The following is a 57671-nucleotide window of genomic DNA, read 5'->3' on the forward strand; positions in this document are numbered from 1 at the left end:
GCAGCAGCGTGAGAGCGAGCGGGTTCGCGTCGACCGCCGCATCGATCTGCGACTCGGCGAGGTTCAGGAACCCGGAGCCGGAGAAGCGGGAGCGGTCGCCGGCCGGCGTCAGGTGCTCGACGGCGCCCTCGAAGGCGACGCCGGTGTCCTGTTCGCGGTCGAGGGTGAGCGTCCCGTCGAAGCGTCCGTCGACCCCCAGATCCAGGTCGATGAGACGGGTCCAGCGAGACTCGAAGGCGTCGACCTCCACGCCGAGGCGGCGGAGGCTCAGGAACTCCTCGCCGATACCGACGCCGCCCCGCGCCTGGAGGCGGGACGGCGGCGTGTCCGGGTCGGGGTCGTGCAGGATGAGATCGGCGACGATCGTCAGGTCATCGACGTAGCCCGAGCCGCGCAGCGTGCCGCGGATCGTCCCCGGCACCGTCTCCGCCATCGTCGCGGGCGGCCGGGGGGCCGCCGAGCCGGGCGCGTCGTCGGCCGCCGGGCCGGGGGCTGCGACGGGCGCCGGGGCGGGGGCAACAGGGCCGGGCACGGAGTCGCCTCGGAGGAGGGGGGCCAGGTGCGCGAGATCGAAGGGAGCCAGCGTGACGCCGATCCGGCTGAACCTGGGACGCGGCTCGAGGGCGAGGGCGAACCCGCCGGTCATGCGGGTCTCGCCCGTCCGGAAATCTCCGTTCGTGACGTCCACGACCGTGTTTCCGCCGCGGCCGCTGAGGCCGATGGACATGGGGCCGCCGCCGGTCTCGGGCAGGTCGATGGGCAGCCAGCGGAGGTCTCGGACATCGATCGGCTCGGTTTCGAGCGCGAACTCGAAATCGAGGCCGTTCGCGGCCATCCACCCCTCCCCGCGGATGACCGACTGATCCGTCTCGAATCTCTCCAGCTCCAGGAGGGCCGTGTCTCCGATCGTCAGGCTCATCCGCACGCTCGAGAATTCCAGCGGCTGGTTCACCGCGAGCAGCGTGCCGGCCGCCTCCTCGACCTCGACCATGAACGGAGCTTCGGGGTCCGTCACCCGCGCGACCGGGAACCGGCCGCGGAGGTTCGTCAGTTCGAACACGCGCTCGAACTCGCCGTCCGGCGTCTCCTCCAGCGCCCAGGGCGACTCCCCCGCCCGCGCCTCGAGCAGCGCCTCCGCCTTCGCGGCTCCTGTCAGCGTTTCCGTCCACGGCGCACGGATCTCGATGCGGCCGGAAGCGACGGTCGCGTCGTGCAGGAGGATGCCGAGTTCGGCGTTGGACGCCCGGGTCGCCGCGGGCCCCGCGTCCGCCGCCGGATCCGGGCCCTGGTCCTGACCCCTCGACGGGGCGAAGGAGAGGAAGGCCGGGAGGAGCGAGGCCGCCGCCATGGCCGTCGATTCGGCCGCGGGGTCCGGCGGCGGGGGCGCCGGCCGCGGCGGCCGCGCCGACGGCTCCGACTGTGCCGGCGACTCGGGCCGCGGGGGCACCTCGAAGACGCGGTCGTAGTTCCAGCGGCCGTCCGGATACTGCCGGAGACGGAGATCCATACCGCGGGCGTGGAGCCGGTTCACATCGAGTTGTCCCCGCAGGAGCGCCACCGGGTCGTATTCCATCGTGACGGTGTCGAGCGCCAGAAACAGCCCCTCGTCCGCATCGATGATCTCGAAGCGGGAGACGGTGAGGTCGCTGAGGAGATTGCCGGAGATCGCGTGGCCGATGCGCACTTCCCCGTTCACGCTGCGGGCAATGGCGTCCTCGAGCAGGGAAAGCGCGGCGTCCCGGCCCCTGGCGGTCTGCGTCATCACGATGAAGACCCCCAACACCAGCAGGCTCGCGATGACGGCCACCGGCAGGACGATCCGGCGTCGGCGCCGGGGCGGCTCGGCCCCCGACCCGCCGGACTCGGACTCAGACCCGGCGGATCGGGACGTGGAATCCGGCGCGGAGGCGGACGCGGGGGGGCGGTCGTCGGAACTCAGAACGCTTCTCCGATGGACACGTGGATCTGCACGCGGCGCCAGAGTTCGAGCAGGGGGTGCGGATCGTCGAACCGGAAGGGGTCGAACAAGACGGGCTGCGGCATCTGGACCAAGGTTCCGTCCTCCATCGATACAATTGCCGGTAACTCGGTCGCGAATGTCGTATTGTACCCAATATCGAGCCGGATGGAACCGACCGGGCTCGCGTACCGGAGTCCCATGCCGGGCGTCCACTGGATATCCCGCAGCTCCGTGAGCCGCTGCGAGACGCTCCCCGCGTCCCCGAAGAAGACGAGACTCCACCGATCGCTGAGGTACCGGCGCAGCTCGAAACTCAGTTCGAGTTGGGCGTCGCCGCCGCGGGGCCGCTCGTCGAAGGCGCCGGGGTTCTGCGTCGCGAGCCGCGCGACGCACGCCTCGAAATCTCCCGCCGGGCAGTCTTCCACCTGATCGGCCACGAGCACGCGGGGTCCGAGCAGGTTCTGGCCGACGCCGCGCACGCTCTGCGAGCCGCCGACGAAGAAGCGCCGGGAGGGATGGACGAGCCGGTCGGTGCGGGGCGCGCCTGGAGTGAAGATGCGGGTGCCGGGGAAGCGGACGACTCCGGTCCGCGCGCGCGCGGCGAACACGAGACCGGGCTCGAGTTCCCGGAAGAGCGCCGCCTGCCCCACGATCCGCGCGTACCGGTACTGCGATCCCGTCGTCTCGTGGGCGACCTCCCCCTCCGCCGTAAGGTAGTAGCCGCGCGTGGGGCGGAGCGCGTCGTCCGTCTCGTTGTAGAGCACGGCGAGCGTGAGGGGCGCCAGCCAGCGCGATCTCGTCACGGTGACGATGTCCTCGGGTTCGCAGAAACCGAAGTTGATGCAGAAGAAGATGTCCGCGGACTGTTCGCCGAAGCCGGTGTAGCTCGGCGAGTACGAGAGGGTGGCGGACGCGCGGCGCCCGATTCGACGCGTCAGGCCGATTTCGGCACCGAAGCCCTCCTGGATGAAGACATCGGGGATCGTCTCCCGCTCGACGAAGAGGCGGGCGCTGAAGCTGTTCTCGGCCGAAAAGGCGACGGGCAGGAGCAGTTCCGCCTCGAGCAGGTAGTTCAGCGTCCGGAAGGAGGGGTGGGTGCCCACCTGGGAGCAGGGGAAGGACCCGTCGAGCTGGTCCGCAAAGATGTTCCCGAGCTGGCCGGTGATCTGCAGCCGCCGGGCCCCGCCGAAGAGGTTGCGGTGCGTGAGCCGCGTCTCGGTCCGGAGACACTGGTCGGTACTCCATCCGACGCCGAATCGGGCCGCCCGCGGCGAGGCCGGCGTGACCTGGACGACGAGATCGAGGGTGGAATCGGCGGCGGCGGCCCCGGGGCGCGGCGATTCCCGGAGGATCGAGGCGAAACGGATCGCGTCGATGCCGAAGAGGTTCCGCTGGCCCTCCTGCTCGGCCTCCTGGTTGTAGTAGTCGCCCGCGCGCAGGGGGAGGAGGTCGCGGATCACGTCTTCGCCGATCGCCTCGCCGCCTTCGATCCGGATCTCTCCCAGGCGATAGCGGGCGCCGGGGCGGACGTCGAGCGCGACCTGCGCGGTCCCGTCCCGCCCGCGGCGGAAATCCTCCAGCGCCATGGCGTTCACGTAGCCCTGCCGGCGCAGCGAACCCATGAGACTGTCGACGCCGGCCTGGAGCCGACCGCGGTCGAAGGGATCGCCGACGCCGATGTCGACGAGCGCCTCGGCCTCCTCCGCCCCGAGGGTCTCGGGCAGTCCCTCGATGGAGAACTCGTCGATGAGCGTCGCCGGACCCTCCTCGATGATGAACGAGACGCTGGCGTCGACCCCGTTCGTGCGGACGATGTGGTCGACCTCCGCCTCGAAGTGGCCGCGGAAGTTGTAGTACAGGCGGAGCCGGTCGGCGTCGACCCTGACGTCGAGCGTGTCGAGATACGCTCGGCGGTGCGCGAATCCCCAGTTCGTCAGGAGGCAGAAGGGGGACAGCAGCAGGCTCGTGCATTCGGTGCTGCGCGTGAGGATCACGGCGCGCAATTCACCGTCGGAGAGCGTCCCGTTGCCGCGGAAGCGGAGCGAGGTCACCTCGGCGCGGCGCGGTCCCGCCTCGCCGGCGGCCTGCCCGCTGAGTGGAGACGGCCCGAGATAGGTGGACGGCCCGACGAACGAAGGCGGCCCTGCGAGGGTGACGGCCAGCGCCAACCCGGCCAGAGCCGCGCGTTTCACACCGCCGCCTCTGCGGTCCGGCGCCGCAACCTGAGGACGAGCGCGATGCCCCCCGCGAACATCAGGACCGAGATCACCTGGGCAAGCGTGAAGCCTCCGAAGAAGCGGTCGTCCTTGGCGCGGAAGACCTCGATGACGAAGCGCTCGACCGCGGCCATCGCGAGCCACATGCCGAACAGCCACCCCTGGACGTGCGGGTGCCGCCGCAGTCGCCACACGAGGAAGAAGATGATGAGAGAGAGGCCGGTCTCGTAGAGCTGCGTCGGATGGACGGCGAGGACCTGGCTGTCCGGAATCGAGGGATCCACGTCCGCCCCGAAACCCCGCAGGTTGCCGGCGGTCGTGGGCGGAAGGCCGTTGGGGAAGGCGATGCCGACCCACGATTCCGTCGGGCGCCCGTAGTCGTCGCCGACGAGGAAACAGCCGATGCGGCCGATCCCGTAGGCGAGCGGGAGGGCGGGCGCGATCGCGTCCACTCCGAGGCCGGTGGAGACGGGGCGCCGGTACAGGATCCACATGACGCCGATGCACCCGCCGATGAACCCGCCGTACCACACGAGGCCGCTGCGCGAGAAGATCATCCCCAGAGGATCGAGCGCGGTTCGGTCCCAGTAGAGGAGCACATAGTAGATCTTCGCCCCGACGATGCCGCCGATGAGCGCCCCCAGCAGCATGTCCGCCGCGAGGTCGCGCCCGGCGCCCAGACGCACCGTCTCCTGGCGCAGGACCATGTACCCGCTCAGAAAGGCGAGCGCCATCATCACCCCGAAGGAGGTGATCGTGACCTCGCCGAGAACCGGCAGCGTCAATGTGAAGAGTTCGGGATACACGTCTGGTACGCTCCTCGTTGGCTGCTCTGCTGCTCGTTCGCTGCTGTGCCGCTCGTTGGTGGTCCCCGGCGTCCGCGCCGGCCGTTACGCGAGGCCGGGAAACGCGAGCGCCGCTTCGGCGTTGAGCGACCACGGGCTGCGTTCCCCTCTCGCCAGGCGGAAGTGCGCGGCGGCGGCGATCATCGCCGCGTTGTCCGTCGCGAGGCGGGGAGACGGGGCGTACAACTCCCCGGACGAGCCCAGACGCTCGGCTAAACCTTCACGAAGACGGGAGTTCCGCGCCACTCCCCCACCCAGCACGACCCGCCGGCAGCCCGTCTGTTCCACGGCGCGTCGCGTCTTCTCGGCGAGGACATCGACCACGGCCTCCTGAAAGTCCGCCGCGAGGTCGTCGACGGCGTCGGCCAGGACGCCCTCCTCCTTCAGTTGCTCGGCGATCCGCGCCACGGCGGTCTTCAGCCCGGAAAAGGACATGTCGTAGTACGCCGGATCGCCGGGCAGGTCGCGCCGGCTCAGCATCGGGCGCGGGAGCCGGAAACGCCCCGCCGCGCCGCTCGTCCCGCCGGCCGCGGCGCCCCTTGCCGCCGCGACCCGCTCCGCCGCACGCTGGATCTCGGGCCCGCCCGGATACGGCAATCCGAGCCGGCGCGCGACCTTGTCGAACGCCTCGCCCGCCGCGTCGTCCCGCGTCTGGCCGAGGAGGCGGTAGCGCCCCCACGCCCGCGCCTCAAGGAGGAGCGTGTGTCCGCCGGACACGAGGAGGCCGATGAAGGGAGGCTGCGCGCCCTCGTGCTCGAGCGCGGTGCCGAACAGGTGCCCCTCCATGTGATGGACGCCGAGGAGGGGAAGCCTCCGCGCGAAGGCGTAGGCCTTGGCCCAGTTCACGCCCGCGAGAAGGGCGCCGACGAGCCCGGGCCCCGCCGTCACGCCGACGCCGGCGATGTCCGCGTGGTCGACTTCCGCCTCGTGCATGGCGTGCCGCACCATCGCGTCGAGCGAGCGGATGTGCTCGCGGGCGGCGATCTCCGGCACGACGCCCCCGAACGCGGCGTGCGCGTCCTGCGAGGCGATCGCGAGGCCCCGGATCCCGTTCTCGTCCACGACGGCGGCCGAGGTCTCGTCGCACGAGGTCTCGATTCCGAGAACCGGCCCACCCCGGAAGCCGGCGGCGGGCGCAACGGGGCGCGGCGCGGCGCCCGGGGCGGGCGGCGTCTCTATCGGTCCGGCGGGACGGAGGCGATACCCGCGCTCACCCGCTCCGGAACGAGGTCGATCGTCACCGTGCCGACCACGGCCTCGGGCAACTCGGCGCGCACGGGATAGGAGCCCGTCGATTCGAAGGAATTGGGGATGTCGACCGTCACGAGGAGGTCCCCCGGATCGAGTCCGTCCACGACGGCCGCGGGTCCGGTGACGACCACGGTGACGGTCGGCGGATCCACGGCGGCCATGATGGCCCGGGGACCCGTCGTGACGACTTCGATCGCGAACAGGCGGGTGCGGAGAGAGTCCACGTCGACGGTCGCGATCACGGTGGCGGGATCGACGGAGAGTCCCGCGATATCGGGCGGCAGGGCGATCTCGAGTTGCTGGGTCACTCGCGTGGAGACGGCGCCGACGTCGAGCATGGCCGTCGTCACCTCGGAGATCTGGTTGACGAAGGACGCGGGCCCCTGGAGCCACACGCTGTCGGGGGCGACCTGCATGCCGACGACGAGCACGCCCGCCGCCGCCCTCGCATCCGTCCGGCCGGAGACCGCGACCCGCTTCGCCACCCGCTCCTCCAGATACACGGTGACGGCTCCCGGAGAGACTCCCACGGGATCGAGTCCGAGTTCGCGGTCGTAGATGACCTCCGAGGCGGAGAGCGGAACCTGGACCACGGTGTCCTCGACCTGGTCGAGAACCTTCCGGATCACGGGCCTCTCGAAGCGGGCGGCAAACATCTGATTCCGGCGGCCGCGGAAGGTCGTCGTGATCTCGGCGGGCCGCACTTCGCGCAGACTCCACGCGGAATCCCTCACCTGGATCTCGAGGAGCGTCGAAACCGGCTGCTCGGCGATCTCGGCGTCGGCCGAGACGCTGAGCCAGAGAAGCACCGACAGGACGATCGCCGCGACCTTGTAGGGCCAGTTCTTCGTGAACGCGCTCTTGAAGTCCATCTAGACTCTCTCGCTGCCGGGGGTCGCGGGCGCCGCTTCGCGGGTCGCAGGAACCGTGTCGCGGGCGGCGTCTCTCGTGAGGTCCGCGGTGGCGGAGTCGGGCGGCGTCCCCGCCACGATCACGGAGACGAACCCGTCGCCCCGGAGGGCGGAGCCGGGGGCCGGGCTCTGAAAGATGACGCGTCCCTGCACCTCCGGGGCTTCGACCTGGTAGCGGACGGCGCCCAGCTGCAGTTCCACCTCCTCAAGAAGAAGCTCGAGATCGTCCACATGGCGGCCCTGAAGGTCGGGAACCGCGACGATCGCCTTCCCCTGGCTGACGAAGAGGCGGACGCGGGCGGGGAGGGGGAGGCTCGTTCCGGCGGCGGGCTCCGTGCGGATCGCGCCGGCGACGGCGCTCTCGTCGGTCTCCTCGATATCGATATCGAAGCCGAGCCGGGTGAGGAGGGTCGCGGCCTCGCCGCCCGGGAGGCCGGCGAGATCGGGCACGACGCGTGTTTCGATGCCGGCGCTCGTCGTGAGCACGATCGTGTCCCCGGCCCGGGCGAGCTGGCCCGGGAGCGGTCGCTGGGCGACGACGGCGCCGGTGGGGATCTCGCCGTGATGGAGGCTGCCCTGCTCGGTGGAGACGAGCCCCAGCGCGGAGAGGCGTTCCCCGGCCTCGGCGAGCGATACGCCTGTGAGATCGGGGATCTCGGTGAAATCGACGTCGGTCGGATCTTCCGCCGCGGGGAAGAGCCGCATCGCGGCGTACGCGTAACCGACGCCGAACAGGGCGGCGAAGACGAGCGTCAGGCGCAGGAATCTCACGGCGCGCTCACGCGATCCGCCGCAGACGCGCGGCGTAGGCGCCGTCCGTGCCGGTGAGCCACGGGCGCACGAAGAGGTCGCCGCGGGGCGTCACACAGTCGCTACGCGCGCCCGCGCCGGGCAGATCGCGCCGGTAGTCGGGCCTGCGGTCCAGAAAGGCGTCCACCTGTCCTTCGTTCTCCTCGCGTTCGAGCGAACACGTGCTGTACACCAACAGCCCGCCCGGTCTCACGGCCGCGGCGCACGCGTCCACGATCTCGCGCTGCAGGGCCACGAGGTCGTCGAGGCCGCGCTGTTCGAGCCGCCAGCGGGCGTCGGCCCGCCGTCGCAGTACTCCGGTGCCCGTGCAGGGCACATCGGCGAGCACGGTCCCGGCCTCGGCGACCGGAAGCCGCCGCGCGTCGGCGACGGCCGCGCTCACCGGCAGCCCGAGCCGGCGGGCCGGCGCGCCGAGGCGGACCAGCCGCCGGTGCGAGATGTCGAGCGCCACGACCGCCACGCCGTACCCCGCGGCGAGCCCGAGGGCCTTCGTGCCCGGCGCCGCGCACACGTCGAGCACCGGCTCCGCGAGCCGGTCTCCCGTATAATCTACCACGGCGGAGGCCGCAGGGTCCTGAACCACCGCCCGCAGATGGGAGAGCGCCGTCTCCGGCAGCCCCCTTTCGAGCCGGTAGGAGCGCGGCCAGCCCGGGACGGGCTCGAGTTCCACGCCGTCGGGCGGCGCCGGATCCCCCCCGTCCAACATGCGCACGACGACGTCGGGCGGCCGGTTGTGCTGTTCGACGAGCCGCCGCACGTCCGCCAACTCCCAGCGGGCGAGCCATCGCCGGACGAGCCACTCCGGATGCGAACCCCAGGAGCAGAGGTGTCCCACCGGGTCCTCGTCCGGATCGGGGAAGGGGTCGCCGCCCGCAGGCGCGCCCGCGCGGCCGGCCGCCCGCGCATCCGCACCGCCGCCGGAATCGGCGTCGCGGCGCCTCGCGAGCGCCCGCAGAACGGCGTTCACGTACCCCGCGCGCCGGCGCCCCAGCACGGAACGCGCCGCGCCGACGGTCTCCCCCACCGCCGCGTGGTCCGGCGTCCGCAACTCCGTGAGCTGGTATACGCCGATGCGAAGCCAGTCGCGCACCGCCCGGTCCATGCGGGAGGGCGGCCGGTCGGCGCAGGCCCCAATCCAGGCGTCGAGGCGGGCGCGCAGGCGGAGGCAGCCGAAGGCGATGTCCAGCGCGAGTCCGCGGTCGGCCGGGTCCACGGCCGGGAGGACGCGCGATGCCGCGCGGTCGGAGAGCGTCCCGCGCCGCACCTCGCCCAGGATCCGGTGGGCCGCCGCGCGGGGGTTCAAGCCGGCGGCGGCACGCCCTCGAGCGGGCTCGAAGGCACCGCCCATTCGCGTCGGGGCATGCGGCCGGCGAGGTAGGCGCGCCGGCCGGCCTCCACCGCCATCCGCATGGCGCCGGCCATCTCCACCGGGTCCTCCGCCGCCGCGATCGCCGTGTTCATGAGGATCCCGTCCACGCCCTGCTCCATCGTCGCGCAGGCGTCGGACGCCGTGCCCACGCCGGCGTCGACGATGACCGGAACGGACAGGCGGGACTTGATGATGCGGATGTTGAGCGGGTTGAGGAGTCCGAGACCGCTCCCGATCGGCGAGGCGAGCGGCATCACCGCGGCGGCCCCGGCCTCTTCGAGCCGCAACGCCGTGATGAGGTCGTCGTTCGTGTACGGGAGCACGACGAACCCCTCGGCAACGAGCACGCGCGTGGCCTCGATCAACTCCTCGGTGTGGGGGAGGAGCGTGTCGGGGTCGCCGATGACCTCGAGCTTCACCCAGTCGCTCATGCCCGCCGCCCGCCCCAGCCGCGCCGCGCGGATCGCCTCCTCGGCGCTGTAGCAGGCGGCGGTGTTCGGCAGCAGGCTGAACTCGTCCGGGCTCAGCGTGCGGAGGATGTCGTCGCGGTCGGGGTTCTCGATGTCGACCCGGCGCACGGCGACGGTGACCATGTCGGCGCCGGAGGCTCGGATCGCTTCGAGCATGATCTCGGGACTCGGGTATTTCCCCGTTCCGACGATGAGCCGGGAAGCGAAGGTGCGGCCGGCGATTTCGAGCGGCGTCATCTCATCCGCCTCCCACGAAGTGGACGAGTTCGACGCGGTCCCCCGCCTCCAGCTGCACGCTCTCGATCTCGGGCGGACGGACGATCCGCCGATTGAGTTCGACGACGAGCATGCGTCCATCGAGGCCGAGATCCCGGAGCAACGTCGCGACCGACGTTCCCGCGGGAATGTCCCGCTCCTTTCCGTTCACCTGTATCTGCATGATTTCCATGAGGTCCGTATCCGGTAGTGATCCGTCCGGCGGTGCGTGCGAGTCCGGTCAGCCGTCCCGCCGGTCGAGCCGGTCGAGCTGTCTGCGCAGGCCGAGCGCGGCTCGCGCCGGGTCCGGCGCGGACCACACGGCCCGCCCTACCACGATGCCGTACGCTCCCGCCTCCGTCACCTCCTCGACCCGATCCGCGCCGATGCCTCCGATCGCGAGGATCGGGGGCGGACGCCGAGCGGAAGGTCGGTGAACGGCGAGCCGGTGGGCGGTCAGTCGGCGGCGAACCGCGGACACGGCGGCGGGACCGCTTCCCTCGACCCCCGGGTGCGAGGGCGTCGCGTAGATCGTGCCGAGCACGATGTACTCAGCGCCCTCCCGGGCCGCTCGCAGCGCCCCCTCCGCGTCATGCACGGAGGCTCCGATCGCGAGCCTCCCCGCGCACGCCCGGACCATTCGGCGCGTCTCCTCCACCCCGAGCGCGGTCCGCCCAAGTTGTACGGCCCGCGCACCCGCCGCCAGCGCCACGTCGGGCCGTCCGTTCACGACGAACCAGCCCCCGGCGCGGGACGCGATGGGGGCGAGCCGGTCCGCGACCTCGAACAGCCGCCGGGCGCTGATCCGGGCCCGCAGATGGATCGCGAGGGGCGCCGCGCGCTCCAGCACGCGCTCGACGGCCGCGAGCCCGCCCGGGCCACACCGGTCGCCCGGGCCACGCGGGCTGCTCGAACCGGGCGGGTCGCCCAGTTCCCGCTCCGAGACGAGGACGTGCAGTCGCGGAAGTCGTGGCTCAGTCGAAACGGACCTCCTTCGGATCCGGGAGGCCCCTCACCCATGCGGCCGCGCTCATGCGGCGGCGGCCGGCCGGCTTCACGGCGCCGACGGCGACCGTGCCCGATCCCGTCGCGACGCGCAGTCCCCGAACGGGATCGGCCCGGACGACGGTGCCCGGCGCGGCTCCCGAGTGCGCGCTGTCGGCGACGCCGCCGCCAGCGGGCGAACCTTCGACGCTCGGCTCGAAGCACTGCACGGTTCTCCCGGCGAGGGCGGCGGGCGCGGCGAGGGAGGTCCACGCGGCGGGCCACGGGTCGCACCCGCGGAGCCGGTTCGCCACCTCGGCCGCGGGGCGAGACCAGTCGATGCGCGCCGTCTCGCGGTCGAGCTTCGGCGCCCATGTCGCACGCGCGTCGTCCTGCGCCCGCTCCACCGCCCGCCCGGACGCCAGGTCGCCGAGCACCGCGACGAGCCGTGCGCCCCCGGCCTTCGCGGCCTCCGCGTACAGTTCCCCGGCCGTCATCGCCGCCGGGATGGGGATCCGCGTCTGCCCGAGCACGGGACCGGCGTCGAGTTCCGCGACCATGCGCTGGATGCTGACCCCGGACTCGCGGTGCCCGCGGATGATGGCCCAGTTGATGGGGGCCGCGCCGCGCAGCGCGGGCAGGAGCGACGCGTGCACGTTCAGCGATCCGAGCGGCGGCAGATCCAGCGCCACCTGCGGGAGGAGACGGCCGTACGCCGCGACGACGGAGATGTCGGGACGCAGGCGGCGGGCGGCGGCGAGGAAGGCCTCCTCGCCGGGACGCTCGGGCTGCAGCACGGGCACTCCGGCCTCGAGCGCCCACGCCTTCACCGGACTCGTCCGCGGACGCCTCCCCCGCCCGGCGGGTCGGTCCGGGTTCGTGACGACGCCCGCGATGTCGTGCCCCGCCCCCCGCATCGCCTCCAGCGCGGGGAGTCCGAACTCCGGCGTGCCCCAGAACAGAACCCTCATGGGAAGAGAACCCTCATGCCGCCCGCGGCCGCTTCAGTCCCGCTCCTGTTTCCGCCACTTCGCGAGCAGGATCTTGCGCTTGAGCGGACTCACGCGGTCCAGGAAGAGGATCCCGTCCAGGTGGTCCTTCTCGTGCTGGATGCAGCGGCTCAGAATGCCGTCGGCGCGGATCTCGACCGACTCGCCGTCCAGTCCGAGGCCGCGGGCGACGATGGACTCGCTCCGCTCGACCGTCTCCGACAGTCCGGGGATGCTCAGGCATCCCTCCTCCTCCTTCGTCGCGCCCTTCTCTTCGACGATCTCGGGGTTCACGAGAACGCCGGGCGGGATCTCGTCGTCGCGCACGTCGTACACGAAGAGACGGATCGGCACGCCCACCTGGGGCGCCGCGAGACCGATGCCGTCCGCATCGTACATCGTCTCCTGCATGTCGGCGGCGAGTCGGCGGATCTCGTCGTCGATCTCCGCCACGGGCGCGCACTTCTCCCGCAGGACGGGGTCTCCGAAGATGCGGATGTCGAGGATCACGAGGACTCGGCGAGGCGGCCGGAACCGGCGGGACGGGGGCGCCGAACCCGCGGCGGCTAGTTGACCTTGCCGATCTTCGAGCGCTCGACTTCGACCCGCGTGTCGCCGCTCTTGATCGTGACGATGTCGTTCGTGAGGTGGACGATCTCGCCCACGATGCCGCCGATCGTCGAAACCTTGTCCCCCCGCTTCAGGTTCTTCACCAGCTCCGCGTGCTCCTTCTGCTGCTTTCGCTGCGGACGGAAGAAGAGGAAGTAGAAGATGGCGATGAATCCGAACACCATCATCAGGCTGGCGGCCTGATTCGGCGCCCCTCCTTGGGGGGCGGCCATGAGGTTCAGCATCAGCATGGTCCGTCCTCACCTTCCTGTTCGGTAGCGGGGCTCGGGGGGCCGCGCCGGTAGGTCGCAAGCCAGTCGTCGGCCCAGCGGTCATATTGGCCCCGCAGGATCGCCGCGCGCGCGTGGGAAGTCAATCGGATCAGGAAGCGCACGTTGTGCAGCGAGAGGAGCCGCAGGCCGAGCAGTTCGCCGCTCACGAAGAGGTGCCGCAGGTAGGCGCGGCTGTAGTCGGTGCAGCAGGGGCCGTCGCACGTCTCGTCGAGCGGCGCGGGGTCGGATGCGAAGCGCGCACCCTTGATGTTGAGGGTACCCTCGGCGGTGAAGGCGGTGCCGTTCCGGCCGTTCCGGGTCGGCGCCACGCAGTCGAACATGTCCACGCCGCGCCGCACCGCCTCGATGACGTCGTCGGGATAGCCGACGCCCATCAGGTAGCGGGGCCGGTCGGCGGGAAGGACGGGTTCGATCGCGTCGAGCACGCGGTGCGTCACGTCTTTCTCCTCGCCTACGGAGAGTCCTCCGATCCCGACGCCCGGCCACTCGCCCATCGCGAGCGTGCGTTCGACGGACTCGAGACGAAGGTCCTCGCAGGAGGCGCCCTGGACGATGGGAAAGAGGAGGCCGTCCTCGTCCGGATGCGCATCCCGGTGCGCTTCGTGACTCGCCCGGCACCGCGCCAGCCAGGCGAGCGTGCGTTCTACCGCCGTCCGCGCGGCCTCGGGGGAAGACTCCGCGGGGGGACATTCGTCGAACGCCATGCGGATGTCGGAGCCGATGGCGGCCTGGATCTCCATCGAGAGTTCCGGCGTGAGCCGGTGCAGGCTCCCGTCCAGGTGGCTGCGGAAGGTGACGCCCTCGTCGTCGATCCGGTTGATGCGGGCGAGCGAGAAGACCTGGAACCCGCCGGAGTCGGTGAGGATGGGACCGTCCCATCCCATGAAACGGTGGAGCCCGCCGAGTTCCTGTAGCACGCGCGTGCCCGGCCTCAGGTAGAGGTGATAGGCGTTCCCGAGCAGGACCTCGACCCCCGCGTCGCGGAGTTCCCCGGGGGTGAGCGATTTCACCGTCCCGAGCGTCCCGACGGGCATGAAGCAGGGGGTGTGGATCGTGCCCCGCGACAGGCGGAGGGTCGCGGCGCGCGCCCGCCCGCTCGTCCCCTCGACGCGAAAGCGCCCGGCGTCCGTGGGTCCGGCCGCGGCGTCCGGCGGTCCCGTCGCGGCGTCTGCGGGGCCCGTCACGGCATCGTCCTCATGTGATGACCATCGCGTCGCCGTACGAATAGAAGCGGTATCGCTCGCGGATCGCGTGCGCGTAGGCCTCGAGCGTGAGTTTCCGGCCCGCGAATGCCGCGACGAGCATGAGCAGGCTGGAGCGCGGAAGGTGGAAGTTCGTCACGAGGGCGTCCACCGCGCGGAAGGTGTACGGGGGACGGATGAAGAGGTCCGTCCAGCCCCGTCCCGGTGCGAAGGGGCCTCCCGCCGGAACGCCGCCGCCCCTGCCGCCGCCCGCGACGACGGTCTCCAGCACGCGGCAGGAGGTCGTGCCGACGGCGAACACGCGCCCGCCCGCCGCGCGCGTCGCGTTCAGGGCCGCGGCCGCGGAGGCGGAGAAGCTGTACGCCTCGCGGGCGACTTCGTGCGCGTCGATCCGGTCCGCGGTCACGGGGCGGAAGGTGCCGAACCCGACGTGGAGGGTGAGGGAGACGAGACGGACGCCTCGGGCCTCGATCGCGGCGAGCGTCTCCCGGGTGAAATGAAGTCCCGCCGTCGGGGCGGCGACGCTCCCGGCCGGCGCCGCATACACCGTCTGGTAGCGCTCCCGGTCGTCGGCATCGTCGCACGCCTGCCACGCCCCGTCCCGGGCCCCAACCGGCTCCTCTGGGGCGCCGCGGACGATGTACGGCGGGAGGGGGACGCGGCCGTGGCGCAGGATCAGGCTCCACGGGTCGGCGTCGCCGGCCAGCCGCACGAGGCGGGTGCCGTCGGAGGCGGAGTCGAGGATCTCGACGGCGAACCCGTCCGCGATGTCCACCGTGCGGCCGGGCTTGAGCTTGCCGCCGGGGCGGACCATGGCGCGCCAGAAGTGGGTGTCCGCCTCGTCGAAGGGGGCGAACGGCTGGAGCGCGTCGGACTCGGGGCGGATGAGGAGGATCTCGGCGCGCGCGCCGGTCGGCTTGCGGCCCAGCAGCCGGGCCGGGAAGACGCGGCTGTCGTTGACGACGACGGCATCGCCGGCGCGGAGCCGCTCGATCAGCGCGGGGAAGGCCGCGTCCGTGAAGCGGCGCCGCCCGCGATCCAGCACGAGGAGGCGGCTGGCGTCGCGCCGCGCGGCCGGGCGGGCCGCGATCAGCTCGGCCGGCAGCTCGTAATCGTACGCCTCCGTCCGGCCCGCCCGCTCATCCGTCATCGCCGAACAGCGCACCCTGTGACCCGCCCTCCGACCCCTCCCGGTCGCTCGGGAGGGCGTAACCGAAGCGCTCGTACGCCTTCCGGGTGGCCACGCGGCCGCGTGACGTGCGCTGCATGTACCCGTTCTGGATCAGGTACGGCTCGTAGACCTCCTCGAGCGTCCCCGCGTCCTCACCCACGGCGACCGCGAGGGAGGCGAGTCCCACCGGCCCCCCGTCGAAGGTCTCGATGATCGCCTTCAGCACGCGCGCGTCCATCTCGTCAAGGCCGTACTCGTCGACGTTTAGCAGCGTGAGGCCCTTCTCCGCCGTCCCGGAATCGATCGTGCCGTCGCTCCGTACCTGCGCGTAGTCGCGGACGCGGCGCAGGAGGCGGTTCGCGATCCGGGGGGTGCCGCGGGCGCGGCGGGCGATCTCCCCGGCGCCCCCGGGCGTGATCGGGATGTCGAGGAGGCTCGCGGAGCGAGTGACGATGCGCGCGAGTTCCTCCGGCGGGTAGTAGCCGAGGCGCTCGATGACGCCGAAGCGCGCGCGCATTGGGGCGGTCAGGAGCCCGAAACGGGTCGTCGCGCCCACGAGCGTGAAGCGCTCGAGCTTCATCGAGAAGGTCTCCACCCGGGGCCCGTCGCCGAGCCGGATCTCGATGCGGTAATCCTCCATCGCCGGATAGAGGAACTCCTCGATCACGGGCCGGAGACGGTGGATCTCGTCGATGAAGAGGATCCCGCGCGGCGGGAGGTTCGTGAGCAGGCCCGCGAGGTCGCCCGGCTTCTCGAGCACGGGGCCCGATGTGAGCTTGATCCCGACGCCGAGTTCCTCCGCGAGGAGGAGAGCGAGCGTCGTCTTCCCGAGGCCCGGAGGACCGTAGAAGAGGGTGTGGTCGAGCGCTTCCTCGCGACCCAGCGCCGCCTCCACGAAGACGGAGAGGCTTTCCTTGACCCGCGCCTGTCCGATGAACTCGTCGAGCCGCCGCGGGCGCAGCGAGGCGTCCGGGCGCTCGTCGCTCTCGAGCACCTCCGGCGTCGTGATCTCCGTGCGCGGACGGGCCTCGCCCCCGGCGCCCGCATCGCCCCCGGCGCCCGGGTCGCCCGCGTTCCTCGTGTCGCCGGATCGGCCCGGCGGCCCCGGTGCGGTCATACGTGCTGCAGCGCGCGGCGCACGAGTTCCTCGGCCCCCACGTCGGGCTCCTCGCCCGCCTGCGCGAGTCCCTGCATGGCGCGGCTGACGGCGTTCTCGCTCTGGGAGCGCGGGTAGCCGAGGCCGCGCAGCGCCTGCACGGCCGCCGCGGCGACCCCCCCACCCGGCACGGGGTCGTCGCCCATGTCGCCGAGGTCGTCGAGCTTGTCCGCGAGTTCGATCACGATGCGTTCGGCCGTCTTCTTGCCGACGCCGCTCACGGTCTGGAGCGTGCGGTGGTCCTTGGCCCGGATCGCGCGCACGACGCGTTCGGGCCGGAGCGCTCCCAGGATCGCGAGCGCGAGCCGGGGGCCCACCCCGCTCGGGACCCGGAGCCGCTGGAAGAGTTCGCGGTCGCGCGGCGTCTCGAAGCCGAACAGCTCGAAGGCGTCGTCGCGCACGACGAGGACCGTGTGCAGTTCGACCTCGGACCCCTCGGGCGGGAGGCGTCCGGCGAGCCCGAGCGGCACGCCGACCTCATAGCCGACGCCGTCGCCCGTGAGGACCTCGACGGCGCCCTCCGCGCGCCCGATGAGTTCGCCCCGAAGACGCCGGATCACCGGGTCGGTCCGCCGAGGAGGTGGCAGAGCGCGACCGCGCACCCGTCCGCCGCATCCGCCGGACGCGGCGGCTCGCCGAGCCGCAGGTGGTGCTTGACCATGAACCCGACCTGTTCCTTGCTCGCGGCGCCTGTCCCGACGACGCGCTTCTTGATTTCGCGCGGCGCGTACTCGTGCACCGGCAGCTCCCGGAGCGCGGCGGCAAGCACGAGGACGCCCCTGGCGTGCCCGAGCACGAGCGCGGTGCGCGCGTTCCGCCCGTGGAAGGCGCTCTCGATGGCCACGCAGGTCGGCTCCAACCGGTCGATGAGTTCAAGCGCCGCGGTGTGGATGTCGACGAGACGCCCGGGGAGGCCCTCTCCGCGCGGCCGCACGACGCCGCACTCGATGAGGCGATACGCGGGCCCTCCCGGGCGGCGCCCTTCGACGAAGCCGTAGCCGGTCGCCCGCGTGCCCGGGTCGACGCCCAGCACCTTCAGGGAGCCTCCCAGTCCGCCCCCTCCGCCTCCTCCAGATCCACGTTCGTATTCACCTTCAGCACGTCGTCGTGCTCGTCGAGCGCGTGCAGGACGGCGAGGACCTTCTCCGCGTCGCGCCCCTCCAGTTTCACCGTGTTGCCGGGCACCATCGCGAGTTCCGCCTCCTCGACCGGAACGCCGGCGTCGCGCATCGCGCCGAGCACGTCGTGGAAGTCGGGCGCCGCCGTCGTCACGACGTACATCCCGTCCTCGGACTCGAAGTTCTCCGCCCCCGCCTCGAGCGCCGCGTCGAGCACCGCGTCCTCGTCGCACTCGTCGGCGGAGACGAGGATCTGACCCTTGCGTTCGAACATCCACGCGACGGAGCCGCTCTGGCCCAGGTTGCCGCCCCGCTTGTCGAGCAGGTGCCGGAGTTCGGCCAGCGTGCGCCGGGGGTTGTCCGTCAGGCACTCGAGGTAGAGCGCGGCGCCGCCCGGCGCGTAGCCCTCGTGCGTGACCTCCTCGAAGTTCGCGCCCGGCAGGTCCCCCGTCCCGCGGCGCACGGCGCGATCGATGTTGTCGGCCGGCATCCGCTGGCTCTTCGCGTTGTCGATCGCGGTCCGCAGGCGCGGATTGAAGTCCGGATCTCCTCCGCCTTCCCGCGCCGCCACGGCGATTTCGCGACCGAGCTTGGAGAAGAGCTTCCCCTTCGCCTTGTCGGTCACCGCCTTCTGGCGCTTGATCTTCGACCACTTCGAATGGCCCGCCACCGGCTACCGCCCGCTCGTTTCTAGTCTTCGTCGCGCTGCGACTCGGCGATCACCTTCTCCTGAACATGCGGAGGAACCTGCTCGTACGCAGCCAGGCTGCGCGTGTGCGTTGCCTTTCCGTGCGTCAGGGAGCGCAGCGCGGCGGAATACTTGTAGAGTTCCGCCTGGGGGACGTGCGCCTTCACGACCTGCCGCCGCCCCTTCGAATCCATGCCGAGCACGCGGCCGCGCCGCTGGTTGAGGTCCCCCATCACCTCGCCCATGTATTCCTCGGGCGTCTCGACCTCGACCTCCATGATCGGCTCGAGGATCACGGGGTTTGCGTCCCGCGCGACCTTCTGGAAGGCGATCGATCCCGCGATCTGGAAGGCGATGTCCGAGCTGTCCACGGAGTGATGCGATCCGTCGTAGCACTCGGCCTGGAAGTCCACGAGCGGATAGCCGGCGAGGACCCCCCGGTTCGAGGCCTCCCCGATCCCCTTCCCCACGGCCGGGACGAACTTGGTCGGGATCACGCCGCCCTTGATCGAGTCGACGAACCTGTACCCTTCCCCGCGCGGCAGCGGGCTGAGCCGGATGTGGCAGTCGCCGAACTGCCCGCGCCCGCCCGACTGCTTCTTGTGGCGCCCCTGCCCCTCCGCGGTCTTCGTGATCGTCTCGCGGTAGGCGATGTTCGGCTGGTGCGTGTCCACGTTGACCCCGTACTTCCGAGTCATCTTCTCCAGCGAGATGTTGAGGTGGATCTCGCCGAGCCCGCGGATGATCGTCTGGCCCCGCTCGGGATCGTAGCCGGAGGAAAAGGTCGGATCCTCCTCGTGCAGCTTCGCGAGGCCGCTGCCGATCTTGTCCTCGTCGGCCCGCGTGCGGGCGGTGACGGCGAGGGAGAGATCCGGCTGGGGCCATTCGATCCCGCCGAAGGAGAGCTGGCTCCCGCTGTCGCAGAGCGTGTCCCCGGTGTGCGTGTCCTTGAGCTTCGTCACGACCCCGATGTCGCCGGGGTTCAGCGCGTCGACGTCGATGCGGCGCGCCCCGTGCGGAATCGCAAGATGCGCGATGCGCTCGCTCGCGGAACGGTCGGGGTTCGCGAGCGTGACGCCGTTCGTGATCCGGCCGGAGAAGACGCGGAAATAGCTCAGGTCGCCGACGTGGGGCTCCGACGTCGTCTTGAAGACGAGCGCCGCGGTGGGCGACCCGGCTCCCGGCTCCAGCGACACTCCGCCGTTTCCGTCGCTCGCGCTCTGGGACGCGGCGCGGTCGGGCGAGGGGAAGAGTTCCACGATGCGGTCCATGAGCGCCGGCACTCCCGCGCTCGTCTGGCATGAGCCGCAGAACACGGGGACGATGTCGCCGGAGCGGATCGCTTCCGCGAACACTTCGCCGAGGCGGCCGGGATCGAGTTCCTCTCCCTCGAAATAAGCTTCGAGCAGGTCGTCATCCCCCGACACGATCGCCTCGATGAGCTCCTCCCTGAGGTCCTCCACCTCCGACGCGATATCCTCGGGTGCGTCGGCGACGCCGGCCGCCCCCTTGTCCCCACCCTTGGAGGTGTGGGCCTTCATCGTGAGGAGGTCGACGAAGCCGCTGAAGTCGGCGCCCGCCCCGATGGGGACGTGGACCGGCATCGCGGCGGAGGTGAGTTCGCCGCGGATCTGGCCGAGGGTGTTTCGGAAGTCCGCGTTGTCGCGGTCCATCAGCGACACGAAGACGGCCCGGGGCAGGCTCGCGGCGTCCGCGGCGGCCCAGGTCTTTTCCGTCCCCACCTCGACGCCGGAGATCGCATCGATGACGCAGATGCCGGCGTCCGCCACGCGGATCCCCGCCACGACTTCACCCAGGAAATCGAGGTAGCCGGGAGTGTCGATGAGATTGATCCGCACGTCGTTCCGGACGGCGTGGGCGACGGCGAGGTTGATCGAGATCTTGTGGCCGGTCTCTTCCGGCGTGAAGTCGGTGAGCGCGTTCCCCTTCTGGACATCGCCCTTCCGCGTGGCTCCGCCGGCGATGTAGCACATCGCGTCCACAAGCGTCGTCTTGCCCGCCCCCCCGTGCCCGAAGAGGACGACGTTGCGAAGGTTGCGCGTTTGATATTCCGAGGCGGCAGGCGCCATGTACTCCTCCTGGGATGGAACCGGGGCCGGCGACCCGCGACAGGCGCTTGCTCCGGCCACGGGCCGTTCCATGCGCGACGCTCCCGGCCGGGGGCTCGCGCGGGGCGGACATTGTAGAAACCGGCGGCGAAAAACTCCAGCCGCGCCGCGGGTGCGGGCCGGCTAGTGGGTGCGGGTCTTCTTCTCCGTCCCGTTGGTCTGCTGGTACTGCCGACTCACTTCGTCGAGGAAGGCGCGCTCGCGCGCCGAGAGGGAGTCCATGCCGTCCGCGCGGATCTTGTCGAGGATCCGGTCCACTTCGTCGAGGGAATCCCCGTCCACCCGGCGGCGGCGGCCGGGCGGGGGCGGCGGCCGCCGGGTGGGCGCCGGCCGCCGGGTGGGCGCCGGCCGCTCCTTGTAGAGGGCCCTCTGCGCGAAGCGGCCGATGCGTTCTCCGTAACGGAGATAGACGAACCCGGTCACGAGTCCGCCGAGGTGGGCCCAGTGCGCCACGCCGTCCGCCGACCCCTGTACGGTGGAGAGGAGGGTGAGGGCGCCGAGCCCGGCGACGAACCACTTCGCCGGCACGGGAAAGACGAAGTAGAGGTAGATCTTCGCGTCCGGCCAGTTGAGGGCGAAGGCGACGAGGAGGCCGAAGATCGCCCCGGAGGCGCCCACCATGATCGTCGGCCCCGTAAGCGAGTAGAGGAGCACGGAGAACGCGGCCCCGCCGAGCCCGGTCACGAGGTAGAAACGGAGGAAGAAACGGCTGCCCCACTTCTGTTCGAGCGGCGGGCCGAAGAAGAAGAGGGCGAGCATGTTCATGAACAGGTGCATGAAGCCGCCGTGCACGAACATGTAGGTGACGGCGGTCCACGGGCGCGTGAGGAAGAGGGGCACCGCGAAGCCGAGCCATTCGATCGCCCCGGCGGGCACGATCCGCACCGCCATGAGGAGGAAGATCGCGAAGTTCGCGATCATGAGCCGCAGGACCCAGCGACTCATCGGAAAGCCGTGGCCGAAGCGGACGCCGCCCGAGCGGCCGCCACCGAAGCGGCCGCCACCGCCCCGGAACGCGGGCTGTCTCATCATCCCGAACCTGCCTCGCTCTGGTTCGCCCCCCCGCCGTCCGCCCCGCCGCCGTCCTGGAGGTCGATCGCCGAGGCGAGCCGTTCGTCACGCTCCGCGCGTTCGATCGCGAGCCGGATGAGGCGGTCGATGAGTTCCGGGTAGGACACGCCGCTCGCATCCCAGAGCTTGGGGTACATGCTGATCCGCGTGAAGCCCGGGAGTGTGTTGATCTCGTTTATCACCAGTGAACCGGACGGGAGGGGGCCGCAAGGCTCCGTCGCGAGGAAGAGGTCGACCCGCGCCATCCCCTCGCAGCACAGCGCCCGGAAGGCGCGGACGGCGATCTCGCGGGCCCGCGCCGTGGTCTCGGCATCGAGATCCGCCGGAATGAGAAGGTCCGCGCCGTCGTGATCCAGGTACTTGGCTTCGTAGGAGTAGAACGCGTGCGTGGGGACGATCTCCCCGGGAACCGAGGCTTCGGGCGTCTCGTTCCCGAGGACGGAGATCTCGATCTCGCGGCCCCGGATCGTCCGTTCGAGGAGCACCTTGGTGTCAAAGGAAAAGGCCTCGTCGAGCGCCCGCCGGTAGTCCGCGTCCGTTTCGGCCTTCGACACGCCGACGGATGACCCCATGTTCGCCGGCTTGACGAAGATCGGGGCGTCGAGCGCGGCCACGGTCTCGTCCCAGGAGGGGGCTTCGGCACGGGAGAGCACCGTGATGAAGGGCGCGACGGGGATACCCGCGTCACGCAGCAGCCGCTTGGCCACGTCCTTGTCCATGCAGACGGCCGAGCCGAGGATCCCGGGCCCGACGAAGGGGAGGTGCGCGAGTCGCAGGAGCCCCTGGACGGTGCCGTCCTCGCCGAAAGGACCGTGGAGGACGGGAAAGATGACGTCGAGTTCCGGCAGCTCGGCCGGCTCCGGGCGCCCCTCGCCGGAACCGTCGGGTTCGCCGGGGTCCTCGTGACCGTGTGGGACGACGGGGACGATCCGCGGGCGGCGGCCGGGGGTCAGGGCGAGCCGGACCGGCGCGTGGGGGAGGCGGATGCGCCGCGGGTCCGAGGCGTGCCGCAGGAAGCGCGATTCGTCGGCGAGATGCCAGCGGCCGCGCCGGTCGATGCCGATGAGCACGATGTCGTAGCGCTCGCGGTCGATCGCCTCGATGACGTTCTTCGCCGAGCGGAGCGACACCTCGTGCTCCGGGGACTCGCCGCCGAAGAGGACGCCGACGCGCACGCGGGGGTCAGCCACCGGACGGCACCGGGTAGCTGACGGGGAGTTGCGCCCAGATGGCGGTGGGGACGCCGCCGTGCCGCGCCGGCCGGTACCGCAGGAGGCGGGCGCCCTCCACCGCGGCCGAGTCGAGGACGGCATGTCCCGACGAGGTCACGACCGCGACGGAATCGACGCGTCCGACAGCGGAGATTCGAATGCGGAGGAGGATCTCTCCGCCCGCCCCCTCCTCCAGGGCCTGTGCCGGATAGGGGAACGCGGGAGACGGCGGGGACTCGAGGACGGGCCACACGAGGCCGCCCTCGCGGAGCTGGTCGACGCGCAGCGCGCCGACCTCGGAGCCGGGCTCGTCCGCGCACCCGGTGGACCCGGCGCCGGCGAGGGCGGCGAGCGCCGCAAAAACGCCGGACCCTGCGGCCCGCGGCAAGAGCCGGTCATGCATCGCCGTACGCCTTCCATTCGGCGAGCGTGTTCAGCGCTTCGAGGGGCGTCATCCCATCGAGGTCGATCCCGGCCAGCTTCTCGAGCACCTCGCGCGCGGCGGCGAGGTCCGCGCTCTCGGCGCTGTCGGGCGCGGACGGCACGGGGCCGTCCTTCGGACCGGGGGCGGCAGCTTCGAAGAGGGAGAGTTGCCCCATCCCCGCTTCGGCGAGCGCGGCTCCGCGGCCGCCGGCGCCCCACGGCCCGCTCTCGAGCACGTGCAGGATGCGGGCAGCGCGCCCCACGACATCGGGGGGCAGCCCGGCGAGCCGGGCGACGTGCACGCCGTAGGAACGATCCGAGCCCCCCGGCTGCAGCCGGTAGAGGAAGACGATGTCCCGGCCGGTCTCCCGCACGGCGACGTTGAAGGCGGCCGCGCGCGGCAGCGACTCCGCGAGGCCGACGAGTTCGTGGTAATGGGTGGCGAACACCGTGCGCGCCCCGAGTTCGTGCAGTCGCTCCGTCACCGCCCACGCGATCGAGAGACCGTCGTACGTCGACGTGCCCCGCCCGATCTCGTCGAGGAGGACGAGCGAGCGCTCGGTGGCGCCGTGCAGGATGGTCGCCGTTTCCGTCATCTCCACCATGAAGGTGCTCTGCCCCGCCGCGAGGTTGTCGCTGGCGCCCACGCGCGTGAACACGCGATCGCATACCCCGATGCGGGCCCGGCGAGCCGGGACGAAGGAACCGATGTGCGCCATGAGCGCGATGAGCCCCGCCTGGCGCAGCACGGTGGACTTCCCCGCCATGTTCGGGCCGGTGACGATCAGGGTCCGGTGTTCGTCGTCCAGCCGCATGTCGTTCGGGATGAAGGTGTCCCTTGCGACCGCGGTCTCGACGACGGGGTGCCGGCCCTCTTCGATGTCGAAGACGATGTCGTCGCTGAGCCGCGGGCGCACGTAGTCCTCGGCGGCCGCGACCTCGCCGAGGCAGACGAGGAAGTCGATCTCGGCGACGTGGGCGGCGGCCGCCTGGATCCGCCCCACCTCGGCCGCGACGGCATCCCGCACCGAGTGGAAGAGCCGCGCCTCGAGCTTCGCGATCTCATCATCGGCGCCGAGGACCTTCGCTTCCCATTCCTTGAGTTCCGGCGTGAGGTAGCGCTCGGCGTTGGTGAGCGTCTGCCGGCGGGTCCACTCCTCCGGCACGCGGTCGAGCTTCGCGCGCGTGACCTCGAGATAGTACCCGAACACCTTGTTGAACCCGATCTTCAGCGTGTCGATGCCGGTGCGCTCGCGCTCCCTCACCTGCATGCCGGCGATGAAGTCGACGGCGCTTCCGCGCGTGCCGCGCAGCTCGTCGAGGTCGGCGGAGAAGCCGCTTCGGATCACACCCCCGTACTTGAGGGCGTGGGGGGCCTCGGGGTCGATGGCTTCGTCGATGCGGGCCGCCACGTCCGGGAGCGGATCGAAGCCGGAACGAAGCTCGGCGAGACGGCCGGCCTCCAGCGGCTCGAGGGCGGCCGCCAGCCCCGGCAGCGCGCCGAGCGAGAGGCCGAGACCGAGGAGTTCGCGGGGCGCCGCGCGACCGGCGGAGACGCGGGCGGCGAGCCGCTCCAGGTCGCGGATCGGGCGGAGCGCGCTTCGGATGCGCTCCCGCTCCTCCGCCCGCTCGACGAGTTCCTGCACGGCGTCGAGGCGGGCCGCGATCTCGGCGGGGACGACGAGCGGTCGCAGCAGGCGCCGGCGCAGCAGGCGCGCCCCCATCGGCGTCCGCGTGCGGTCGACGAGGGCGAGAAGCGACGCGCCCTCGCCGGGGCGCAGCGGTTCCACGAGTTCGAGGTTCCGCCGGGTCATCTCGTCGAGGTACATCACGCGTCCGGCCCGGTCCACGCGCGGCGGCCGCAGGTGATCGAGGCCGGTCGGCCGCACCTCGTCCAGGTAGCCGAGGAGGGCGCCGCTCGCCGCGAGGAGAAGCGGGTCGCCCGCGGAGTCGAGGCCGAAGCCGGTGGAGGAGGCGACCCCGAACCGTTCCCGGAGCCGCTCGTCCCCGAGCGAAGCGTCGAAGCGCCAGGCGGGGCGCGCGGTCACGTGCCAGGGTCCGGCCGGCGCCTCCGTCTCCTCGGGGATCACGATCTCGGCGGGCTCGATCCGCCCGAGTTCGTCGCTGAGATCCGCGGCGGCGACCTCGCGAAGCTCGAACTCGCCGGTCGAGAGGTCGACGGTGGCGAGCCCGAACGGGGCGTCTCCGGCGATCGCGACGACGTAGTTGTTGCGGCGCGCCGCGAGAAGCTTGTCCTCGAGGACCGTGCCCGGAGTGATGATCTCGACGACGTCCCGCCGCACGATCCCCCGGGCCTCCGCCGGATCCTCGAGCTGCTCGCAGATCGCCACTCGGCGGCCCATTTCGAGCAGGCGGGCGACGTACTCGTCCACGGCCTTCACGGGGACGCCCGCGAGGGGGATGTCCCGCTTTCCGCCGTTGTTCCGGGCGGTGAGGGTGAGCCCCAGCAGGCCGCTCCCCTCCTCCGCGTCCTCGAAGAACATCTCGTAGAAGTCGCCGACCCGGAAGAAGAGGAGCGAATCGGGGTGGCGCGACTTGATGTCGAGATACTGACGGATGAGCGGCGGGTACGCCTCCGAGCCCGTGGTCGCCGCAGCCATCAGCGCCTCACGAGACGATGGGGATGACGGCGGGCTCGAAGCCCGCGTCCCGGAGTCGGCGCGTGAGGCTCTCCGCCGCTTCCCGGCGGGCGAAGCGGCCCAGTCGGACGCGGTGGAGTCCGTCGTACTCGACGACGCGGGAGAAGAAGCCGGCGGCTTCCAGTTGTCCGCGCATCTCCTCCGCCGGATCCCGGCGCGAGAAGGCTGCGACCTGTATCGCGAAGCGCGGGGTGCCCGGCGCGCAGCCGAGCGCCGAGGTCTCCGCAAGAAGCGCGATCTCCTCGGCGCCGACGCGCCGAGCCTCCGCGGCCCCCCGTTGCCACGCCTCGCACGCCCGATCGAGGAGGCCCCGGTCCTCGAAGGTCCGCGCCGTCCAGTACCAGGATTCGACCGCCTCGGCGCGCCGCGCGTGGTCCGCCCGCAGACGCTCGAGATCGGCCGCCGCGCGGGCGGGTTCGTCTAGCGCCAGATCCAGTTGCGCGAGTCGCAACCATGCCCGGGATCCATGGCGCGCGCCGCCGTTCATGGCGACGGCGAGGAGTTCCGCGCGCGCGGAGTCCGGGTCGGCGAGGAGGCGCGCCCGGAGGTACCGCGCCCGCAGCACGTCGCCGCGCGCCGCGTTCCGCGCCTCCGTGGCGAGCCAGCGGTCGACCGCCTCGGCAGCGCCTTCGAATCTCCCGGCCTCGATCCGTGCTTCGAGATGGTCGAGATCCACGGGAGTGGCGGCTTGCGCGGCCTGCGCGGCGGAGGGGGCCGAAAGTCCCCATGACGGCGCGCCGGCGAGAAGCGCCAGCGCCCACGCGCGGCCCCTTCCGAGACGCGGGGGGCGTCCTCCGCGGCTCCGGCGGCTCGAGGTCATCTCCCGGCGTTCTTCACCTGCCCCAGCGCCAGGAGCATCTCGGCGAGCGCCGCCTGGTCTCCCCGCCCCGATTTGAGGTGACGGTCGGCGCGGTGGAGCGCCCTCAACGCATGATCGAGTTCGTGTACGGTCCATGCCCTCGCCTGCTTCGCGTATGCGTTCGCCTTCCAGGAGAGATAGCCGCGCCCGGTTTCCGACAGTGCGGCGCGCAAGCCGGCGGGTCCCGCTTCGAGGGCCAGACCAAGCAGAAGGTGCTGTTCCACAAGTCCGGCGACCAGCCCAACCCCCCGTTCCGAAGTGAGCACGTTTTCCAACTCGCGCAAGGCGCGCGCGTAGTCGCGCGAAGCCACGAGATCGAGCCAGCTCCAGCGATCGATCCGATGCGTCCGCGGAACGATCGCCCGGATGTCCGCGTCGGTCCGGCGGTCGGCGGGAAGCGAAGCGAGCTTTTCGAGCTCGGCGTCCAGCGTCGACAGGTCCGACCCGACGGCTCCCGCGATCCACTGGGCCGACGCCGGGGAGAGGTCGAGCTTCCAGCGGCTCCGCGCCCGGTCGTGAATCCATCCGGGGATCTCCGCCGCCCGCGGCGTCTTCCACTCCAGCGTGCGGCAGAGCTTCCCGAGGTCGCGGTAGAAGGCCGCGCGCGACCCCTTGGGGATGCGCGCCGTGACGATGAGGGCGAGGTCGGGGGGCGCCGCCGCCGCGGCTTTCTTCAGGACCGCGCGGGCCTTCGTCCCCAGCCGCTCGACATCCCGCACGAAGACGACGCGGCGTTCCGCCATCATTGGGGGCATGGCCAGGGTGGCGGCGAGCTGCTCGTCCGTCACGTCCTCGGCGTGGAACTGGTCGTAGTTGAAGTCGCGCGTGGCGGGGTCGACGGCGGCCTCGACGAGCTGCTGCGCGGCTTCGTCCCGCAGGCGGATCGCGTCTCCGTGCAGGAACCACGCGCCGGTCGGGGGACTCCGGCCCAGGGCTCGCGAGAGCCGCGGGTCGAGGGGCGCGCTCACGGCGCCGGGAGAGACCCGTGCCGCGGGCCGCGGTGGTGGGTCAGCGAGACTCGTCGAGTTGGCCGGAGCGTCGCTCGACCGGCAGGGGAATGGAGTCGCTCGTCGCGATCGGTACGGCGTACGTCGAACCGAACAGTCCGCCTCCGTCATCGAGCGCGGGAGCGAACGGGACGAGGAACCAGTCGGGTACGGAGGGGTCGTCGGCGAACCGGTTCCCCCGGCTCTCCGCCACCGTCTCCGCGGGCACGTCCGCCATCACCGGCGGAAGCTGCACTTCGACGAGCAGCGGTTGGCTTCCGTTCGACACGCCCAGCGTAAAGAGTCCCGCCGACGCCACGGCGATGGCCGCGGCTCGGCCGAACTGGCTCCGCCAGGACCGCTTTGAAGACTCATCGACGTGGTAGAGGCGGTGCTGCAGGCGGGGCAGGAAATCCGGAGAGGTGGAGACGCGCGGGAGGGCTCGCCACGCTGCGAGCCCGCGAGTCAGGACTCGCTGATAGCGTCGACACGACTTGCATCCCACAAGATGCGCGTCGAACCGACGGCGCTCGTCAGGGGCAAGCGCACCGTCGACGTATTCGGTGTACCGCTCGATAAATTCTTTGCAGGCCATCTCTTCGCAAACCATCATTGCACCATCACGAAAAACGTCCATTCGGGCTCATTCTACTCTGAACTGCGTACCAGGGTTCCTTTCGGCGGGCCGGGCGCCGGGTTCAATCGAGCATCGGGGCGATGATGCAGGCGAACCGGTTCCGCGCCCGGTTCAGGCGCGACTTGACGGTGCCCAGCGTCACTCCCGTGATCTCCGAAATCTCCTCGTAGCTCTTCCCTTCCAGTTCACGCAGCACGAATACGACACGGTGATGCTCGGGAAGTTCCGCCACCGCGGCCTCGACCTGCTCGCGGACGCGCCGCTTGCGGAACAGATCGTCGGGCCGGTAGGCCGTATCCTCGAATTCGAGCGGCCGATGGTCGGCTTCCCAACTCTTCCGGAGCGAATGGAAGAGCACCAGCGGGTTGCGAGCCCGGTTCCGCAATTCGTTCTTCGCCAGGTTGCTGGCGATCGTATAGATCCAGGTCGAGAACTTCCGCGCGGGATCGAATCGGTGGAGGTGCCGGTAGACGCGCACGAAGGTCTCCTGCACGAGATCCTCGGCACGATCCCGGTCTCCGATGGTGCGGTAAATGAAATTCAGCAGGCGATCCTGATAGCGCTCGGCGATCTCGTTGAACGCGAAGCGCTGCCCGCCCAAATAATGCGTGACGAGCTCCGCGTCCTCGAGGCGCTTCAACTCGCCGCGCCCGAGCGGTTCCATCTTTTCGGGCGTCGCGTATCGGCTTGTGACTTCGAGGTTCGGCTTCGTGTCCATGCCGCTCCCTTTGCAGGGCTCCCGTTGCAGGCGATTCGACGCGTTAAACCCCGGCGCCGCCGATTCGATCCATCCGGCAGGCAACCCAGCGCGCCGCGAGGGTCAGCGCGCAGATCGTCTTGCCGTCGCTGATCTCTCCCGCATCGATCATCTCGATGGTACGTCGCAGGGGCAGCCGATGCACATCCATGAACTCGCTCGCCTCGTGACGCGTCTCCACCGCGTCGAGGTCCCACGCCGCGAAGAGGTGAATGACCTCGTCGGTGAAACCCGGCGTCGTGCGCACGGAGGCGAGCGGCTCCAGACGTCCGGCACGCAGCCCCGCCTCCTCTTCCAGTTCCCGGAGGGCGCACGCCTCGGGAGGCTCGCCGGGTTCCAGGTTTCCGGCCGGCACCTCCCAGATGAACCCGCCGGCGGCGTACCTGTATTGACGCACCAGGGTGACGATGGGTTCGCGAGGCGGCGCACCGGCGGCTCCGCCGGGAGGGCCGGGCAGGTCCAGCGCGACGACGGCGGCGGCGCCGGGGTGGCGGATCAGTTCGAGCCGGCCGATGGATCCGTCCGGGAACCGCACGCGATCCACATCGACATGGATCCTGCGGCCGGAGTAGACGCGCTCTCCGTCCACGCGGCCCGTGGAGCCGCCCCGCCCGGCGCCTTCGCCGGCATTTTCGCGCGCGTCTTCGGTCACGGCGCGGTCACGAGGCGGGCCGCACATCCACGGGCCCGAGGCCGTCCAGCGTGGGCTCGGCCGTCGCCGCGTCGCCCACGGCGAGGAGCGTGAGGCGGCCGGGGTCGAGGTACGTGCGGCAGACCTCCTGCACCTCGTCCGGCGTCACGGCCTCGATGCGGGAGCGGTACGTCTCCCAATAGTCGTCGGGAAGGCCGAATACGCGCTGGCGGCTCACCTTTCCGCAGATCTGCACGGCGGTCTCGAACTGGAGCGGGAGGGAGAGCGTGAGGGCGTTGCGGGCCAGCTTCATTTCGCCATCGGTGACGGGTGCCGCGCGCATGGTCTCGATCTCGCGCAGGATCTCCTCGAACGCGGGGCCGGTCCGGGCGGATTCGACGGCCGTGCGCGCGACGAAGGGTCCCGCGCCCCGGCGGAACCGGAAACTCGATCTCGCGCCGTAGGTCCACCCTTTGTCCTCCCGCAGATTGAGGTTGATCCGTGAGTTGAAGAGGCCGCCGAGGATCGCGTTGGCTACGATGATCGCGTGATGATCCCCTGTGTTGTAGGGCACCCCCACCGTCGCGACGCGGATCTCGCTCTGGGCGCTGCCGGGCCGGTCGATGAGGACGAGGTCGCTCGCCCGCGGCTCCGGCGTTTCCGGGGGCGGGACCGGGGCGGTCTCGCCGCTCCAGACGCCGAAACGCGCCTCCGCCGCGGCGATGAGGCGCTCGCGGTCGAGGTCTCCGCACGCGATGAGGAGAGCGCCGCCGGGGCGGTAGCGCGCGGCGTGGAAATCCCGCACCGCTTCCGGGCCGATACCGGACACGGTGGCTCCGGTGCCCCCGACGGGCCGGCCGTACAGTCCGTCGCCGTAGAGTTCGGCGATCGTGGCGAGACCCGCGACGGTCGCCGGGTCGTCCGCCTGGCGTTCGATTTCGTCGATGCGCTCGCCGCGGATGCGTTCGACTTCGTGCTCGGGGAACTCGGAATCGAGGATGGTCGCGGCGAGGAACTCGAGCGCCTCCTCGAACAAGTCCGACAGGAAGTGCATGGAGACGGCCCCGACGCCGTAGCCCACCGTTGCGCGATAGCCGACGCCGAGGCGGTCGAGCCAGCGTGCCATCTCGATGGCGTCTCGCCCGGGAGTGCCGGCGGTGAGGAGCCGGGCGGTCAGCTCGCCGAGACCGCCGAGTCGCGGCGGTTCGGCGCCCGCGCCGCATTCGAGGACGAGGTGGAGCGACACTTCGGGCAAACCGCGTCGTTCCGCGTACTCGACCCGGAGGCCGTTGCCGAGCGTGTGTCGCTCGAAGCGCGGGAGCGCGAGCGGGCGCGGGGCGGCCGGCGCCGGGCGCACGGCGCGATCGGGGGTCGCGATCCGGGGCTTCGTCACGGCGTCCCCTCCGTCGTGTCCGTTGCGTCCGTCTCCTCTTCGGGAACGACGTGGAGGACCGTGAGGCCGCGCGGGTCGAGCACGGTGCCGGCCGCGCGGTTCACGTCCGCGCGCGCGACGGATCCGTAGCGCGCAAAGGCATCGTTCACGTAGCCCGCGTCGCCCCGCAACACGGCGGCGTGCGCGATCGCGTCCGCGCGGTCGCCGAAGCCCGCGCGCCCGTTCAGGAGCCCGCGGCGCGCCCGGTTGCGCGCCCCCTCCAGCTCTTCCTCCTCCACGCCGTCGCGGAGCAGGTCATCGAGAACGTCCCTCAGCTCGGTCTCGAGGTCGGCGGCGGCGACGCCGGGGCGGGCGGTCGCGACGACGAAGCACATCCCGGCGCTCTCGGTCGGCCAGGTGAAGGAGGTGACGTCCGCCGCCATCCGCTTCTCGTACACGAGCGTCTTCTCCAGCCGGGAACTGTTCCCATCGGCGAGCAGGTAGTTGAGGATGACGACGTCCTCGAAATCGGGGTCCGCGTAGCGCGGCGAATGATACATGAGGTACACGCGGGGCATCTGAACGCGGTCGCGAAGGAGGGCGCGCCGCTCGCCGCCGCGCGCGGGCACGGGCACGTCCGGGCGCGCCGCCACGGGTCGCGCGGGAATCTCCCCGAACCAGGCCTCGACCCGCGCCAGCGCCGCAGCCGGATCGAAGTCGCCGACGAGCACGAGGGTCGCGTTGTTCGGACCGTAATGGAGATCGAAGAACTGGTGCACGTCCTCGAGCCGCGCCGCGTCGATGTCGGGCATGTAGCCGATCGTCGGATGGCGGTAGGGGTGTCCCTCGTCGTAGGCGCACGCGAGCAGGGTCTCGAACGCGAGACCGTAGGGGCGGTTCTCGTACGACTGCCGCCGCTCGTTCTTCACCACCTCGCGCTGGTTGTCGAGCTTCTCCTGCGTGATCCCGGGCTTGAAGAACCCCATGCGGTCGGACTCCAGCCACAGGCCGAGATCCAGTTCGTTCGCGGGCAGCGTCTCGAAGTAGTTCGTGCGGTCGAACCACGTCGTCCCGTTGAGCGTGCCGCCCGCGTCCTGGATGAGTTTGAAGTGGTGCTCGCGCGGCACGTGCTCGGACCCCTGGAAGAGGAGATGCTCGAAGAGGTGCGCGAAGCCGGTCCGGCCGGCGCGCTCGTTCTTCGATCCCACGTGGTACATGACGTGAACGGCGACGAGGGGAGCGGACGCATCGGGCTGCAGGACGACCCTCAGCCCGTTGTCGAGCACGTGCTCGCGGATCTCGAACCTCATCGCGGCGGAAGACGCTGGAGCCAAGGGCCCTTCCCTTTCCGTGCTGTTCTGGGTGCTGCTCTGTGCCGGTGCCGGCGCGTTTCTCCGTGCCGCTCCCGGCGCGGCGGCATGAGGAGAGGCGGAGGGAGATAAGCCGGGTTCTGTCACCGGCGGGCCAGGCCCGCGGCGAGGTCATCTATCTGGGACCTGCGGTTTCCCGAGGCCTCGTGCGGCCTACCCGGAACTCGAACGCGACGGGCCGCCGCTCGTTCCTGCTTGGCCTTGCTCCCGGCGGGGTTTGCCGTGCCGTCCCTGTCTCCAGGAAACGCGGTGGGCCCTTACCCCACCCTTTCACCCTTGCCTGTGCGGCCGAAGCCGCCATCGGCGGTCTGCTCTCTGTGGCACTTTCCGTCGCCTTGCGACGCCCGGGTGTTACCCGGCGCCGTGCCCTGCGGAGCCCGGACTTTCCTCGAACGGCGTGCGCGCACCCGTCCGCGACCTCTTCTCCCTCCGCCGCGGACAACCTAACGCGATTGGCAACCCCTTGAGGAATTGTCTACTCTAAGGGTAGGAGGGGAAGTGTCCGGCAGAGGCGGTTGCCGGGCCTGGAGTCGTCCCGGAGAAGGAGTCGCGAACGCGCGTAAATCGTATGCTATCCGAGTCTACAACACCCCGCTTGGCGATGGCTTGGTGGGCGCTGGGAACGACGGTCGCGGCGGTTCCCGCCGAGGCCTCCCAGGAAAACAGCCCCGACGGCCTGTCGTCCTATTACGTCTACGTGGCGGCGGAATCGGAGGATCGCGTCGATCTCGTCCGGTTCGATGGCACCGGTGCGTCGGTGCTGGATTCCGTCTTCGTGGGACGCTTCCCGACGGAAATCGACGGGCCGCACGGCCTCGCGGTCGATCCGGGCGGGGAACGGTGGTACGTGACGCTCGCCCACGGGAATCCCTTCGGCTCGGTCGTCGCCTATTCCACGGAGACGAACCGTCCGCTCGGGAGCGCCGAACTGGGGCTCTTCCCCGCCACCATGCAAGTGACGCCGGCGGGCCTGCTCTTCGCGGCGAACTTCAACCTGCACGGCGAACACGAGCCGAGTTCGGTGTCCGTCGTCGACGTCGGCGCGATGATCGAGGTCGCGCAGATTCCGACCTGCACAATGCCGCACGGCTCGCGGCTCACGGCGGATGGGGCGCGGCACTACTCCGTGTGCATGATGGATGAGTTGCTCGTGGAGGTCGACGCGCACCGGCTCGAGGTCACGCAGCGCTTCATCCTCTCCCCGGGCGAGGAGCAGGCCTGGCCGTACGACTGGCTTCCGACGCGGCCCGTGGGGGCGCCCGGCTGCAGCCCGACATGGGCGCACCCGGCCGTGGACGGACGCCATGTGTACGTCGCCTGCAACCGGAACGCGGAGGTGCTGGAGATCGACGTACAGTCGTGGCGGGTGACGCGAAGATTCGAGACGGGCGAGGGTCCGTACAATCTCGATGTTTCCCCGGACGGCTCCATCCTCGTCGTGACGTACAAGAGCGGACAGGCAACCGGGGTCTGGGATCTCGCCAGCGGGACGGAGGTGGCCCGGATCCCGAACACGCGGACGCTGCCGCACGGGATCGCGATCTCTCCGGATTCGCGGTACGCCTTCGTGAGCGTGGAGGGCGTGGGCGGCGAGCCGGGAACGGTGGACGTGATCGACCTCCGCGACGGGGTCCGGGCGGCCAGCGTGGACGTGGGCAAGCAGGCGGGCGGCATCGCCTTCTGGAAGGTGGAGCCGCGGTGAGGCGCGGCGCGCTGACCGTACTCGCGGGGGTGCTCGCGGGCGTGCTCGCGATCGGGTGCGGGGACGGGGGGAGCACGGAGGTCGGCTCACCGCCGACGGCCCTGATCCCCGTCTCTTCCGCCGTGGACACGATCGTGACGGGCGAGGCCACGGACCCCCCGATCGCGGTCCGGGTCGAGGATGCGCTCGGGAACGCGGTCGAAGGGGCGCCGGTCCGGTTCGTCATCGTGCGGGGCGAAGGGGAGCTTTCGCCGGGCGTCGCCGTCGCGGGGCGGGACGGCGTCGCGGAGTCGGTCTACCGCGCCGGGCCGACGCCGGGCGAGGCGGAGATCCAGGCGGACATCCCGAGCGCCGCGAACGTCCCTGCCCTCCGCTTCCTCGTCCTCGCGGAGGCCGCGGACACGGTCCTCCTCAGCATCGTGGAGGGAGACGGCCAGCAGGCGGAGGCGGGAAGCCAGCTGTCGCTCCCGTTCTCCATCCGCGCGGAGACGACAAGCGGCGCTCCGGCCGGCGGCGTCCGGCTCGGCTTCGACTGGACCCCGCCGGAAGAGGTCCTGGATGTGGCGGCAGGGGAGGAAGCGCCGGAACTGCTGGAGGCGGGGGACACGGTAGCCGTGGCGGAACCGCCCGCGCCGGGGGAATCGCCGGAACGCGGGGGCACCCTCACGCACGACGTCGTGATGACGGATGCGGACGGACGGGGCGGCGCCGTCTTCACGCTGGGCTCGCGACCGGGCGACTACCGGATCCGCGTCTTCGCCATGGGCGGCGTGTACTCGGACACGCTCTCCTTCTCGGCCACGGCTCTCGCCTCGCCGGGCGGGGCCGTACAACTCGACTCGATCGGGAGCGGAAGACTCGCTGCCGGTACGCGGGCGCTTCTCTACGGCAGCGGCTTCCGCCCGGTTCCGGACGACAACCAGGTCCGGATCGAAGGCACGGCGGCGACGGTGGTGAGTGCCACGGAGACGGAACTCACCGTTGAAGTGCCCGCCTTCGCCCGCACGTGCCTGCCCGAGCGCGAGGTCGGCGTGCGGGTGCTCGTGGGTTCCGACGCGAGCAACGGTCTTCTGCTGCCGATCGAACCGGCGAACCTGCGCGTAGATCTCGAGGTCGGCGAATCGCTCACGCTGCGCGGGGCGGTCGAGGTCGAATGCGTCCAGTTCGCACCCGGAGCGCCCATGGAAGCGGGCGAGGCGGGAGAACCCGGAGCGCCGGAAGACATCGAGCCGGAGACACCCGAGTATCGAATCGTCATCGGCAATACGGGGCGTAACGCCTCGAGCGGACTCCCGCTGCGGATCACGGTGCGGACGCCTGCCGACATGTCCGGGGATGGCCCGGCGACGGCGGTGGACCGGGGGACGGTCGACCCCCGGATCGCGGAAGCTGCGCTCGCCGGCACGAGCAGGGACATCGGGATTCGCGCCCGCACGCTTGCACGCCTTGTTCAGGCCCGGATCTCACCCCTTCGACCCGATGGATCGACGGCGGTTTCCGCGCCGGTACCGGGAGACACGGTCGAGTACTTCTTCTCCGTCGGACCGGAGATGGCGGCGACCTGCGTCGACCCGGCGAGCACGGTGCGGGGTACCGTGCGGGCCGTGGGCGACGGGGTGGTCCTCGTGGAGGATCTCGCCGCGCCCGCCGGAGGTCCGACCGAGGAAGAGTGGCTCGCGCTCGCCCGGGAGCTGGACGGGACGGTTCTTCCGACGGTGACCTCCTATTTCGGTCCGCCCGAGGACATCGACCGGAACGGGCGCGTCGTCATCCTGTTCACGCCCGCCGTGAACCGGCTCGGCGACGGCGAGGCGGGCGTCGGCGGGTTTTCCCTCCCCCAGGATCTTGCCGCTTCGGGACGGGGCGACGGCGAGTTGTCGGACCCGGACGGGGGAATCTGCCCGGCGAGCAACGAGGCGGAGATCGTCTACAGCGTGAGCGCGGACCCCGATGCGACGCTCGGCCGCGCGATCTCGGCGGAGGACGTGCTGCGCGAGACGCCCGCCCTCGCGGCGCATGAAATCCAGCATATCGTCAGCGCCGGGCGCCGGGTGCCCACCTCTTCGGCGGGTTTCGGGGCGGTCGAGGAGATCTGGCTGGACGAGGCGCTCTCGAGCCTGGCCGAGGAAGTGGCGGGGCTCGCCGCCCTCGGGCTCCCGGTGGGCGACCGCCTCACCTTCGAGCGCGTATCCGAGACGCCCGAGGAACTCGACACCTTCAATGCCTACATGCTGCGCAACTTCCGCAACCTCGGCCTGTACATGCTCGGACTCCCCGGCGCTCCCACCGTGTCGACGGACGACCTGGACGGCGTCGGCGGGTTGCAGATGCGGGGCTTTGGCTGGTTCCTCCTGCGACGGCTCGCGGACCAGGCGGGGGGGGATGAACGGGCCTTCTTCCGGTCCGTGGTCGGGGGCGGACAGAACTACGGACGGGGGATCGCGAACCTGGAGCGGGTCACGGGAAGGGAGTGGGCGAACATTCTGGCGGACGTGTCGGTCGCGCTGGCGCTGGGCGCGGGGCCGCTGGACGGGGGGACGGAGGATCCCCCGGAGGAGAACCTCGAAGCGCCGGAGGCGGGGCCGCAGCTCGATGCGGCAACGTGGGACGCCGCGGATGTGTTCCAATCCCTGAATCAGGATACGGACACCCGATCGGGTCTTCCGACCGCCATCGCGCTCCGGACCCAGCCGCTGGGGTTTGAAACCCGGGTACTGAGCCTCGACGTAGGGCCGTCGAGCGTACAGTACTTCTCACTCGCCTCGGCTCCCGGTGCGCCGGGTCTCTCGCTGTCGCTGGAAACGGCGGGAGGAACTCCGGCGGGTGAGACCGCGGAACCGCTAATCACGATCGTGAGGACCAAATGAGACGCCCGTCCGGCGTTCTTCCACATTTCTCTCTCTTTCTCTGCGGGCTCTCTCTCGGAGCGTCGAGCCTGACGGCCCAGATGACCCCCGCGGCACCCGCCGGCGACGATACCGGTCCGGAAGTGTTCGGGCTCGCCGGCGTCATCCAGCCCCTCAACAACCTCACGGACAATACCGGCGCGTACGGCATCGTGATGCCGCCGGACGTGATGATGGGGGGCGAAGTGACCTATTGGGCGTCAAGCGCGGTCGGGATCGGCGTCATGGGGCTCTATTCCCCGGCGACGCTCGAAGGCGTCGGCGGCGGACCCGGGCGGGGACTCGGAACGCTCGGCGAAACGGAGTACCTGGCGGGCACGGTGAACCTGACGTTCCGACTGCGGCCGTCAGGCTCGGCGGGGGCGCTCGAACCCTATTTCACGATGGGCGGAGGGCTCCGGCAGTTGAAGTTCTACGGCGCCGAAGTGCCGAAGCTCAGCGCGACGGATCCGATGGCGACGGCCGCAATCGGGGTCCGGGTACAGCTCATGTCATCGCTCTGGTTCCGGGGCGAACTTCGGGACATGGCGTCCTACTACATCTCCGCCGCGACGGACGCGTCGAAGCTTCAGAACGACATCGGCATCACGATCGGCTTCGGCTACCGCTACCGCTAGCGCCAGCCGCCGGGGGACGGGACGCGCACTTCGAGCGTCCCCGGCGCGATCGGGACCGATGTCTCCTCGCCGCCCGGCCACACGACACGCAGCGCGGAGGGGGCGCGTGACGCACCCGTCGCGCCGGCCACGCCGAGCGTCTGAGTCGTTTCATGGCGGGCGAGGTAACCCTCCCCCGACCGAACCTCCCGTGCCGGACCGAGCGTTCCGTCCGTGTATTCGAGCCGGAGGCGGGCGCCGACGGCCCGCGGGTTCGCGGGCGGGCCCTCGAGCGTGACCCTGAGACCGGGCATCGCACCGACGTTGCGGTAGAGCCGGGTCTCGCCGCCGTTCACGCCGAAGGCCAGGTCGACGCGCCCATCGCGATCGTGGTCCGCGAGCGCGACGGCCCGGGTGTCCCCGTAGACGGCGATCCCGGAGCGGGAGCCTCGCACGGGCTCGAAGCCCCCCTCGCCGTCCCCTCTCAGCCAGAGCCCGCGCCCCGCGGCGTGGCGCGGCGCCCCCGGCCGGCCGGCGTAGAAGTTCTGCGCGAGGACGAGATCTTCGTGGCCATCCCCGTCGAGGTCGGCGGCGGCGACGCCGAAGGCGGGGGCGCGCTGGGCCGCGGCGGGTAGAGGGGCGCTCTCGAAGCCGGAGGAGCGATTGAGCCACACGGTGTGGCGCATTTCGTTCGCGTCGAGCCGGCGCTCGGGGTCCAGGCCGCCGATAAGGTCGGTCAGGGGCGTGTTCGCGAATCGCTCGTACGTCACGCGCAGGAGCGTGGAGAGTCCGCCCGGGACGGCGAGCGCGTCCCTGCCCCGGAGAGGGCGCCACACGCCGGATTCCAGGCGGGCCTCAACGAGATCGACGATGCCGTCCCGATTCATGTCGCCGTAGATGAGTGAGTAAGCGGGCGGGACGTCGAGGTTCGCGCCCCAGCCTGTCGCGACGAGGTCGGGCCGGCCGTCCTCATCGAAGTCCGCGGCGGCGAGGCCGTTCCAGCGCCCCCTGAGGCGCGTGAGCCCGAGCGCGTCGCTCACATCGGTGAAACGGCCCTGGTCGTTGCGGAAGAGGCGGACGCTGCCCCAATCCAGGGCGAGCGCGAGGTCGGGGTCGCCGTCGAGATCGTAATCCGTGAAGAGGGCGGCGGAGACGAGCCCGACGCGCGCGAAGGGGCGGGAGCGCTCCGCATCGACGCGCAGGACGTCGCCGTCGTGGATCAGCAGGCGGGAGTCGACCGCGGCGGGATAGGCACCGGGGGCGACGCGGCCGCCCACGAAGAGGTCGAGGTCGCCGTCGCCGTCGATGTCGGCCTGGGCAAGCGGGCCGGTCGCGGCGGGGAGCTGCCCGGGCGGGACGCCGGGAGCTTCGATGAGCGGGGGCGCCGGCGCGGACGCGCCGAGCGGGGCCGCGATGACCGCGGGAACGGCCGCGGCCTCCGCGGGCGTGCCCGCCTCGTACGCGCTCGTGCCGATGAGCAGCGCGACGCGACCGTCGGCCGCGCGATGCGGCAGCACGGCGGTCGCGTCCCACGCCAGCGCGGGCACGAGGGCGCGCGGGGCGGCGAAACCGTCGCCCTCGTTCCGCATCACGACCGGGCTGCCCCCCCGGCCGCTCCCGACGACGAGATCCGCGTCGCCGTCGTCGTCCACGTCGATCCACGACACGCCCGGGCCGAGGCGATCGAGGGAATGGGGCAGGAGCGGCTGCCGGAGCCGGTCGTTGAAGGGCGATTCGACGTGCCGGTGCCCGAGTCCGTCCGAAACGTCGACGAAATGGGCGGCGCCCGCCGGGCGGGTCGCCGCGGCGTCGCGGGCGGGCGCCGAGCCGGGACCGACCGCCTCGGCGGTGGCGTCGTCGATGACGTACTCCCGGTTCGCAACAATCCCCTCCAGCCGCGTGCGGCGGCCGTCCGGCCATTCGACGACGAGCGTCATCGCTCCGCCGGCAGGCGCGGCAAGGCTGGCGGCGGGTTCGGGCGATGACAGATAGGCGCCTCCCGCCGTGATCTCGCGCAGCTGGGGGGCCGGCGCCTCGGCGGCACCGGGCGCGGTGGGGCTCTCGAGGCGGATCCGGGCGCCGATCCCGCGCGTGTTCGGGCCCGGACTCCTGAGGCGGACGAGGATGCGGGGGGCCGCGGCGTCGTTTCGGTACAGGAGCGGGGGCGCCCCCAGGCGGGTCACGACGACATCGAGGTCCCCGTCATTGTCGAGATCGCCCGGGGCGAGGCCGTGCGAGATGTCCGGCTCCCGTCCCCAGCGCCAGCTGTCGCTCACGTCGGTGAAGCCGCCCGGCCCGCCGCGGAAGGCGACGTTCGGCTGCGGGAGCGCCGGGAACATCCGCAGCGCCTGGTCGGCGGGCAGCCCGGGGATCGCCGCGATCCGGGCGTTCGCATCGCCGTCGAGCTGATCCCACGCGTGGCCCGTCGTGACCAGGATGTCGTTCCAGCCGTCGAGATCCGCGTCCATGATGAGCGCGCCCCACGTCCAGTCGGACGCGGCGAGCCCAAGTTCCCACGCCGCCTCGGCGAAGGTCCCGTCGCCGCGGTTCAGCTGCACCGCGTTCCGGTTCAGCTGCACCCGCGTATCCGTCACCCCGGGCGGCTCCGGGGCGGCCTCATAGCTCGGCGTCTGGGTGAGGCGCTCCGCCGCGCCCCGGGCGAGCATGTCGGTGGTGAGGAGATCGAGGTCTCCGTCGCGGTCGAGATCTCCGACGTCGACGGCCATCGAGGAGAGGCTCGTCGCGCGGACGGCCTCGTTCGAGACGGGCGAGAAGGTCCCGTCGCCCTCGTTGAGCCAGATCCCGTCCTCGCTGTTGAAGTCGTTCGCAACGTAGAGGTCCGGGTCGCCGTCCTCGTCCCAGTCGCTGAAACGGGCCGCGAGTCCCCAGTCCCGCGCAGGCACCGTGACGTTCCCGCGGGAACGCGTGAGAGGGGCCCCGGGGGGTGCGGGCGCGAATCGTCCGTCCCCGAATCCCGTGTAGTACTCGTCCGGCTCTCCGAGTTCAAAGCGGCGCACGAAGCGGCCATCGAGCAACTCCACGCGGTAGTGCTCCGCGTACAGGTCCCGGAGTTCGGGCGGGATGAAGGGCCCACCGTCCTCGCCCCGCCGGATGTGATTGATGTCCAGCACATCGGGCGGATGGAGGTCGTCCACCTGCCGCGTCTTGTAGTTCGCGATGTAGAGGTCGAGATCCCCATCTCCGTCGGTGTCGGCCAGCGCAGGGGTCGTGCTCCCCCACGCTCCGGCGAGACCCGCATCCTCGAGTTCCGGGAAGCCGCCCGCGCCGTCGCCGAGGAAGATCCGGTTCCGGCCCCCGTGGACCGTGATCACGAGATCGAGGTCATCATCTCCGTCCAGGTCGACGAGCGCCGCCCCCCGCGCGAGCACGCCCTCGAGCGCGAGGGAGGGGGGCGTGATCTCCTCGAAGCGCCAACCGCCGAGGTTGCGGTAGAGGGCGCTCGCGCCCCCGTAGCCGGCGAAGAAGACGTCGGCCAGACCATCGCCGTCCACATCCCCGATTGCCACGCCCTGCCCCTCGGCGAGCACGCGGTTGTCGAGGCGCGCCTCCTCCTCGACGTCATAGAGGAAGGTCACGCCGCGACGCGACGCGTCGAGCGGACGGAAGCCTCCGGAGCCGCGTGGCTTCAGCTCCCGCCACCGGTATCCGTCCGCCTCGACCCAGGGGCCGGGCTCCGGCGCCCCGCAGGCCGAGGCGAGCAGGGCCGCCGCGAGGAGGGCCCGTGTGTTCAGCCACCCTCCCCGTTGGGCGATGCGCCGTTGGCCGATGCCCCCTGGCCGCCGCCGATCACGCGCTCGAACAGCTCGTAGATGCGCCGGTATTCATCGGTCCACGACGAGGGCTCCACGAACCCGTGGTTCTCCACCGGATACACGGCCATCTCCCAGTTCTCCTTCCCCAGTTCTATGAGACGCTGGGCGAGGCGCACGACGTCGGAGAAATGCACGTTCGTGTCGTACATCCCGTGTGCGATGAGGAGGTGTCCCTCGAGCCCCTCCGCGAAGTAGATGGGCGAGGACTGGCGGTACGCTTCCTCGTCCTCGTGGGGGAGGTTGAGGATGCGGCTCGTGTACCAGTGGTTGTAGTGCGCCCAGTCGGTGACGGCGCGGAGCGCGCCGCCCGCCGCGAAGGACTCCGGCGCGGTGAAGAGCGCCATCAGCGTGATGAAGCCGCCGTACGAGCCGCCGTAGATCCCCATCCGGTCGGGGTCGACGCCCTCCTCGCGGACGAGGTACGCGGCGCCGTCCACCTGGTCGGAGAGATCCCAGCCGCCCATGTGACGGTAGATCGCCGTGCGCCAGTCGCCCCCGTATCCGGCGGAGCCGCGGTAGTCGATGTCGAGCACCGTGTAGCCCTGGGCCGCCAGGAAGTGGTGGAACATGTATTCCCGGTAGTAGTTCGACCACCAGTTGTGGACGTTGTGCAGGTATCCCGCCCCGTGGACGAAGATGACGCCGGCCCCGTTGGGTTCGACCCCGAAGTCGGCCGGGCGGTAGATGCGGGCGGGCACGGGCACCCCGTCGCGGGCCTCGAAGTGCACGATCTCGGGCCTGAGCCAGGGGAAGCCGAGCCACGTCTCGGTAGGGGAGGTCGTGACCTGGGCCATCGCGGCGCCCGGCGCGGCGTCGGCGAGGTAGAGTTCGGGTGGCCGGTTCGCGCGCGAATGGAGGACGGCGAAGCGACGCCCGTCGGGCGATGGCGTGACGGTGAACGAACCCTCTCCCTCGAGGAGTTGAACCCGGTCCGAACCATCGAACTCCATGCGCCACGGATGCTGGTCGAAGGGTGACAACTCGCTCGTCTGCATCAGGAACGAATCCCATCCATCGGGAATCGTCACGCCGAGGACCTCCCACTCTCCGGCCGTGAGCGCCTCGCGGTCCCCGCCGTCGGCGTTGATCGCGTACAGGTGGGAGTAGCCGGTCTCCTCGCTCACGTACCAGGCGCGGGGCATCTCGCCCGCCGCCTCCGCCGGGAGCCAGCCGATGCAGCCCGCGCCCTGGAAGCCGAAGCAGGGGCCGCCGACCCACGCCTCGTCGTAGTGGGTGTCCAGCATCGTGAGCGCGCCGGTCGCCGCCTCCCAGGCGTAGAGGCGCCACGTCTTGTAGTCGTAATCGACCGCGAATACGAGCCCGTGCGAGCCGGAGTCGTTCCAGCCCGCGAAGCTCGCGACGGCGAGGCGGTCGTCGGATTCGGAGTCGCCCGCCTCGGATTCCGACTCCCCCGACTCCCCGGATTCCGCCTCCCCGGATTCCGGATCGGAGCCATCGCCGGTGAGGTCGAGCCAAGTGGCTTCGCCCGTTTCGGCATGGACCACGGCGAGCCTGGACTCACCCTGTTCGTCGCCCACCTTGGGCCGCATCTCGGTGTTCTCGGTGTAGCCGGACTCCGTGATCCAGAGGGGGATGTCGGTGCGCCGGCCGCCATCGTTGAAGGTGCCGCGGGTCGCGGTGACCGCGATCCACGTGCCGGTGGGATCGGCGACGAGCGACTGCGCGCGCTCGCCCTGCGCGAGGTGCAGGGTCTCGCGCTGTCCGGCCTCGCGGAGTTCCCGGCGCTCCTCGGCGCGCTCCTCCCGGATCTCCTGCACGCGGATGTGCTCGAACAGCTCTCGCTGCTGCTCTTCGAGGAAGGCCTTGTGTCCTTCCGCCTCGGGGTCTTCGGGCTGCTCCGGCCCGCCCACCGCGGTGAGCTGCCGGATCTCGCCGTCGTCGATGTCGAAGGCGAAGAGGTTGTTCCCGCGGCGGAAGAAGATGGAGGCACCGTCGCCGGAGAATACGGGACTCACCTCGGCGTCCTCGGTGTGGGTGAGCCGCCGGGTCGCGGCGCCGTCCCGCTCGATGAGATAGAGGTCTCCACCGGAGGACGTCACGCGCCAGCGGCCATCCGGGGACACGTCGCCCGGCGCCAGGGTGGGGCCGAGGCGCAGCTCTTCCTCGTCATCGACGCGCTCGGGCGTGCCGCCGGTCGAACGGACCCGATAGAGGGCGCGCTGCTCGTGCCACTCGGCGCCGCCCGGGAGCCAGCGGAAGTAGATCCACTCGCCGTCGTCGGACCAGCTCACGCCGACGGGCGCCTGCCCCACGTGCTCGGAGCCCCGCATGATGGACTCGAGCGTGAGCGCGAAGGTGTTGTCGCGCGCGGGGACGGGCTCGAAACTGGCCAGATTCTGAGCCTGGAGCGGCGGGGCCGCGGCAACCCACGCGGCGGAGACGGCGATCGCGGCGGCGGAGATCCACGCGCCTCCGCGTCCCGCGGGCCGGACGGGGATACGCCGGAAGACGGCGCGTTGGAACGTCGCAGAAGATTTCACGGGGCACCTCCTCCGTTCCCCGAGGGCAGATACTGTCCCGGGATCGGCAGGTCGGACCGCTCCGCGGCCCAGTAGATCGTGACGACGTACCAGCGGTCGCCATCGTGCATGAGCTGGATCGAGTTGATGCCGCGGGCGAACGGTTCGGGGTCGTCCGCGTTCCGCTTCGAGTCGTAGGTCGAGAAGGCGTGCACCACCGGGCCGAAGCGCTCCTCCGTGCGGGCGATCTCCCGCTCGAAGAATCCGTTCTGCTCGAGGAAGCCGCCCGCCTGTTCCGCGTATTCGCCCGGACTCCACACGCTGTAGCCGTGCTCGCCCTCCGGGGACCGGCCCGTGGGAATGAGGCGGGCCTCCGGGATGAACAGGGAGCGGAAGCGGTCCCAGTCGCGCGCCTGCCCGGCCGGGCCCGAGATCACGTCGTAGAGCGCGGTCAGGATGCTGTCCACCGACTCCACGTCGCCGGCATCGGCATCGGGCCAGCTCTCCGCCATGGCCACGTTCGGTCGGCCCTGGGCGAGCGAGGGAGTGGGCATCGCGAGCGCCAGGGGTCCGGCGGCCAGCGCGCCAAGGAGGAAGAGTGTGCGCAGTCGTCGCATCGTTCCGCTCCGGTTCTGGTGGAAGGCGTCCCCGAATCTAGCCCGGACCGGACGCCGGGTGCGACCCGGAGGCGACGACGCGGACCGTCGGGGCGGCCGCGTTCGGTTGCATCGGACGCGGGCCGCGTCTACCGTTTTCGGCTCGCGGCGCCCGCGCCCGTAGCTCAATTGGATAGAGCGTCTGACTTCGGATCAGAAGGCTGGGGGTTCGAGTCCTCCCGGGCGCATGATCCCTCGTCCGATGACCCCGAGAACGCCGAGCTTCGACGAACTTCACCGACATGAAGCCGAATCCGAACATGCCCCGGGGCCAGACGGCGACCCCTCCGCAGGCGGCCCAGTGCCCGGTCGATCACCGGGCTGCGGAGCGCGCCGCGAGGGCGCTGCCGGGTCCCGTGCGACGAGCCGTCTTCCTGGGCGTCGGGACGCTGAGCGTGACCGCGGGCATCATCGGCATCGTCGTGCCGCTCTGGCCCACGACGTGCTTCCTGCTTCTCGCCGCCTGGTGCTATGCGCGCAGTTCCCCGCGCGCGGAGCGCTGGCTGCTGGAGAACCGCGTGTTCGGACGCTACCTCACCGCATACCGGGAGCGCGGCGTGATCTCCACCCGCGTGCGGCGCGGCGCGACGATCTTCCTGTGGAGCGCGATCCTCGTCTCGGCCGTGCTGGCCGCCGGACACCTCTGGGTCGTGGCCCTCCTCCTCCTCGTCGCCGCGCTGGTCACCGCCCACCTCTACTCCCTCCCGGGAGAAGGCTGACCGTTCCTCAGGCGCTCTCGGCTCCCAGGGCTGAGATCAGGTCGGAGCGGGTGAGGATGGAGAGCGTGCCGTCTTCTCCCCGCACCAGCACGGCGGGCTGTTCTCCGCTCAACTCGTTCGCGAAGGCGTGCACGGGGCTTGAGGCCTCCACCACCGGGAAGGGCGGGCCCATGAGGTCGCCCACGAGGCGTGCCCGCGCGTCGGGGTCTCCCATGAGGAAACGCAGGATGCTCTGCTCGATGAGGCTCCCGACGACTTCTCCCCCCTCCATCACGGGAAGCTGCGAAATCGCGTGCTCCCGCATCGACGCGATCGCGTCGTCGAGCGACATGTCGGCCGGCGCCGACACAAGCGGCCTCTCGGTCGGGCGACGTGCGACTAGCGCGCCCGCGGTGAGGGTCTCGCCCTCGTCCAGGAAGCCGTGCTCCTGCATCCAGACGTCGTTGTACACCTTCCCGAAGGCCCGGTAGCCGCCGTCGGGCATGATCACGACGAGCACGTCGTCGTCCGAGAGCGTCTCCCGGTTCGCCTCCATCCATTGGAGCGCGCCAGCCATCGCCATGCCGCACGAGCCGCCGAGGAACATCCCCTCCTCGCGCGCGAGACGGCGGGTCATGAGCATCGACTCCCGGTCCGTGACGCGCACGTAGTCGTCGACGAGGTCGAAGTTCATGTTGCCCGCGAGGATGTCCTCCCCTACTCCCTCCGTGACGTAGGGATAGATTTCATCCTCGTCGAACTCGCCGGTGTGGAAGTACTTCCAGTAGACGGAGCCGAAGGGATCCACGCCGATGATCCGGACGCCGGGGTTCCGTTCCTTGAGGTAGGCGGCGGAGCCCGAAATCGTGCCGCCGGTGCCGGAGCCGACGAAGAGGTGCGTGATCCTCCCCTCCGTCCCCTCCCAGAGTTCCGGGCCCGTCGTCCGGACGTGGGCCGCCGTGTTCGCGGGGTTGTCGTACTGGTTCATGTAGAAGGAGTTGGGTGTCTCCTCCGCGAGCCGGCGCGAGACCTGGTAGTAGGAGCGAGGATCCTCGGGGTCCACCGCCGTGGGACAGACGATGACCTCCGCTCCGAGCGCCCGCAGGATCGCGATCTTCTCGGGGCTCTGCTTGTCCGTGGTCGCGAAGATGCACCTGTAGCCGCGGGCGATAGCGGCGAGGGCGAGGCCGACGCCGGTGTTCCCGCTCGTCCCCTCGACGATCGTGCCGCCGGGCGCGATCTCTCCCCGCGCCTCGGCGGCCTCGAGCATCGAGATCCCGATCCGGTCCTTGACGGAGCCGCCGGGGTTGAAGTACTCGAGCTTCGCGAGGACGGTGCCGGGCAGGTGCGCGGCGAGCCGGTTCACGCGCACCAGCGGCGTACCGCCGATCGTACCCAGGATGTCCTCGTGCCACATGGCGATGTTCGCTCCTCTACCGGATCAAGCCCGGGGAAACCTTACGGGCCACGGTGACCCGGCGCCAAAAAAAGCTCTGTGCGTCAGCGCACCGCATCCGCGCGGATGGCGGCGATCTCGGCGGGGCCGACGCGGCAGCAGCCACCGACGCCGTCGGCGCCCTCCCGCCGCCACTCGGCGGCGCTCCGGGCCCAGTCCAGCGGGGTCGCGGGGCCTGTCCAGCGCTTGGCTTCCGCGTCCCATTCCTCCCCCGAGTTGGGATAGACGAGGATCGGCTTTCCGGTCGCCCGCCGCGCCGCGTGGATGAGCGGCGCAACAAGGCGCGGATCGACGCAGTTCACGCCGATCGCGACAACGTGGGGTTCGGCCTCGCACAAGGCGACGGCGGTCTCGAACGGCGCGCCGTCCGCGAGGCGCGCGCCGTCGCGGCACTGGAAGCTGATCCACGTCGGGCGATGGGAGACGGCCGCGAGCCGGCAGTAGGCGCGCGTCTCCTCCACGGACGGCGTCGTCTCGCAGGCGAGGACATCGGCCTCCGTCTCGGCGAGGACCTCCCAGCGCGGGGCGTGGAAGTCGTACAACTCAGCCGCGGAGAGGCCGTAGTCGCCCGTGTACTCCGATCCATCGGCCAGGTAGGCCCCGTACGGCCCGATGCTCGCCGCGACGAGCGGCGGCGGGCGGCTCGCGGGCGGCTGGCCGGCGGGAGGCAGGTCGTCGGGGTCGGGCGCCACACTGCCGCCGAGGAAGTCCGCGCGGGCCGAGATGGCCAGGTCGACGGAGTCGCGCAGGAGGCGGGTGGTCGCCGCCGCGTCGAGCCCCCGGGACGCGAAACCCTCGAAGGTCGCCTGGTAGGTCGCGGTGGCGATGCAGTCGGCCCCCGCCTCGAGGAAGCGGCGGTGCGCGGTGCGGATCGCCTCCGGCGCCTCGATGAGGGCGCGGGCGGACCACAGGGGATCGTCGAGGTCGCAGCCCAAGGCCTCGAGTTCCGTCGCCAGGCCCCCATCGAGCACCAGGAAGCCCTCCCGCTCGATGAAGTCGCGGATCGGGTCGGTCAACGCGGGTCCGGGCCGACCATGATCGAGAACCCTTCGAACACGAACTCGACCCCGCCGTCCCGCAGTCGGTTGCCGACGGCGATGCCGTCGAACATGGCTTCCACGGCATCGTGCAGTTCGAGCAGCCGCGAGGGCTGCGCAACCGGCGTGTTGTGGGCCGTGAACAGCGTGGTCAGGTCGGGTGCGAGCTCGGCGAGCCGGGCCACCGAGGTCCGGTACGCCTCCAGGTCCGTCTCGGGCGCGAACAGCCAGATCGGGCCCTCGTAGAAGGAATCGCCGGTCCAGAGGAACCCGGCTTCGCGGTCGAGGAGGGCGATCGCGTCCGGCGTATGGCCGGGGACGGCGACGACCTCGAGCGTGCGTCCCCCCAGATCGATCCGGTGTCCGTCGTCGATGAAGGCGGAGATCTCGAAGGCGGGCGTGTGGTAGTTGTCTTCCGTGATCCCCGCGGGCAGGGGCCGGCAGACCGCGCTTCCGGCCACTTCTCCGCGCACCTCGGCGTTCGTGCGGCCCCGGGCGTGCGCGCGGGTGAACTCGGTGTCCAGGGCGAGCACGCGCTCGAACTCGGCGTTGCCCCCGACGTGGTCCATGTGCGTGTGCGAGTTGAGGACGGTCACGGGCAGCGCCGTGAGTTCGTCCACGATGGTGCGGATGCGTCCGATCCCCATGCCCGTGTCGAAGAGGAGGCCGCCCTCCTCACCCAGGATCAGGTAGGAGATGACCTCCTGGAACTGAAACGGCTCGTAGATCGCGTACACGCGCGGGGCGACGCGATACACCTCGAACCAGTCATCCGTGACTTCGACGCGCTCCAGGTCAGCGTATTGCCCGCGGGGCACGTTCGAGCAGAACCCCGCCGTCGCGGCGCGCGACTCGGGCGCGGGCTCACCGCCGGGCGCGCAGGCGAGCGCCCCCCCGGCCAGCGCGCCCGCGGCCGCCAGCCGGAGGGTCGCCCCGCGCACGTCCGCTATCCGTCCTCGGTGGTGATGACGCGGCCCACCCGTGCCTGGAGCATCCGGTTGAACCCGGCGAGTTCGTCGGTCAGCACCGCCTGCAGCCGCACCTCCACCTCGTCGATCATGTCGCTCAGCATCTGCGCCACCTCGGCGTGCTGGTCCGTGGGCGGGAAGTCGGCCGTCCCCACGGTACGCTGGAGGTAGGAGAGGCGGGCGCTGATCATCGCCGGCCAGCGCACCCCGTCGGACCCGGTGTCCTTGAGTTGCACGAGTTCGCTCTCCACCTCGATGAGCGACTCATCGAGCGCCTCGCCCGCCTCCATCACATCCTCCGCGTCATCCGCCGCCTCGAGCACCGGGCGCAGGTCATGGATCTGCCGTCGCAGGAGTTCGATCTGGTTCACGGCATCCGCGAGGCGGTTACGATCCTCCACGATGTCGTCGAGCAACGCCTTCTGGGCCAGGATGTCCGCCATCGACCCCTCGGAGTTCGGGTCCCGGAGGACGGTCAGTTGCTGCGACCCCGCGTCCTCACCGTCCACGACGAGCGTGACCGTGTAGGTGCCCGGGGGCTGCCTCGGTCCCCCACCGCCCCCGAAGAAGAAGCCGCCCCCAGCCTGCCGCGAGACCTCGGGCATGGGCATCCAGTCCGCGAACTGCGGCTTCGTCCGGTAGAGAATCGGCTTGGCGTCCGGGCCCCGGAAGTTCCACCACACGCGGTTGAAGCCGTCGTGGTTCGTCCCATCGAGCGTGGCCAGCGTCTCGCCATCCGAGTTTTCGACCCGCACCTGGACTTTGCGCCCTTCCCCGTCCGCAAGCCAGTAATTCATCGACGCGCCGTTGGGCGGGTTCTCGCCCACCGACCAGTCCTCATACATCACTTGCGGTTCGGCGATGTCGTTGAAGCGGTACGCGTCGCGCGGCGCGAACAGGTGGGCTTCGGAGGCCGCGACCTCGGGCGTAAGTTGCTGGACCGCGCTCAGGTCGTCGAGAATCCAGTAGCCGCGCCCGTACGTCCCGGCCACGAAGTCGTTGAAGTGCTCCTGGATGATGAGCCCGTAGTACGGCGACGGGGGAAGGTTCGGCATGAAGAGTTGCCAGCTCTCGCCGTCGTCGTAGCTGATGTAGACGTTCGTCTCGGTGCCGAGGTAAAGGAGCCCCGGTCGTACCGGGTCCTCGAGCAGGTAGCGGGTGTAGTCGACGGGGTAGTTGTCGACGCCGTCGGTGATCTGCGTCCATGTCGCCCCGAAGTCGTCCGTCCTGTAGGCGCGCGCGTCGAAGTCGCCGACCTGGTGGTGCTCGATCGTGATGTAGGCCTTCGCGACGTCGTAGCGAGAGGCGTCAATGCTCCGCACGACGCCGTCGGGAGGCAGGTTCGGGATGTTCGCCGTGACGTTGGTCCACGTCGCGCCGTCATCGCGGCTCACCTGCACGAGACCGTCGTTCGTGCCGGCCCAGAAGACGCCTTGCTCGATGGGCGACTCGTCGAAGGCGTAAATGACGCAGCAGAACTCGACGCCGATGTTGTCAGGGGTGAGCCCGCCCGAGACCCCCATCTTTGAGCGGTCGTTCGTAGACAGATCGGGGCTGATCACCTCCCAGCTCTGGCCCCGGTTGCGCGTGCGGTGCACGTGCTGGCTGGTGACGTAGATCGTTTCGCTGTCGTGCGGGGAGATGAGGAGGGGGAAGGTCCACTGGAAGCGGTAGCGGACATCGCTCGCCGGACGTCCGCGCGTCGATTCCGGCCACACCTCGACATCGCGGAACTGGCCGCGCTCCCTGTCGTGGCGCACGACGATGCCGCCGACGGCACCCGACCCCGAGGCGCTCGACCACACGATGTTGGGATCCGTGGGATCGGGCGTGGCGAAACCGCTCTCGCCTCCGCCGACGGTCCTCCAGTCGCCGCGCGGAATGAGTCCACGGGCCCAGAAACCCGTGTAGCGCGTATTCGACGGCCCGTGGTAGGAGGGCCCGTCCTGCCGGTTCCCCATAACGTTGTACGGGATCGCGTTGTCCACCGTGACGTGGTACATCTGCGCAATCGGCAGTTGCATGCGGGACCAGGACTTCATGCGGTTCTCGGTGATCGCGACGCCGCTGTCGCCGCCAATGAAGATCCGGTCCGGGTTCTCCGGATCGACCCAAACATCGTGCAGATCCCAGCCCGGGGCGGCCGGGTCGCCTCCCGGAGGGCCGCCGCCGAGGAAGTTGAACATCTCGTACGTCGCGCCTCCGTCGCGGCTCACGCTGAAGCTGGACGAGAGGAAGTAGAGTTCGTCGCGATCGCCGGAGGAGACGCCGCAGCGCGTGTAGTAGGCCTGCCGCGTCGCGAGGTTGTGGCTGTAGTTCACGAGGCGCCATGTGCGGCCGCCGTCATCGCTGCTCCACAGCTCGCCGGTGTCGGTCTCGTACCCCTCCATGGGGACGCCGTCGCTCGTCTCGATGAGGGCGTACACGCGGTCGGAGTCCGAGTGCGACATGCAGACGGCGATCTTGCCGAGCGTACCGGTCGGAAGCCCGTTGCCCTGGAGTTCGGTCCAGGTGTCGCCGCCGTCCATCGTGAGGTGGAGACCGCTCCCCGGCCCGCCGCTGTCGCGTTTCCACGTCTTGAGATCGATGTCCCACATGGTGGCGAAGATCTTCCGCGGGTTCCCGGGATCCATGACCATGTCGTAGGCGCCCGTCCCGCGGTCCACGAAGAGGATCTTCTCCCACGAGGCGCCGCCGTCCGAGGTCCGGTACACGCCACGCTCGTCGGATTCCGCGTAGGCGTGGCCGAGCGCCGCCACGTACACGATGTCCGCGTCGTGCGGATGGATCAGGATGCGGCCGACGCGGCCGGTCCCCTCCAGCCCCATGTGGGTCCAGGTCTCGCCGCCGTCCGTCGACTTCCAGACGCCGTTCCCGATCGAGACGTTCGAGCGGATCGAGGTCTCACCGGTCCCCGCCCACACGACCGCGTGGTCGCTCGGGGCGACGGCGAGGGCGCCGATGGAGTGCACGGGCTGGTCGTCGAACACGGGCCGCCAGTGCAGGCCGGCGTCGTCCGTCTTCCAGATCCCTCCGGTCGCGGCGCCGGCGAAGTACGTGTTGCGGTCCCCGGGGACGCCGGCGATCGAGGAGACGCGGTTGCCGACGGGGCCGATGTGGCGCGCCCGCAGCCCCTCGTACTGCTCGGGCGTGAGTTGCTGGGCCGCCAGCGGCGCGGCGGCCGCGAGCGCGAAGGCGAGACTGATGGAGAAGCGGCGAACGTTGGACATGGCTCTCTGCCTCGTGAAACGGGTCGTTTGAGCGACGAAACGTGCGGCCCTGGACGGATGCGGGCCAGAGCCCGCGGGACCGGAGACGGGCCGGGGGCCCCGCCGGCGGCTCCCGTCGCCGCTAGGAACCCGTGGCGACGGGAAGTTCGACGCTCGACGGATGGGTCGCGGAGCGGTACACGCGCACGGTCGGCGGGTCCTCCGACACCTCCTCCGCGTTGTCGCGATCGGCGCCCATGACCGTTACGCGCAGGCGATGGCCCGCGTTGAAGACGGTCGAGGTCGGGTGCAGGTCGAGCCGCAGTTCGGCCGGCTCTTCCGGAAGCGGTTCGACATCGCTCGCGTAGCTGCGCTGGAAGGGGAGACCGAGGTTCTCCCACGGTGCTTCCGCGAGCGCGCGATGCGAGGCGCGCAGCACGCCCTCGGTCACGTAGCGAGAGGATCCCTCCGCGTCCACTTCCTCAAGCAGCACGAAGAAATCGGCGTCCCGCTTCGACGAGGTCACCCACAGCGTCACGACCGGATGGCCCGTGACCGTGAGGTCGGACTCCAGCGGCGGCGTCGTGTAGGTCAGCGACTTCGCGTCCGTGTCGCGCAGGTCGGGGTACACCATCTCCGGCGCGGCCCCGACGGCGTTGTCCCAGCGGCTGGAGGTCCCGGTGGTCGTCGAGAGATCGACCAGGTACTCGTCGAACGCGGTCTCGACCGTCGGCGCGTCCGGCGAAAGACCACCGTCGTTGACCGATGCGACGCTCCCGCTCGTCCCGGGCGCGAGGAAGAGGCGTTGGCTCGTCGTCTCGGGCGGCCACGCGTCGGCCGATACCCAGCGCCAGTCGCCGGGATCGTTCATGACGGCGTAGTGGATCGGCGCCTCGTCGAGCACGCCGTTGTCGATGCCCTTGAGCCAGTAGTCGAACCAGCGGTGCTGCTCCACCGCGTACAGTTCGATGCGTTCGGCCATCAACCCGGGATCGGGCATGCCGGAGTGGGACCAGGCCCCGATGCCCAGCTTCTGCGGCCCGCGGTAGTTCGCGAACCAGAGCGTAGCGTCGGTGACGAAGATGTCGTACCAGCCGTTCCAGTGGTACGCCGGAATCCCGGCCTCGAGCACGTCTTCGAGGACGCCGCTGGGTCCGTGGCGCTCCCACGCCAGTTCGGGCGCCGCATGATCACGATAGCGCCCCGCGCCGTATTGCTCGAGCACGTCCCAGTTGTCCTCGTGCTCCTCCATCGCCTGCCGCAGGAGCACCCCCTCGACATCCTCGTCCACCGCCGGGGCCGGAATGGAGACGTCGAACTCGCGGGTCAGGCCGCCCCAGTGCCCGATGAGGTCATCCCGGTACACGCCGCCGGGATACATGAGATCGTACATGTCGAGGGCCGCGACATCGGGGAAAATCGCCTTGAGCGCCGACGGATTGCGGGACGCGGCCATGTACTGCGTGATCCCCAGGTAGGAACCGCCGTACATGCCGACGTTGCCGTCCGACCAGGGCTGCGAGGCGAGCCACTCGATGAGTTCGACCGCATCCGTCGTCTCCGACTCCGAGAACAGCCCCTCGTAGCGGCCGAAGGAGGCCCCGCTCCCCCGCACACCGGCCGCCGCCACGACGTAGCCGTGGAGGACGAGCCGCTGGAGATCCTCGTTCGCGTCGACCTGGGAGCGGATGTCCGGGGCCGGGTCCAGGTCCGGCGCGATCACGCGGATGATCTGGCCCGGATGGCGGTGATAGCGGGAATGCGTCCACACGACCGGCAGGGGCTTGCTCTCGAGCACGCCCCCAAGCGCCGGCCGGGTGACCTCGACCGCCAACCGCACGCCGTCGCGCATCTCGACGTAGCGGGACGTGGTGACCCAGCCGTCGAACCGGGGCTCGCTGTACCCCTCGTAGCGGCCGAACTCCGACACGCGGTCGGTCGCCTCTCCTTCGGCGCCGTCGGCGCCGGGCTCGGCGACACACGCCACCAGAAGTATGGGGAGAACGCCGGGGAGGAAGCTGGCGGCGGTGTTCCTCATGTCGTCTCGCTTCCTGCTCTCTTCAGTTGTAGGCCGGGAGTCCCGTGGCGTCGTGTCCGAGGATCAGGGAATGGATGTCGTGGGTGCCCTCGTACGTATAGACCGACTCCAGATTCGCCATGTGACGCATCGAGGCGTATTCGGCGAGAATCCCGTTCGCGCCGAGCAGCCGCCGCGACTCGCGGGCGCACTCGCACGCCATGTTCACGTTGTTGCGCTTCGCGAGCGAGACGTGCTGCGGCCGCATCGTGCCCTCGTCCTTCATCCGGCCGAGCCGGAGGCAGAGAAGCTGCGCCTTCGTGATCTCGGTGAGCATGTCCGCGATCCGGACCTGCTGGATCTGGGTCTGCGCGATCGGCGTCCCGTCGAACTGCACGCGGTTCTTCGCGTATTCGACCGACTCGCGATAGCAGCCCATGGCGGCGCCGACGGCCCCCCACGAGATCCCGTAGCGCGCCTGCGTCAGGCACTTCAACGGGCTCTTGAGCCCCCCGCTGGCCGGGAGGACGTTCGCCCGCGGCACCCGCACGTCCTGCAGGACGAGTTCGGAAGTGTCGGACGCCAGGAGGGAGAGTTTCCCCTTCTGGTCGCTGGCGGAGAAGCCGTCGCGCCCCGTCTCGACGATGAAACCGCGGATCGAGCCGACGTCGTCCAGTTCCCCGGTCTTGGCCCAGATCACCGCCACATCGGCCATCGAGCCGTTCGTGATCCACATCTTGGCGCCGTTGAGGACCCACTCGTCCCCGTCCTCGACCGCCCGCGTGATCATGCCGCCGGGGTTGGAGCCGAAGTCGGGCTCGGTGAGGCCGAAGCACCCGATGGACTCGCCGCTCGCCATCCGCGGCAGCCACTCGCGCTTCTGTTCTTCGGAACCGAAGGCGAAGATCGGGTACATGACGAGGGCGCCCTGCACGGAGACGAAGGAGCGGAGGCCCGAGTCCGCCCGCTCGAGTTCCTGCATGATGAGGCCGTAAGCCACGTTGTTTAGGCCGGCGCAGCCGTACTCCTCCGGGAGGTTCGCCCCGAAGAAGCCGAGTTCGCCCATCTGGGGGATGAGTTCCCGAGGGAACGTGCGTTCGATGTAGTGGTGGCCGATGATGGGCAGGACCTCCTGGTCCACCCACTCACGCACCAGATCCCGAATCGCGATCTCCTCTTCGTCGAGGAGCGCATCGAGATTGAAGTAGTCGACACCCTCGAAAGTCATTCGCGAGTTTCTCCGGATTCCGGGCAGCGCGTGGCTGCGGGGTGAGGGACGGCGGACGAATCCGCGCGGAAACAATGGACGCCGAGCGCGACGCCGGCGGCGGCCAGGAGGATGCCCGCGGCGACTCCCGGCCAGCCGTACACGTGCGCGTTGATGACGAGGACGATCCCGACCATGGTGGCGAGCGCCGCGGCCGGAAGCCCCAGCACGGTCCGGATGCCGGCGCGCCTGCCGGGCCGCGCGCCTATCGGCCGAGCCGCCATCGGGTGTAGCCCTTCACGACCTCGCGGCCGATGCGGAAGCCGAGATAGTACGCCGCCACAAGCGGCAGGCCCCACGCGTACGCCGGCAGGAAACCGAGGTCGGGGGAGGTGCGGAGCCAGATGACGACCCAGACGGCGAACGGCAGCGTGATGCTCGCGGCGACGACGTGGCGCCCGCGCCGCATCCGCCGCTGCATGCGGGGTCCGCAGGCCTCGCACCAGTCGTCGCGGTGCAGCTGTCCCTTGGGGAACATCTGGCCGCAGGCGCCGCACATCACGCCCTTGAAGTGAAGCTCTTCCATCCGCTCGCGCTCCGTGCCGATCATTCCGCGCCGGTCGTTCCGCCCCGGTCATTCACCGGCGGCATCCAGTCGTTCGATCACCGCGCCGGCGAACTCTGCCGTGCTCGCGGAACCGCCGAGGTCCGGGGTATGGGCGGCGCCGTCCTGCAGCGTCCGGTGCAGGGCGGCGCGGATGCGCGCGGCCACCCCGGGTTCATCGAGGTGGTCGAGCAGGAGGCAGCCCGCGAGCAGGAGGGAGGTGGGGTTGGCGATCCCCTTCCCCGCGATGTCCGGCGCGGATCCATGCACCGCCTCGAAGATCGCCGCCCGCTCGCCGAGGTTCGCGCCCGGCGCGAAGCCGAGCCCGCCGATGAGTCCGGCCACCTGATCGGAGAGGATGTCGCCGAACATGTTCTCGGTCACGATCACATCGAAGCGGTACGGATCCAGCGCCAACTGCATCGCCGTTGCGTCCACGATCTTGTCGTCGAATTCCACCCTTCCCTCGTACTCGGCCGCGACGTTGCGCCCCACCTCGAGGAAGAGACCCTGCGTGTACTTGAGGATATTCGCCTTGTGGACCAGGGTCACGAGACGCCGGTTGTGGGCGAGCGCGTACTCGAACGCGAAGCGGACGATGCGGCGCGACCCGTAGCGCGTAATGAGCATGACGGATTCGGCGACGGCGCGGGGGTCGTTCTCCATCCCGATGAAGTGCTCGATCCCGGCGTAAAGGCCCTCCGTATTCTCCCGCACGATGACGAGATCCACGTCCGGATAGCGGGCGGCCGGGAGAAGGGTGACTGCGGGACGGACGTTCGCGTAGAGATCGAAGTGCTTGCGGAGCGCGACGTTTACGGACCGGAAGCCGGAGCCGATGGGGGTCGTGAGCGGCCCCTTGAGCGCGACGCCGGTCGCCTCGATCGATTCGAGCGTCGCCTGCGGAAGCGGCTCTCCGACCGTTTCCATGGCGGTGACGCCGCCGAGGCTCTCGCGCCAGCGGATGGGCGCGCCCGCAGCCTCCAGGATCGCGACGGTGGCTTCGGATATCTCCGGGCCAATGCCGTCGCCCGGGATCAACACGACGTCGTGTAGCGGTTTCATCGTCAGGAAGGTGCGAGTTGATCGGCCACGCGCAACGCGAGCGTGGTGAGGGCGAACGGGGACGCGGCCTCCGCGACCGCCCCCGCGACGGGGCCGTGCCAGAGGACGGCGCTGCGCCGCACGTCGATGATCGCGAGGCGCAGAACGGCCCGACGCTCCCGATACGAGACCGCGAGCGGCAGCACGACGAGGCGGGCTCCGAAGAGGGCCGCCACCTTGCGGAGCTGCGTGTGGAGCGGTTCGTAGAGTTGCGCCCGGGAATCCGGCGCGGTGAGCAGGCCCCGGTAGGCGAGTCGCCCCGGGTCGACGCCGATCGTCGGGTTGCGGGCGAGGCGAGCCTCCACCGCGGGCGCGAGAGCCCAGTGTGCGGCCCCCACTTCCTCTCCGAACGCAAACTCGATCTCGGCGTTGAGGAGGTCGATCGTGCCCTCCGCGCTCTCCGTCCCCCCGATCCACGTCCCTCCGGGGTCCGGAAGGGCCGACTGCACCGGGAGGACGACGACCGGCACGCCCGCGGGCACCGCCGGAGGATCGTCGGCCGGAGGCTGCTCGGCCGCCAGCGCCCCGGCTGAGAGAAGAGCCAGCGCGCAGGACGACACCGTCCGCCGTCTCATGCCCGCGCCGCCGCGACGCGTGTGATCTCAGCTTCGATTTCCTCCTGCGAGAGTGTGTGATCGCACTTCTTGGCGAGCCCGAACACCGCCTCGCACAGCGTCTCGTCCCCCGCGTCGTATCCGTGCTGGCTCAACCAGAAGCGGACGTTGCTGAGGCCGGACACCGGAGAAATCTCGATGGTCTGTTTCCGTCCCACGATCGAAGCCGGGACGCCGCTGT

The 57671-nt window shown here is 70.7% G+C and carries 49 protein-coding genes, 1 tRNA gene and 1 other RNA gene (2 of these 51 cut by a window edge); 5 read left to right on the forward strand and 46 right to left on the reverse strand.

Annotation, left to right across the window (positions count from 1 at the left end; all coding sequences use genetic code 11):
* From RN729_RS04085 to rnpB, 32 genes are all read right to left on the reverse strand, one after another.
* Positions 1-1807, reverse strand: the 5' portion of a protein-coding gene (locus tag RN729_RS04085) for a translocation/assembly module TamB domain-containing protein (protein WP_310782406.1). 2993 nt of this gene lie to the left of the window's left edge; 1807 of the gene's 4800 nt are visible here — the first part of the coding sequence; it begins with the start codon at positions 1805-1807; its stop codon lies off the left edge, out of view.
* Between the two features lie 128 nt (positions 1808-1935).
* Entirely contained in the window at positions 1936-4152 is a 2217-nt protein-coding gene (locus RN729_RS04090; RefSeq protein ID WP_310782407.1) for a BamA/TamA family outer membrane protein, read from the reverse strand.
* Entirely contained in the window at positions 4149-4982 is an 834-nt protein-coding gene (locus RN729_RS04095; RefSeq protein WP_310782408.1) for a prolipoprotein diacylglyceryl transferase, read from the reverse strand. Before RN729_RS04095 ends, RN729_RS04090 begins: the two co-directional genes overlap by 4 nt.
* Before the next feature lie 84 nt (positions 4983-5066).
* Positions 5067-6119, reverse strand: coding sequence for a tRNA (adenosine(37)-N6)-threonylcarbamoyltransferase complex transferase subunit TsaD (gene tsaD / locus RN729_RS04100; protein ID WP_343218895.1), 1053 nt, complete (start codon positions 6117-6119; stop codon positions 5067-5069).
* Between the two features lie 77 nt (positions 6120-6196).
* Positions 6197-7144: a CdaR family protein gene (locus RN729_RS04105; protein ID WP_310782409.1), complete on the reverse strand. Its 948-nt coding sequence runs from the start codon at positions 7142-7144 to the stop codon at positions 6197-6199.
* On the reverse strand, positions 7145-7954 hold the full coding sequence (locus RN729_RS04110) for a PASTA domain-containing protein (protein WP_310782410.1): 810 nt from the start codon (positions 7952-7954) through the stop codon (positions 7145-7147).
* Positions 7955-7961: 7 nt separating this feature from the next.
* Positions 7962-9296, reverse strand: coding sequence for a transcription antitermination factor NusB (locus RN729_RS04115; protein ID WP_310782411.1), 1335 nt, complete (start codon positions 9294-9296; stop codon positions 7962-7964).
* On the reverse strand, positions 9293-10069 hold the full coding sequence (locus RN729_RS04120) for a thiazole synthase (protein WP_310782412.1): 777 nt from the start codon (positions 10067-10069) through the stop codon (positions 9293-9295). Before RN729_RS04120 ends, RN729_RS04115 begins: the two co-directional genes overlap by 4 nt.
* Position 10070: 1 nt before the next feature.
* A complete protein-coding gene (thiS, locus tag RN729_RS04125) occupies positions 10071-10271 on the reverse strand; it encodes a sulfur carrier protein ThiS (RefSeq protein WP_343218896.1) in 201 nt (66 codons plus the stop codon).
* A gap of 57 nt (positions 10272-10328) precedes the next feature.
* A complete protein-coding gene (locus tag RN729_RS04130) occupies positions 10329-11087 on the reverse strand; it encodes a thiamine phosphate synthase (RefSeq protein WP_310782597.1) in 759 nt (252 codons plus the stop codon).
* A complete protein-coding gene (fmt, locus tag RN729_RS04135; protein WP_310782414.1) occupies positions 11062-12042 on the reverse strand; it encodes a methionyl-tRNA formyltransferase in 981 nt (326 codons plus the stop codon). The genes RN729_RS04130 and fmt overlap by 26 nt, the downstream gene beginning before the upstream one ends.
* Positions 12043-12075: 33 nt before the next feature.
* Positions 12076-12570, reverse strand: coding sequence for a peptide deformylase (gene def / locus RN729_RS04140; protein WP_310782415.1), 495 nt, complete (start codon positions 12568-12570; stop codon positions 12076-12078).
* Positions 12571-12626: 56 nt separating this feature from the next.
* On the reverse strand, positions 12627-12920 hold the full coding sequence (gene yajC / locus RN729_RS04145) for a preprotein translocase subunit YajC (RefSeq protein ID WP_310782416.1): 294 nt from the start codon (positions 12918-12920) through the stop codon (positions 12627-12629).
* Positions 12914-14146 carry a tRNA guanosine(34) transglycosylase Tgt gene (gene tgt / locus RN729_RS04150; RefSeq protein WP_310782417.1) on the reverse strand — a complete coding sequence of 411 codons (1233 nt, stop codon included), beginning with the start codon at positions 14144-14146 and terminating at the stop codon, positions 12914-12916. Before tgt ends, yajC begins: the two co-directional genes overlap by 7 nt.
* Before the next feature lie 10 nt (positions 14147-14156).
* On the reverse strand, positions 14157-15314 hold the full coding sequence (queA, locus tag RN729_RS04155) for a tRNA preQ1(34) S-adenosylmethionine ribosyltransferase-isomerase QueA (RefSeq protein WP_310782418.1): 1158 nt from the start codon (positions 15312-15314) through the stop codon (positions 14157-14159).
* Complete coding sequence (ruvB, locus tag RN729_RS04160; RefSeq protein WP_310782419.1) at positions 15304-16452, reverse strand: Holliday junction branch migration DNA helicase RuvB; 1149 nt, start codon at positions 16450-16452, stop codon at positions 15304-15306. The genes queA and ruvB overlap by 11 nt, the downstream gene beginning before the upstream one ends.
* Positions 16449-17051: a Holliday junction branch migration protein RuvA gene (gene ruvA / locus RN729_RS04165; protein WP_310782420.1), complete on the reverse strand. Its 603-nt coding sequence runs from the start codon at positions 17049-17051 to the stop codon at positions 16449-16451. The genes ruvB and ruvA overlap by 4 nt, the downstream gene beginning before the upstream one ends.
* A complete protein-coding gene (gene ruvC, locus RN729_RS04170) occupies positions 17048-17524 on the reverse strand; it encodes a crossover junction endodeoxyribonuclease RuvC (protein ID WP_310782421.1) in 477 nt (158 codons plus the stop codon). The genes ruvA and ruvC overlap by 4 nt, the downstream gene beginning before the upstream one ends.
* Positions 17525-17526: 2 nt before the next feature.
* Positions 17527-18279, reverse strand: coding sequence for a YebC/PmpR family DNA-binding transcriptional regulator (locus RN729_RS04175; protein ID WP_310782422.1), 753 nt, complete (start codon positions 18277-18279; stop codon positions 17527-17529).
* Positions 18280-18299: 20 nt separating this feature from the next.
* Entirely contained in the window at positions 18300-20387 is a 2088-nt protein-coding gene (gene fusA, locus RN729_RS04180) for an elongation factor G (RefSeq protein ID WP_310782423.1), read from the reverse strand.
* Between the two features lie 162 nt (positions 20388-20549).
* A complete protein-coding gene (locus RN729_RS04185) occupies positions 20550-21458 on the reverse strand; it encodes a rhomboid family intramembrane serine protease (RefSeq protein ID WP_310782424.1) in 909 nt (302 codons plus the stop codon).
* Positions 21455-22687, reverse strand: a complete 1233-nt coding sequence (gene ddlA, locus RN729_RS04190) for a D-alanine--D-alanine ligase (RefSeq protein WP_310782425.1) — start codon at positions 22685-22687, stop codon at positions 21455-21457. Before ddlA ends, RN729_RS04185 begins: the two co-directional genes overlap by 4 nt.
* Positions 22680-23111, reverse strand: coding sequence for an energy transducer TonB (locus tag RN729_RS04195; protein ID WP_310782426.1), 432 nt, complete (start codon positions 23109-23111; stop codon positions 22680-22682). The genes ddlA and RN729_RS04195 overlap by 8 nt, the downstream gene beginning before the upstream one ends.
* Positions 23104-25752, reverse strand: a complete 2649-nt coding sequence (gene mutS / locus RN729_RS04200) for a DNA mismatch repair protein MutS (protein ID WP_310782427.1) — start codon at positions 25750-25752, stop codon at positions 23104-23106. The genes RN729_RS04195 and mutS overlap by 8 nt, the downstream gene beginning before the upstream one ends.
* A 7-nt stretch (positions 25753-25759) precedes the next feature.
* Positions 25760-26611: an SPOR domain-containing protein gene (locus RN729_RS04205; RefSeq protein ID WP_310782428.1), complete on the reverse strand. Its 852-nt coding sequence runs from the start codon at positions 26609-26611 to the stop codon at positions 25760-25762.
* Complete coding sequence (holA, locus tag RN729_RS04210) at positions 26608-27618, reverse strand: DNA polymerase III subunit delta (RefSeq protein ID WP_310782429.1); 1011 nt, start codon at positions 27616-27618, stop codon at positions 26608-26610. The genes RN729_RS04205 and holA overlap by 4 nt, the downstream gene beginning before the upstream one ends.
* A gap of 40 nt (positions 27619-27658) precedes the next feature.
* On the reverse strand, positions 27659-28231 hold the full coding sequence (locus tag RN729_RS04215; protein WP_310782430.1) for a zf-HC2 domain-containing protein: 573 nt from the start codon (positions 28229-28231) through the stop codon (positions 27659-27661).
* A gap of 103 nt (positions 28232-28334) precedes the next feature.
* A complete protein-coding gene (locus RN729_RS04220; protein WP_310782431.1) occupies positions 28335-28991 on the reverse strand; it encodes a sigma-70 family RNA polymerase sigma factor in 657 nt (218 codons plus the stop codon).
* A 43-nt stretch (positions 28992-29034) separates the two neighbouring features.
* Positions 29035-29682: an NUDIX hydrolase gene (locus RN729_RS04225; RefSeq protein WP_310782432.1), complete on the reverse strand. Its 648-nt coding sequence runs from the start codon at positions 29680-29682 to the stop codon at positions 29035-29037.
* A 7-nt stretch (positions 29683-29689) separates the two neighbouring features.
* The gene (locus RN729_RS04230; protein WP_310782433.1) at positions 29690-31054 is read right to left on the reverse strand and encodes a pitrilysin family protein; all 1365 of its coding nucleotides are present in this window, start codon (positions 31052-31054) and stop codon (positions 29690-29692) included.
* The gene (locus RN729_RS04235) at positions 31051-32367 is read right to left on the reverse strand and encodes a pitrilysin family protein (RefSeq protein ID WP_310782434.1); all 1317 of its coding nucleotides are present in this window, start codon (positions 32365-32367) and stop codon (positions 31051-31053) included. The genes RN729_RS04230 and RN729_RS04235 overlap by 4 nt, the downstream gene beginning before the upstream one ends.
* A 90-nt stretch (positions 32368-32457) precedes the next feature.
* An RNA gene (gene rnpB, locus RN729_RS04240) (RNase P RNA component class A) lies at positions 32458-32836 on the reverse strand.
* A gap of 162 nt (positions 32837-32998) precedes the next feature.
* Here rnpB and RN729_RS04245 point away from each other — a divergent pair.
* Genes RN729_RS04245 through RN729_RS04255 form a run of 3 tightly spaced genes read left to right on the forward strand, consistent with a single transcriptional unit; the run spans position 32999 to position 37628 of the window.
* Entirely contained in the window at positions 32999-34105 is a 1107-nt protein-coding gene (locus RN729_RS04245) for a YncE family protein (protein ID WP_310782435.1), read from the forward strand.
* Complete coding sequence (locus RN729_RS04250) at positions 34102-36972, forward strand: IPT/TIG domain-containing protein (protein ID WP_310782436.1); 2871 nt, start codon at positions 34102-34104, stop codon at positions 36970-36972. Before RN729_RS04245 ends, RN729_RS04250 begins: the two co-directional genes overlap by 4 nt.
* Positions 36969-37628, forward strand: coding sequence for a hypothetical protein (locus tag RN729_RS04255; protein WP_310782437.1), 660 nt, complete (start codon positions 36969-36971; stop codon positions 37626-37628). The genes RN729_RS04250 and RN729_RS04255 overlap by 4 nt, the downstream gene beginning before the upstream one ends.
* Here the strand turns inward: RN729_RS04255 and RN729_RS04260 are convergent.
* The 3 genes from RN729_RS04260 to RN729_RS04270 form a co-directional block, all read right to left on the reverse strand.
* On the reverse strand, positions 37625-41203 hold the full coding sequence (locus RN729_RS04260; RefSeq protein WP_310782438.1) for an FG-GAP-like repeat-containing protein: 3579 nt from the start codon (positions 41201-41203) through the stop codon (positions 37625-37627). The genes RN729_RS04255 and RN729_RS04260 overlap by 4 nt on opposite strands.
* Before the next feature lie 152 nt (positions 41204-41355).
* Positions 41356-43941 carry a prolyl oligopeptidase family serine peptidase gene (locus RN729_RS04265; RefSeq protein WP_310782439.1) on the reverse strand — a complete coding sequence of 862 codons (2586 nt, stop codon included), beginning with the start codon at positions 43939-43941 and terminating at the stop codon, positions 41356-41358.
* Positions 43938-44537 carry a hypothetical protein gene (locus RN729_RS04270; protein WP_310782440.1) on the reverse strand — a complete coding sequence of 200 codons (600 nt, stop codon included), beginning with the start codon at positions 44535-44537 and terminating at the stop codon, positions 43938-43940. Before RN729_RS04270 ends, RN729_RS04265 begins: the two co-directional genes overlap by 4 nt.
* A 153-nt stretch (positions 44538-44690) precedes the next feature.
* Here RN729_RS04270 and RN729_RS04275 point away from each other — a divergent pair.
* Positions 44691-44764: transfer RNA gene (locus RN729_RS04275), tRNA-Arg, on the forward strand.
* Between the two features lie 54 nt (positions 44765-44818).
* Positions 44819-45295: a YbaN family protein gene (locus RN729_RS04280; protein ID WP_310782441.1), complete on the forward strand. Its 477-nt coding sequence runs from the start codon at positions 44819-44821 to the stop codon at positions 45293-45295.
* 7 nt (positions 45296-45302) lie between these two features.
* On the opposite strand, the gene RN729_RS04285 is transcribed toward RN729_RS04280, so the two are convergent.
* From RN729_RS04285 to RN729_RS04335, 11 genes are all read right to left on the reverse strand, one after another.
* Positions 45303-46691 (reverse strand): pyridoxal-phosphate dependent enzyme, encoded by a 1389-nt coding sequence (locus RN729_RS04285; RefSeq protein ID WP_310782442.1) that lies wholly within the window; start codon positions 46689-46691, stop codon positions 45303-45305.
* Positions 46692-46774: 83 nt separating this feature from the next.
* The gene (mmuM, locus tag RN729_RS04290; RefSeq protein ID WP_310782443.1) at positions 46775-47746 is read right to left on the reverse strand and encodes a homocysteine S-methyltransferase; all 972 of its coding nucleotides are present in this window, start codon (positions 47744-47746) and stop codon (positions 46775-46777) included.
* Entirely contained in the window at positions 47743-48708 is a 966-nt protein-coding gene (locus tag RN729_RS04295) for an MBL fold metallo-hydrolase (protein ID WP_310782444.1), read from the reverse strand. Before RN729_RS04295 ends, mmuM begins: the two co-directional genes overlap by 4 nt.
* Positions 48709-48713: 5 nt before the next feature.
* Positions 48714-51965: a hypothetical protein gene (locus RN729_RS04300; protein ID WP_310782445.1), complete on the reverse strand. Its 3252-nt coding sequence runs from the start codon at positions 51963-51965 to the stop codon at positions 48714-48716.
* A gap of 121 nt (positions 51966-52086) precedes the next feature.
* Complete coding sequence (locus RN729_RS04305) at positions 52087-53982, reverse strand: CocE/NonD family hydrolase (RefSeq protein WP_310782446.1); 1896 nt, start codon at positions 53980-53982, stop codon at positions 52087-52089.
* 22 nt (positions 53983-54004) lie between these two features.
* Positions 54005-55189 (reverse strand): acyl-CoA dehydrogenase family protein, encoded by a 1185-nt coding sequence (locus RN729_RS04310; RefSeq protein ID WP_310782447.1) that lies wholly within the window; start codon positions 55187-55189, stop codon positions 54005-54007.
* A complete protein-coding gene (locus RN729_RS04315) occupies positions 55186-55452 on the reverse strand; it encodes a hypothetical protein (protein WP_310782448.1) in 267 nt (88 codons plus the stop codon). Before RN729_RS04315 ends, RN729_RS04310 begins: the two co-directional genes overlap by 4 nt.
* Complete coding sequence (locus RN729_RS04320) at positions 55434-55778, reverse strand: hypothetical protein (RefSeq protein ID WP_310782449.1); 345 nt, start codon at positions 55776-55778, stop codon at positions 55434-55436. The genes RN729_RS04315 and RN729_RS04320 overlap by 19 nt, the downstream gene beginning before the upstream one ends.
* Before the next feature lie 24 nt (positions 55779-55802).
* Positions 55803-56837 carry an isocitrate/isopropylmalate family dehydrogenase gene (locus tag RN729_RS04325; protein WP_310782450.1) on the reverse strand — a complete coding sequence of 345 codons (1035 nt, stop codon included), beginning with the start codon at positions 56835-56837 and terminating at the stop codon, positions 55803-55805.
* A gap of 2 nt (positions 56838-56839) precedes the next feature.
* On the reverse strand, positions 56840-57451 hold the full coding sequence (locus RN729_RS04330; RefSeq protein WP_310782451.1) for a hypothetical protein: 612 nt from the start codon (positions 57449-57451) through the stop codon (positions 56840-56842).
* Positions 57448-57671, reverse strand: the end of a protein-coding gene (locus RN729_RS04335; RefSeq protein WP_310782452.1) for a LeuA family protein. 1018 nt of this gene lie beyond the right edge of the window; only the last 224 of its 1242 coding nucleotides appear in the window; its start codon lies beyond the right edge, outside the window; it ends in the stop codon at positions 57448-57450. The genes RN729_RS04330 and RN729_RS04335 overlap by 4 nt, the downstream gene beginning before the upstream one ends.

This window comes from Candidatus Palauibacter polyketidifaciens, from assembly GCF_947581785.1.
GTDB classification, from domain to species: Bacteria; Gemmatimonadota; Gemmatimonadetes; order Palauibacterales; family Palauibacteraceae; genus Palauibacter; species Palauibacter polyketidifaciens.

Coding starts and splice junctions, on each gene's coding strand:
- RN729_RS04105 (WP_310782409.1), bottom strand. CDS start 7,144: ATGGACTTCAAGAGCGCGTTCACGAAGAACTGGCCCTACAAGGTCGCG.
- RN729_RS04120 (WP_310782412.1), bottom strand. CDS start 10,069: ATGACGCCGCTCGAAATCGCCGGCCGCACCTTCGCTTCCCGGCTCATC.
- thiS (WP_343218896.1), bottom strand. CDS start 10,271: ATGCAGATACAGGTGAACGGAAAGGAGCGGGACATTCCCGCGGGAACG.
- fmt (WP_310782414.1), bottom strand. CDS start 12,042: ATGAGGGTTCTGTTCTGGGGCACGCCGGAGTTCGGACTCCCCGCGCTG.
- yajC (WP_310782416.1), bottom strand. CDS start 12,920: ATGCTGATGCTGAACCTCATGGCCGCCCCCCAAGGAGGGGCGCCGAAT.
- queA (WP_310782418.1), bottom strand. CDS start 15,314: ATGACGGATGAGCGGGCGGGCCGGACGGAGGCGTACGATTACGAGCTG.
- ruvB (WP_310782419.1), bottom strand. CDS start 16,452: ATGACCGCACCGGGGCCGCCGGGCCGATCCGGCGACACGAGGAACGCG.
- fusA (WP_310782423.1), bottom strand. CDS start 20,387: ATGGCGCCTGCCGCCTCGGAATATCAAACGCGCAACCTTCGCAACGTC.
- RN729_RS04185 (WP_310782424.1), bottom strand. CDS start 21,458: ATGATGAGACAGCCCGCGTTCCGGGGCGGTGGCGGCCGCTTCGGTGGC.
- RN729_RS04195 (WP_310782426.1), bottom strand. CDS start 23,111: ATGCATGACCGGCTCTTGCCGCGGGCCGCAGGGTCCGGCGTTTTTGCG.
- mutS (WP_310782427.1), bottom strand. CDS start 25,752: ATGGCTGCGGCGACCACGGGCTCGGAGGCGTACCCGCCGCTCATCCGT.
- RN729_RS04205 (WP_310782428.1), bottom strand. CDS start 26,611: ATGACCTCGAGCCGCCGGAGCCGCGGAGGACGCCCCCCGCGTCTCGGA.
- RN729_RS04215 (WP_310782430.1), bottom strand. CDS start 28,231: ATGGCCTGCAAAGAATTTATCGAGCGGTACACCGAATACGTCGACGGT.
- RN729_RS04220 (WP_310782431.1), bottom strand. CDS start 28,991: ATGGACACGAAGCCGAACCTCGAAGTCACAAGCCGATACGCGACGCCC.
- RN729_RS04255 (WP_310782437.1), top strand. CDS start 36,969: ATGAGACGCCCGTCCGGCGTTCTTCCACATTTCTCTCTCTTTCTCTGC.
- RN729_RS04270 (WP_310782440.1), bottom strand. CDS start 44,537: ATGCGACGACTGCGCACACTCTTCCTCCTTGGCGCGCTGGCCGCCGGA.
- RN729_RS04280 (WP_310782441.1), top strand. CDS start 44,819: ATGAAGCCGAATCCGAACATGCCCCGGGGCCAGACGGCGACCCCTCCG.
- RN729_RS04285 (WP_310782442.1), bottom strand. CDS start 46,691: ATGTGGCACGAGGACATCCTGGGTACGATCGGCGGTACGCCGCTGGTG.
- RN729_RS04300 (WP_310782445.1), bottom strand. CDS start 51,965: ATGTCCAACGTTCGCCGCTTCTCCATCAGTCTCGCCTTCGCGCTCGCG.
- RN729_RS04305 (WP_310782446.1), bottom strand. CDS start 53,982: ATGAGGAACACCGCCGCCAGCTTCCTCCCCGGCGTTCTCCCCATACTT.
- RN729_RS04310 (WP_310782447.1), bottom strand. CDS start 55,189: ATGACTTTCGAGGGTGTCGACTACTTCAATCTCGATGCGCTCCTCGAC.
- RN729_RS04315 (WP_310782448.1), bottom strand. CDS start 55,452: ATGGCGGCTCGGCCGATAGGCGCGCGGCCCGGCAGGCGCGCCGGCATC.
- RN729_RS04320 (WP_310782449.1), bottom strand. CDS start 55,778: ATGATCGGCACGGAGCGCGAGCGGATGGAAGAGCTTCACTTCAAGGGC.
- RN729_RS04325 (WP_310782450.1), bottom strand. CDS start 56,837: ATGAAACCGCTACACGACGTCGTGTTGATCCCGGGCGACGGCATTGGC.
- RN729_RS04330 (WP_310782451.1), bottom strand. CDS start 57,451: ATGAGACGGCGGACGGTGTCGTCCTGCGCGCTGGCTCTTCTCTCAGCC.